This is a genomic window from Collinsella aerofaciens ATCC 25986 (assembly GCF_964237925.1).
Taxonomy (GTDB): Bacteria; Actinomycetota; Coriobacteriia; order Coriobacteriales; family Coriobacteriaceae; genus Collinsella; species Collinsella aerofaciens_BJ.
In genome coordinates, this window is sequence record NZ_CAXSKI010000012.1 from 1 (window position 1) to 57671 (window position 57671).

Genomic DNA, 57671 nt, shown 5'->3' on the forward strand with positions numbered 1-57671 from the left:
CGACGCGGAAATCGCGCGCCGTTGCCGCGCCCCGCAGTGCCCGCTTCCCCCGAGAACAATTATCAGTGCAGGTAGACGGCTTGCGTATTTTCGGAAAACCGGGGGATGGTCGACCCATACGGGTTAAACGTAGTAGATAGGTCATTTTCGTGGCACGGCCCAAAACAGTCTTTTGGGACGGGTGGTATCCTTGGTAGCTCTGTGCTGCAAACGCACCTTTACCGCAAGGAGTTTCATGGATCTTATCGCCCAGCTCGCCCGCGAGCTCAACCTTAAGGCCGCCAACGTCGAGGCGGCCGTCAAGCTCATCGACGAGGGCAACACCATCCCCTTTATCTCGCGCTACCGCAAGGAAGCCACGGGCGGCATGGACGACGTCGCCCTGCGCGCACTCGACGAGCGCCTGTCCTACCTGCGCAATCTTGAGCAGCGTAAAGAGGACGTCGTTCTGCTCATCGACGCCCAGGGCAAACTCACGCCCGAACTCGAGCAGCAGATTCGAGAGGCCACGCAGCTCCAGCGTGTCGAGGACCTCTACAAGCCCTACCGCAAAAAGCGCATGACCCGCGCACAGAAGGCCCGCGAGGCAGGCCTGGAGCCGCTTGCCAACATGATCATCATGCAGGCCTCGGCCAAGGGCAGCGCGCTCGACACCGCCGCGGCCTACGTCAACGAGGAAGCCGGCTTCGACACGCCCGAGAAGGCGCTCGCCGGCGCGGCGGACATCGTGGCTGAGACGGTGGCCGAAGACCCCGAGAACGTCGCCGACCTGCGCGCCTTTACGCAAAACACCGCCGACATCGTCGTCGAGGCCACCGACCCCGCCGAAAAGACTCCCTACGAGCCCTACTACAACTATGATGAGCCGCTGCGCCGTATACCCAACCACCGCGTGCTGGCTATCGACCGCGGCGAGCGCGAGGGCAAGCTCCGCGTGCGCGTGAACGTCGACGGCGCCGCCGCCACGGCACGCCTCGGCAGCCGTTGGCCCCGACGCCAGGGCGTCTTCGCGCCCGTCTTTGACGCCGCCATCGCCGACGGCTACAAGCGCCTCATGGCCCCCTCGCTGGAGCGCGAGGCCCGCGCCAAACTCACCGTCCGTGCGCAGACCGAGGCCATCAATGTCTTTGCCAAGAATCTCGAGGGCCTGCTCTCGGCGCGCCCTGTGCGCGGCGCCCGCGTGCTCGCGCTCGATCCGGGCTACCGCACCGGCTGCAAGGTCGCCGTCATGGACGAGACCGGCAAGCTACTCGACCACGGCGTGGTCTACCCCACCAAGCCGCGCCACGACGTCGCCGGCACCAAGCGCGAGCTCGCCCGCCTCGTCAAAAAGGACGGCGTCAACACCATCGTCATCGGCAACGGCACCGCCAGCCGCGAGACCGAGGAAGTCGTCTCGGAGTTCATTGCCGAGCAGGCGCCTGGGCTGCGATACACCATTGTTAACGAGGCCGGCGCGTCGGTGTACTCCGCCTCCGAGCTCGCGAGCCAGGAGTATCCCGACCTGGACGTCACCGTGCGCGGCGCCATGAGCCTGGGCCGCCGCCTGCAGGACCCACTGGCAGAGCTCGTCAAGATTCCGCCCCAGTCCATCGGCGTGGGCCAGTACCAGCACGACCTTGACCAGGCCGAGCTCTCGCGCACCCTGGGCCACGTGGTGGAGGACGTCGTCAACCGCGTGGGCGTCGACGTCAACACCGCGAGCGCGAGCCTGCTGGGATACGTTTCGGGCATCACGCCGAGCGTGGCCAAGAACATCGTGGCTTTCCGCGAGGAAAACGGCGCCTTCACCGATCGCCGCCAGCTCAAGAAGGTCCCCAAGCTGGGACCCAAGGCATATCTCAACGCTGCAGGCTTTTTGCGAATTAGCGGCGGTAAGAACCCGCTCGACGCAACGAGCGTCCACCCCGAAAGCTACGAGGTGGCCACGTCCGTCTTGGAACGCGCCGGCGTTAAAGCCAGCGAGCTCAGCCGCGGCGGCGTGCCCGACATCGAGCGCCGTCTGGGCAGCATCTCAACGCTGGCTAGCGATCTGAACTGCGGCACCCTCACGCTCATCGACATTGTCAACGAGCTCAAGAAGCCCGGCCGCGACCCGCGCGATGACGCGCCCGAGGTGGTCTTTAGCCGCTCGGCGCTTTCCATCGACGACCTGGAGCCCGGCATGGAGCTCAAGGGCACGGTGCGCAACGTCGTCGACTTTGGCGCCTTCGTCGACGTGGGAGTGCACCAGGACGGCCTCGTACATATCTCTAAGCTGGCCAACCGCTTTGTCAACCACCCCAGCGACGTCGTGCGCGTCGGTGACACGGTCAAGGTGTGGGTCGAAAAGGTCGATCGCGACCGCAAGAAGATCTCGCTCACCATGGTGCAGGGCAAGTAAACCGCCAAAGCAAAGGTACCCCCTGTAGCGATGTGCAAAATCGCGAGTATTCTGCAAATTCCACCGTTCCGGATGCCCCTCAGAGACGAAAAAGCAAAAAACAGCCCCCGTTTTAGCGTCGTCAGAGCCAAAACGGGGGCCGTTCCGTGCTTTATCTAGCTGGTAAAGCCTTTACCTTGCTGAATACTCTCAATTTTGCACGGCGCAGGCGGGGGTACCTTTGCCCACGGCAGGATATGGAAGCCAAGCGCCAACTTGCTGGCAAGCTCGTGTCGGCAGCCCCGGCCTTTCCTTTGCCTAGCGCGACCCTCGCGAAGCGCGTGAGCGATAGGGAAAGGAAAGGCCGGGGCGAGCAGCCCGCGGCGTAGCCAGTGTTCGCGTTACGGCAGAATATGGAAGCCCAAAGCGGCGATATCCTTGGCAAAGCCGCGGACGGTGTCGAGCGAGACCTCGTACGGGTCGCGACCGATGTTCTTGCGCTTGGCCAGGATGCTGTTGGGCACCGTGATGATCTGGCAACCGCAGGCTTCTGCCTGGTAAATGTTAATGAGCTCGCGCGTGGACGCCCACAGGACCTCGCAGTTGGGCTTTGCGGCGGCCTTCTTGACCGACTCCGTCATAAACGGAATGGGGTCGACGCCGGTATCGGCGATGCGGCCGGCAAAGAGCGAGATGATGGACGGCGTCTCGGTGTCAACGGCCTCGACCATCTCATCGACCTGCGTAGGCGTAAAGATGGTAGTGACGTTGACCTTGATGCCGTCGGCGGAAAGCTTGCGGACCAGCTCGGCGGTGGACTCGCCCTTGGTGGTCACGCACGGAATCTTGACGTAGACGTTCTCGGCCCAGGTAGCGATCTCGCGGGCCTCGACCTCCATGGTCTCGACGTCGTCGGCAAAGACCTCAAACGAGACGGACACATCGGTGATGTGGGCCAGGACCTCCTTGGCAAACGCGCGGTAATCCGTCACGCCGCCCTTCTTCATAAGGGACGGGTTGGTCGTGAAACCCTGAACGTTGCCGTTCTCGTACATGTCGAGCATGCCCTCGAGGTTTGCACCGTCAGCGAACACCTTGATTGCCATCTGCCTGATTCCTTTCGCTTGCACACGGGCGTTAAACTGCTAAACACTTTACCTACGTTTATCAAGGCGTGAGCTGCGGTTTTTTATCTTCTCGGCGAACGGTATAAACACCTCAGTGTTTGGATTGATAAATCGATTGAGCATGCAAAAGCAAAGAGTCGCAGTTTGAGCAAACGTCAGAACGCGGGATTCATTAGATGAGGCCGAAATGCTGCATCGCTGTGACGGTACCGTCGTGTGCGACATCGTCGGTCACGTAGTCGGCGACCGCCTTGACCTCGGGCATGGCATTACCCATGGCCACGGCCGTCTCGACGGCGGCGAGCATGCCCAGGTCGTTGCCCGAATCGCCAAAGCCAAAGGTGCGCGCATTTCCCTCGCGGCCCAGATACGTCAGCGCTCGCGCCACGCCCACGCCCTTGTTGATGCCCTTGGGGCTCAGCTCGCGATTCTGGCCACCGGTGTTGCACAGCTCAAACTCGCGATCGATAAAGCCGTCATCATTGGCTACGCGAGCCAAACTGGGCACATTGAGGCATACCTTGCCCACGCGCAGACTGCCGTCGACGCGCATCTCCTCGGCGCTGTGCACCACAGAAGTGCCGATCAGAGACGACTGCTCAACACCCGCAGGTTCCAAGGCAAAAGTAGCCACGTTGGTCTCGAAAAAGGCCTCAATCCCTGCCGCGGCCATACGGCGTGCAAGCTCCTCGATAACGTGCTCGTCAAAGCAGTCCTCATGCACCACGCGGCCCTCGACCTCGAGCGTCGCTCCCGCCATGGCAACGACGCCCGCGGGGTCGAGCGCGCGCAGGCCATCGGCGATCAGCCACAAGGGACGACCCGTGCAGATAAATGCCTGGTGACCCGCATTGCGCAGGCGATGAAACGCCTCGACGACCGCCTGCGAGGGGCGAACCGCCGAAAAGTCCTTGTCGGTCATGTTGTCGGGATCGAACGACGTCAGCGTGCCGTCCACGTCAAAAAAGAGCACAGCGGGTTCGGGACACGCATCAATCATATGGGTTCCTTTCGAGGATAAGGGCAAACGAAGCATCCATCATATAATGGAGCGACGCAACCAGAGAGGTCACCCATGGAATTTTACGCAAGCTGCCCCGAGGGCTTTGAGTCCGCACTCGCCGATGAGCTTAAACGCCTCGGGCTTTCGCATGTTCGCCGGCTGAAGGGCCGCGCTACATTTGAGGGCGAGCTCGAAGAAGGCTACCGCGCCTGTCTGTGGTCGCGCCTGGCGAGCCGTGTGTTCGTGGTACTCGGGCGCTTTGAGGCGCAGGATACCGATGAACTGTACGATAGCGTTTACGACATCGCCTGGGAGAGCATCGTCCGCCCCGGCGCCACCATCGCCATCACCGCCCGCGGCGTGACCGAGCAGCTGCGCAACACGCGCTTCTCGGCCCTGCGCGCCAAAGACGCGCTGTGCGACCGCCTGGCCGAGACCACGGGACGTCGTGCCGACGTCGATGCCGCCGACCCCGATGTTCACCTACTGCTTTCGCTGCGTCAGCGTCGCGCGAGCATCAGCCTGGACCTTTCGGGCGACCCGCTGTTCAAACGCCTGCCGCCCGCAGCGGCCCGCGCCAGCGAGGGCGCGCACGTGCTGCGCCCCGACTACGCCGCCCTGGTGCTGGCGCAAGTCAGCTGGACCGCGCTATGCGAGCGCGAGCTGACGGCCGATGATTACGAGAACGAAGCTCTGCCCACGCTGATCGACGCCTCGTGCGCCGGCGGCGGCCTGCTGCTGGAGGCCGTGAATATCCTGACTGACCGCGCCCCGGGCGCCGCACGCGAGCGCTGGGGCTTTGAGGGCTGGCAGCTGCACGACGCCGCCCTGTGGGAGCAGCTGCTTGCCGAGGCGCGCTCGCGCGAGGCGGCAGCGCGCGAGCGCCAGGCGCGCATCGTGGCCGCAGACATCGACCCCGCCGCCCGCAAGACTGCCGAGCGCATGGTCAAGAGCGCTGGCCACAAGCGCTTTGTCGATTTCTGCGCCGCCAAGTCCGCCACCGTACTGGACCACGCGGGCGCCGTCGCCGGTGCCGCCGTGGTCGCGGATACGACCGAGACACCGCTTTCGCTCATGCACGACGCCATGACGCTGGTCGGTGAGCTGCGCCGCGCGCCCGAGCTTGCCGCGGCACCGGTCGCCGCGCTCACCCGCGACGGATTGCTGGCCCGCGCGCTCCACGCCGAGCCCGAGCGCTCGATTGCCGTCATGCCCAACAACGAGGAAGCAGCTATTGAGGTCTGGCCTTCGCTCGACCATGCCGCCGCAGCGTTTGAGGCTGCGACCAGCGCGGATACCGAGGCCGAGGTTACGGATGCCAACGAAACCAACGATGAAGCCGCCGCTTCCGCCATGCCCGAACCTGCTGCCACGCTCGACCTGGGCGACGGCAAGCCGCTGCCCGTGCTCATCCCCGAGTCGGAGCAGTTCGCCAACCGCCTGCGCAAGAATGCCCGTCTGCGTCGCAAGTGGGCAAAGCGCGAGGGCGTGAGCTGCTACCGCGTCTACGATGCCGACCTACCCGACTACTCCGCCGCCATCGACCTGTACGAAGGCTGCCCGCAGACGCCGGGCCGCTGGCTCGTCATCGCCGAATACGCCGCGCCCAAGACCATCGACCCCGCACTGGCCCAGGCCCGTATGCTCGACATTCTGGCCATCGCGCCGCGCATCCTTGATGTTCCGGCCGAGCACGTGCACGCCAAGGCCCGCATGCGTTCGCGCGGTGGCTCTCAGTACGGCAAGCAGGGTGCCGGCAAGGGCGCGTCGGGCGAGCGCGCCAATATCGCACGCCGTCGTCTGCCGCTCATCGAAGAGGGCGGCCTCACCTTTGCCGTCAACTTTGACGACTATCTGGATGTGGGCATCTTCCTGGACCACCGCGTCACCCGCAACCTGGTGCGCGAGCACGCCAAGCAGGCGCGCCGCTTCCTCAACCTGTTCGCCTACACCGGCACCGCCACCTGCTACGCAGCCGACGGCGGCGTCGAGGAGACCGTGACGGTCGACCTTTCCAACACCTACTTGGACTGGGCCGAGCGCAACATGCGCCAGAACGGCTTTGTGGGGCCGCAGCATCACTTTGTGCGCGACGACGTGCTCGCCTGGATTCGTGACCAGCGCCAGACGCGCAACCGCTGGGACCTGATCTTTGTCGACCCGCCCACGTTCTCGAACTCGTCCAAGATGGGCCGCCGCACCTGGGATGTCCAGCGCGACCATGTTGAGCTTTTGGCCGGCGTATCGCGCCTGCTCGCACAGGGCGGCCACGCCATCTTTAGCTGCAACCTGCGTGGCTTCCGCCCCGAGACGCGCAAGCTCGCGCGCGCGGGCGTCGTGCTGGAGAACATTACGGCGCAAACCATCCCAGAGGACTTCGCGCGCAACCAGAAGGTGCACCATTGCTATATCGTGCGCCGCCTGCCCATCGAGGACGCCATGGCCGAGGTCGGCTTTAGCGCCGAGGAGATTGCCGAGCGAACCGAGGAGCTGCGCAACCCCGAGGCGCGCAAGCCTCGCGCAACGGCGCCCGCGCACGCGCAGACCGGTGACCGAGGACCGCACTGCGACGACAAGCCTGCCTGCTCAGGCAAGCCCAAAAAGAAGAAGTTCTACGCCAGCAAGCCCAAGGACAAATAGACAAAGTTGCGGTGGAATACGGACTGTTTTGCCTGGAATTAGGCAAATTTAGACCGTATTTCACCGCAACTCATATTGGGATGGCGGATGCCGACCTATCCCTGGATGACCAATCGGTAACCAATACCCACGTGCGTCTGGATATAGCGCGGATGCGCGGGGTCGGACTCGATCTTCTTGCGCAGCGTGCCCATAAAGACGCGCAGGCTCGCCAGGTCGCTCTTAGTTGCCGTGCCCCAAATCTCGTGCAGGATAAACTGGTGCGTCAGTACCTTGTCGGCGTTATGCGCCAGCAGGCACAGGAGCTTATACTCGATCGGCGTCAGATGCAGTTCCTCGCCATCCATCGTGGCGATGCCGGCATCAAAATCGATATGCAGCTCACCGGTATCGAACGAGCCCTCGGAGACAACGCCGCCCGTCTGCGCATACGAAAGGCGCCTGAGCGTCGTGCGAATGCGCGCGAGCAGTTCCTCGACCGAAAACGGCTTGGTCAGGTAGTCGTCGGCACCGGCATCGAGCGCGCGGATTTTGTCCGCGTCCTCGCTGCGCGCCGAGACCACGATAATCGGCATGCCCGACCATGCGCGCACCGACTCCACCACCTTGACGCCGTCCATATCGGGCAGGCCCAGATCGAGCAGCACAATGCTCGGCGTCTGCGACGAGGCGGCGGCGATAGCGGCATGGGCGGTCTCCACAGCCATATGGCGCAAGCCGTGCGCCTCGAGCGCGGCAACAATAAGATTGCGGACGGCGGGGTCGTCCTCAACGACCAAGATGAGCGGTTTTACGGCAGAGTTCGGCACAGCGCTACTCCTTATCAAACGAAACGTCGGCGGCAGGAAGCTCAATCGTAAAGACCGAGCCGTGCGGGTCCGCCGCGGCAACCTCTATGCTACCGCCATGTGCCAACGCAATGGAACGGCAGAGCGAAAGACCCAGGCCAACGCTGCGGTGGCTGTCGGCCAGACCATGGTTGGCGGTATAGAACGACTCAAAGATCCGCTCGCGATCCTCGGGTGCGATGCCCGGACCATCATCGGCCACCGAGCACGCCACGCGTCCATCGTCGACGCTAATCGAAATCACGATATGCGAACCCGCGGGCGTATAGGTGATGGCGTTGTTCACCAGATTGACCACCAGCTGCACCATCAGGCGCGCATCGACGTTGACGAGCGCCGGCTCATCGCACGCCACCACCTTAAGGTCGTGCTCGCGCACGGCCGGATTTACGTGGCGCAGCGCCTCCTCGACGATATCGTCCATGAGCTCGAGCGTGGTCGACAGGCGCATACCGCCACCCTCGAGCTTGGTGATGGCGAGCAGATTCTCGACGGTGGCGTTGAGCCACAGCGCATCCGAGCGAATGGATAGAAGCAGGCCGCGGCGCGTCTGGGCATCGAGCACCGCGGTGCCGGTCGAGCCCTGGTCGAGCAGCACGTCGGCATTGCCCGAAATACTGGTGAGCGGCGTACGCAGATCGTGCGAGATGGAGCGCAGTAGGTTGGCGCGCAGCTGCTCGTTTTTTGCAAGCACCGCCGCCTCCTCGCGGGCCTCCATGGCGCGAGCGCGATCAAGTGCCAGCTCGCCTTCGCTCACGATGGCATCGGCAAGTGTTCGCTCCTCGTGCGTCAGCACGTCGGGCTCGGCAACGATAGCCAGCACGCCCACCACCGAGGCGGGGTCGCCCGAGCGCGCGAAGCCGTCGCCTGTGCGAACCGTCAGGTAGATGCCATAAAACGCCGAGCCGCCAAACGTGGCGTCGAGCGGCGTTCCCACATAGGCGGACGCCGAGAGCCGCGGCGGCATCTGCGGCGCCAGTTCGTGCACCGGTGCAGCATCGCCCACGGCCGTGTATGTCGAACGCGGCAGCAGGTCATCGCCCTCGGCGTCGGCGCTGTACCACACGACCGGACAGCCCGAAAGACGCGCCAGCTGCGTGGCCATGGCGTGAACGATCTGCTGCTCGTCGGCGCAGCGCTGCAGCATGCGGTTGGTCTCGAGCACCATATGCGTGCGACGGTCGCTGGCGGCAGCCTGCGCCAAGGCCCGGCGCAGGGCTAACGCAATCGAGCTCGATACAAGCGAGACCACAAACATGATGAAGAACATGCCGGGATAGCCGCGGTCGATAAGCGACAGCGAGTAGCGCGGGTCGACAAACAAGAAGTTGTAGAGCGCCACGGCGGCAGCCGAGCTCAGCAAGCAATACAGGCGACTCCAGGTAAAGAATGCGCACAGCTGCACGGCGAACACATAGACGATCATGATGCTCGGCGCGAGACCCGGATGGTCGAGCAGCGCGCCCACAATCGTCGCCGCCACCAACAGCCCCACCGACACGCAGGCGTCATACAGAGGAGTGCGGCGCGTCAGCGTTGTGCGCCGCCACCAAAAGCTATCGGCAATATCGCCGTCCGTACGGACGTCCATCAGCGCCCCGCCCCTCTCTCAAAAACAAAAACCACCACAAAGGGACAGGCACCTTTGTGGTGGTTTCCCTTGTGGTGGTTCCAAGTGTATAGCCTTTGCAACCGGCGGTCGCTAGACAAACAGCACGTGCGCGAGTAGGGCACACACGCACACTGCTCCAAATACCAGTGCCACAATCGAGATCACGCGGTCGGCCATATCCATGTTGGCCCGATTCGTAAAGAACCGATCTTCGGCGGCATCGGCGCGTGCCTCGCGCACCAGCTCGGTCGCAAGATCGCAACCGTCAAGCACCTTTGCATCCATGGTTTCCTCCCAGGACTCAATCCCCGTCAATACAAGCCCGCCCGTTCGCAGACAAACCTCGAGCGTCGACTACGGCCGCTCGTTGGGAGCCAGGCGCTGCATCTTGTTCACGGCCTTAAACTTGGTGAACAGCGGCACGTACTCAAAGCTCACGTTGGAGTTCTCCAGGCCGTACCAGCGTGCGGGCGTGCCGGCGGCGCGGCGGATGATGTACTTGAGCGTGATGGCCGTACGCTCGCTGGGCTCCACATCGCTTTCGGGCGCCAGAAGCTTACGGATCAGGACGAACTTGAACGTACCGATGTTACCCGGATCCTTGTAGACCGAGTAGTCATGCGTCTGCGGCGGCAGCTCGCCGGTGGCAGCCAGGTCCTGAACGACCTGACGCAGATAGGCATTGACGCGCTGGTTAATCTTGTAGCCCAGGTACAGATGCACGCGGAACACGTAGTCAGTGCCGAACGTCTCGACCGAATAGGCAAAGGTATGCGGCTCGTCCATGGTCTCGACATTCACGAACCACCAGGCGCGAGCGCGCTTGGGATGCTTGTCCAGAATCGAGTAGACGATATCACGGTCGATGTAGTCGGTATGGGTGTCCTTGGTCAGGTACACGATGTTGTCGCTCAGGCGCTCGTAGCGATCGTCATCGCGCAGGCGCTTGAGCTGCGGCAGGTAGCTGCGCAGCGGCAGCAGCGTAAACTGGCGCTGCTCAACAGCCGTACCGTTGTACCAGCACACCATAATGCCCATGATGAGTGCAGCCATGAGGATGGTGAAGTAGCCGCCGTGGAAGAACTTGGTGAGCGAGCTCACGAAGAAGAAGCCTTCGAGCAAAAGGAAGAAGGCTGCGAAGATCCACGGAGCAACCTTGAGCTTACGCTCCTCGTGCAGATAGAAGAAGAGCAGCAGCGTGGTGCACATCATAGTCAGCGTAATGGCAAGGCCGTAGGCGGCTTCCATATGCGCCGAGTTCTGGAACAGCAGCACCACAATGACGCAGCCGACAAGCATGACATTGTTGACCATGGGGATGTAGAGCTGGCCCTTGGTCTCGGCAGGGTAGAAGACCTGCATGTGCGGCATGAGGTCCAGACGGCTGGCCTCGGACACCAGCGAGAATGCACCGGTGATGAGCGCCTGCGAGGCAATGATGGCCGCGACGGTGGAAAGGCCGACGGCAAACGGGCGCAGGCCCGGGGCGAGCATCTGGTAGAACGGGTTGAGATCGGCAATGCCCATGAGCTCGGGGTTGGCAGCGTTGTTCATAAGCCAAGCGCCCTGGCCCATATAGGACAGCAGCAGGCAGCACTTAACGAACGGCCAGGTAGCGTAGATATTGCCGCGGCCGACGTGGCCCATGTCGGAGTAGAGCGCCTCGGCACCGGTGGTGGCGAGGAAGCAGCTGCCCAGAATCATGATGCCCGCGTGGTTGTTGGGGCTCAACAAAAAGGCGATGCCGCGGAGCGGGTTGAGGCACAGCAGCACGGCGGGGTGCTGTAAGACAAAGAACAGACCCGTGCCGCCCAGGAATAGGAACCACAGCGTCATGATGGGGCCAAAGGCGTGACCGATCTTGGCCGTACCGATGCGCTGTACCAAGAAGAGCACGATGATGATGGCGAGCGTAATGGCGACGACGCGGCCCTGGTCATCGCCCAGCACGGCATGAACCGCCGGGATAGTGCGCAGGCCCTCGATGGCCGTGGTAACGGTAACGGCCGGCGTCAGGATGCCGTCGGCGAGCAACGCGGCGCCACCCAGCATGGCGGGGATGATAAGCCACTTGCCGCAGCGCCTGACCAGGCTGTACAGGGCAAAGATGCCGCCCTCACCATGGTTATCGGCGCGCAGCGAGATGAGCACATACTTGATGGTGGTCAGCAACGTGACCGTCCACACGACAAGGGAGAGCGCGCCGAGCACGAACTCCTCCGTGACGCTTCCGATGCCGCCGTTGCCGGCAACGAGCGCCTTGGTTACATACATGGGGCTGGTGCCGATATCGCCGTACACCACGCCTAGCGTGACGAGCATCGCCGAGATGCTCACAGGAATCGCAGCGTGCGAGGCTGCCTCCTTGGCCTTTTGTTCCATAAGCCGGTTTCCTCCCAACTTTAATGTTCGAAGGGATTATAGGTAATCGGCCCATGTTTTAATGCACTGTTTTCCCAGCTAGATAAAGATTTATACAGTCTTTAGGCTACCGCGGCGATATGAAGTGTGACAAAGGGACTATCCCCTTGTCACATTCGTCATTTTCCGAGCCAGTTTTTGAACCACCACTCCATGGAGCGGCTCATCTCGGCCATAAAGGGGCTCGTGTGCTTGCGGGTGTAGATATCCACGACGCGCTCCCCCACCTCGCGGGCGTGCGGGCGAAACATCGCATCCATCTCGGCCACCTGCGCATCCATAGTCGCGGCATCCGCACGGCAGTAGCGCTCCTCGTGCACCAGGTTCACCACGGGGTGCGCGATTGCCGGGCGCTCCTTACGGGGCGTGCCGATGATGAGCATCGACAGCGGCATGGTATAGGGCGGCAGATCGAGCAGCGCGGCAACTTCCTCGGCGTTCTCGACGATGTCGCCGATATAGCAGCTCCCCAGCCCCAGGGCCTCGGCGGCAACCACGGCGTTTTGCGCGGCGATCACGGCATCCTGAGCCGCGATGGCAAAGTCGCCCAGACCCGGCGCGCGGCGGGGCGCCTTGCCCGTACGCTCGACAAACTCGGGCTCAAAGCAGCCCACGTGCTCAAACAGATCGATCCACTTGGCATAGTCGACCACAAATATAAGTGCCCAGGGCGCCTTGGCGATCATGGGCTGGTGGTCGCACAGGTCGGCCAGGCGGTCGAGCGTTGCCCGCTCGCGGACGCTCACGATGGAATACATCATCATGGCGCCCGCCGACGGCGCGCGGCTCGCCGCATGCAAGATCGCCGCCCGCTGCTCGTCGGTCACCGCCACGGGACGGTCGTCGTCATCACGCGCGAAGGCACGCGTGGACGAGCGGTGTTCCAAGATGTCCAGCGCCGCGTTGCCCGTAGTCTCGACCGGATAGCCGCCCGCGTCCACGCCCACAGCTCCGCCGCAGTACTCGGTGCCCGTCATACAAACCTGCTCGCCCATAGCTCTATCCTCGCTAATTCTTTAAGAAGCCTTTACGTTTCCGTGTAATTCCCGTCCATTATCGCGCAGGCCGCCACTACATTGCGCCACACCGCCACACGTGCGCGTTAATATGGCTGGTTGTTGTGCGCAGCCACCAATTGCAGCGCATATCTTGGTAACAATCGGGTAAACCTCCGCTTTCGTACGTTTTAGTTTGTGAGGAGTCTCAGCATGTTCGCTGCCGCCATCTCGCTCGTCGGTCTTGCGGCGACCGTCTACCTTGTCTTGCGCGAGGCCAAGGCCATTTGCGCTCAGTCGGGCACCGTTGCCAAAAGCGCTCTTGGGTGGAGCGTCGCCTTCGGCCTGTTCCAGCTCTTTTTGACCATTTGGGGCGCCATTGGCCTCGTCGCCCAAAACGAGCCGCTCGCCTTTGTGATGCTCATCCTGACCAACGCCATCCTCACCGGCTGCGCTTGGGCCAGCATCGCACGCGACCGCATCGCCCCGCGCGTCTTTGCGTTCGCCAAGCCCGACGCCCCCGCCCCCACCGGCAAGCTCGCCCGCCTGCGCGGCGCCTTTGTGGGCAAACCACTCGTCGCCGCCGTCCTGTGCCTGCTGCTCGCCGGCGTCTTTGCGCTGCTGGGCATGGAGGTCTCGTCCAACCACGACTTTACCTGGGTCTACCCCCTGTGCATCCTGCTCGAGTGGGCCATCATCACCGTGCTCATGGTCGGCCTGTTCTTCCTGTTCCAGCGCCACGGCGTAGCTCCCGCGGTCCTGGCCTTTGCCCTCTTTGTCCTGGGCATTGCCGAGTTCTTCGTCATCACGTTTAAATCCATGCCCATCCAGCCGGGCGACCTTTCGGCCATCTCCACCGCCGCCGCGGTCGCCGGCACCGGCTACACCTTCTCGATCTCACTGTTCTGCGTGCTGTCCATGGGCTTTACCGCCATCGCCATGCTGCTGTGTGAGTACGCCGGCCTGGTGGCACCGCACCGTCAGAAGGGCGCCGCCAACGCCAAGCGCATGCTGCTCACCAACCTGCTCGTCGCCGTACTGTGCCTGGGCGGCGTGACCGCGCATGTCACGCTCATCGACTACTACAACACCCTCGGCATCACCGTCTACACCTGGCGCCCGCTCGAGAGCTACTGGCGCGAGGGCTACCTGCCCGCCTTTATTAGTGCAGCGCAGTCCATCAAGCCGCCCAAACCCGCCGACTACTCCGTCGACGATGCCAAGGCCACGCTCAAAAAGTACGCCAAGGCCTACGACAAGTCCGACGCGGCCAAGAGCGACGAGCGCGCCGCCGCAAAGGAGCAGTTCGATAGCGAGAAGCCCACGGTCATCGCCATCATGAACGAGACGTTCTCCGACCTGTCGATCTACCAGAACATGCGCGCCGGCTACGAGGGCCCGCAGTACTTTAAGAGCCTGTCTAACTGCCTCAGCCGCGGCAAGCTCTACGTGAGCGCCTACGGCGGCGGCACCGCCAATACCGAGTTTGAGTTTATGACCGGCAACTCCATGGCCAACCTGGGCTCGGGCGTGTACCCCTACACCATCTACAACATGGAAACGACCGGGAATCTGGCAGAGCAGTTCAAGTCGCTCGGATATTCCACCACGGCCATGCACCCCAACCACGCAACCAACTGGAACCGCGAGAACGTCTACAAGGACTTTGGCTTTGACCAGTTCCTGTCCATCAACGACTTCCAGGGAGCCGACACCCTGCGCGGCATGGTGACCGACCAGGCTACCTACGACAAGATTCTTGAGCTGCTCGACCAGAACGCCGATCCGCAGTTTATCTTCGACGTGACCATGCAGAACCACTCGGGCTACGATACGGGTCTACTGCCGGTCGACAAGCAGATGCACCTGAACATCGACACGACCGATCTGGATACCAAGACCATCGAGGACGGCACGCTGTCCGATGTCGACGAGTATGTCTCGTGCATTGAGCAGTCCGACCAGGCGCTGCGTTACTTCCTCAACGCCCTGAGCAAGCTCGACCGCAAGGTGGTCGTGGTGTTCTGGGGCGATCACCAGCCGTTCTTCCCGTCCAAGTTCAACGACAAGTGGTTTACCGGCGAAGACGACGCCACGCACCAGGAACGTCTGTGGCAGACCGACTACATCATCTGGGCCAACTACGACGTTGCCGGCTGCGACCAGACGAGCGAGGTCGACGACCTGTCCACCAACTACCTGTCCACGCAGCTTATGCAGCTGATCGGTGCCCCGCTGACCGACTACCAGAAAGCGCACATGACGCTGCGCGAGTCGCTGCCCGCCATCAACTCCGTGGGCTACGAGGACGCCAGCCTGCGCTGGGCGCTCTCCTCCAACGTCACCGGCGACGACGCCGCCGCAGCAGCCGCCACCAAGGCGCGCGAGGATTACGCCAAGATGCAGTACTACGAGATGTTCCGCGACGGCAAGAACGTGTACACCGAGCACTTCCAGACCGAGGCCAACGAGACCGACCCCAACCTGGCACCGGGTACGACCAAGATCAAGTAACGGCGCGTCTTAACTGGTTCGTCTGCCCGGCGGCGCGGAACGTAAGGTTCCCTGCTCGGACAGTCCTGCTCGCACGGAGAGCACATTAAGTGCTCTCCGGCTCGTGCGGAACTCGCGATGAACCTTACGTTCCGTGCCGCCGGGCAGACGCCTCGGTGTTGAAACGCGGCTTGTCATGGGGGCATCTGCTGAACATATATAAGTTGAAGGCCACGTCATGTGGCCTTTTTGCATCCGGAAACCGTGTCCCAGAATTCACGTCCGGAATGGGATGCAGTTTCCGCTTGGGACCCGATTGGGAAAGTGTGTCCCACTATTCAGCTGGATTCCGGGATGTATTTTCCGGTTGAGGCTCGTTGGGAAAGTGCGTCCCACTTTGGGGGCTGATTCTGGGACGTGGTTTCCGGTTGGCTCTCATTGGGAAAGTTCATCCCATTTCTCGGCCTAATTATGGGACGCAGTTTCCGCTTGCGGAGTCTCCACTCAACAGAAAACCCGGGTGGCCTGTTTTTGGCTACCCGGGTTTTTGGGTTGTCGATATGTTCGACTGGCTACTAGTGGGTCTTGCGGCGCTTGATCAGCATGATGAGGGCTATCACTACGAGCGTTGCTCCCGCTGCTGCTGCGGTGGCGACTAGGGCGAATGTTTGGTCGCCGGTGTTTGCGAGGTTCTTCGCTGTGGTCGTAGTCTTGACCTTGGTGTCGGTCTTAGCTCCGTTGTCGGACTTGGGCTTGTCCGGGTTCGTCGGGGTCTCAGGAGTCTCGGGGTCCTTTGAGCCTTCGGAATCGGTTGGGCCGGCGGTGTTTACCAGCGTATGGTCCAGGAACTTCTTGGCGCCCGCACTTGCCTGTGAGAACAGGCGGCGCGTGCGGATCGGGGTGGCGTTCACCGTTGTGAGCGCCGTCTCCTCGGCCTCGATATTCACGAGCGTCGTGCCGGTGTCGAGGCCCACGTCGTTGTATCCCACGTGGCAGTAATACTGCGCACCGTCATCGTCTGCGGTCAGGTCAATCTCGAGCTTTGAGGCCGTTCCAGCCGCGAGGTTGCCATCGGCACCCACGAGCTTAAACTCTGTCTCGCCGCGGCCCTTGCGGTACCACATATAGGTCGGTGCCAGCCCTGTTTCGCTATCGTCGGCACCGAGTTGCTTCACATGGCCAATCGCCGAGAGCGTCAGGTGGCTTCCCGCCGTGCGCTCAACCGAAGAGTCGTATCCAAGATCCGACCCCTCCGCAGCATCCGCCGCAGGTCCGCTCACGGTCATCGTCATGCCATCGGGCATGGTCTTGACCGTGATGATTGCCGAGCGAATACCTGTTTCGGTCGTGGATCCATTCTTAACGGCGGCGATGGCGAATCGATACTCCGTATTGGGCTGCAGCCCATCCCACTTGAGCGAGGTCTGCGTGTTGTCGGCAATCTTCCAGCTATTGACGACCGCATCCGCCGCATTGCTCTGCAGCATGCCCACGCCGTAGCTAAAGCCACTCTTGTTTGCGAGTACATCGTCCCAGCTAAACGTAACGCTGGTCGAATCGACGGCGTTTGCCGTAAAGCCCGTCACGGCCGGCGCGTCGGGCATCTCGACGTCCTTAACGTCATAGCCCACGATCCAGAACTGGTCGGTGTCCTTGGTGCCGAGCTTGTCGCCCGAGTCTGCCTCGAACTTGTCGACATCCACCGCGTTGACGCCCAGACGCCACACAAAACCGTACTTGCCCTGCGCGGCCTCGGGCAGGTTGTCGACGGTGCCGCCGTATTCGGTCGATTCACTCGAGGAGTTACCCGTAGTAAAGCCGGCGTTGGCACCAAAGCACAGGCCGCCAAACAACTCGTGCTTTGCGAGCTTCGCGCCCATGACAACGCTGCCGTTCAGCGTCAAGCCGAGCTCGAGCTCCTGCTCCTTGCCCTCCTCGACTTCGATGGTCTGCTCAATGCTCGCCCCCGACTGCGCGGCGGCGCCGTTAAACCCATCGTGCGTGTAGGCACGCGTTACGCCAGGCTTGCCCAGGCCAAAGGAATCCCCAACGGGAGTCTCGCCGTTGAGCGTCGTTTGATAGGTTCCGGGTTCTCCCGACCGGTTGGTCAAAAAGTAGCTGAGCGGCGTCATATTGTGCTGTTTGGCAATGCGGTCATAGGCCTCGACATTAACGACCGAGGTCTGCGCGCCGAGCGACACGGGCGCCGCCATCACGCCCTTGCCACCAGTTTCCTCATTTTCGATCTCATACTCGTAATAGACCATCGGAATCGTGTAGAGCACGGCCTTGTCACCCTCGCCGGCATGCGACTCATAGCTTACGCTTGCGCTGACCGTGCGCTCGCTCCGATAGTCATAGCATCCCTCGGCGGCAAAATCGACTGAAGCATTCATCGCGACCAGGGGCGGACCGGTCTGCACCTCGACGGCAACGCCCAACTCGGCGCCAATGGTATAGCCCTGGGATGTCCCCGTGCCCTTTTCCTCTCCGTATGACGTGCCGCCCAACACCAGATAGCCGTATGCCTGCTCCAGATCCTCAACATAGGGCGCATCCTGCAGCACGGCAAGCACGCGCGGGTTGGTATAGACCTTGTAGCGGTCCTTGTACGTGATCTTGACGCTGTCGTTGTCGACATCGGGCAGCGCGAGCGAGATAAATGTGCCGTAGGTAGTGCCGCGACGGTTGCTCTCGCTAATCACCTGCTCCTCGCCGCGGCGCACCTTTCCGTTCTCGTCGAGCGAAAAATGCGAGGCGGTCATCCAATAGTAGTCATCGTTCTTGCGCAGGTCCTCGTCGCGATGCTTGCCCACCACGGCGATAAAGCTCTCGTTATAGCGGTCCGAACCCGAGACGCTGCCCGCCTTGACGTCGCTGATCCACACCTGTTCTATACCCTTGTGGTCATGCTTGTTGCTGCTGTTGTATTGCTGACCGCTCATGCTCATGGTTCCGACCATGGACCCCAAGCCCTGAGCCCCGCTCTGTGCCGTGTTGCAGGCAAAGTCGCGGAACACATCGCCGCCCACGAGCACCTCGTCAACCGCCAGCTGCTCGGACAGGCCGTCAAGGTTGGCAGTGGCAAGGGCAATAGGCGCCAAGGTGCACGGATAGCGCTTATCCTGAGCGCTATCCTTCCATGCGCTGTTGGGCACATGCATCAGCCCATAGGAGGCGAGGAGCCCGTCTCTGTATTCCTTACAATCGGAAAGCTTGAACTCGCCAGACTCCGAGTCAAAATACGCGTAGCGGTACAGCGCGCCGTACAGCCCCTTGCTGCCGTCAGAAGCGCCGTAATCAAAAGCGCTGCGTTGCCAGTCATAGCCCGCAAGAATAAGGCCCGTGACGGTTTCACCCGTCTTCTTTCCTTCTTCATCGTAGGCGGCAAACGTGCCGAACGTCGCATTCGCAGCGACCATGGTCTTGCCGTTCGCGGAGAGGGAGATTGCGCCCGCGTCGCCCAGAGCATCGACATGGACGAGCGCACCCTTGGATGCATCCCACGAAAACAGCTCGCAATGCGTCGACTTATCAATATTCTTCTTGCCGTAGGGTGCCGAGACCACGATGGCGAGGTCATCGCAAAAATCGCGATCGAGGTCGCCGGCCGCTAGCGAAACGACAGGAGCTGACTGAAGCTGCGTCCAGGAGTCGTTCCCGCCCTTGTTGTGCGTGGTGTAGTCCGCGGCGTTACCGGCATCGATCTTGACGACGCTTTGCTTCCAGTTGCCGCCCTCCAAGTCATACATGTCGACTACAGCCTTGCGCACGCCGTTCTCGTCGACATAGCAGCCCGCGTAGACAAAAAGCTCGTCGACGCCGTCGCCATCGACATCGCCCGCCTCGACATCAAAGACGGCGTCGTGCTCTTGCAGGTAACCGGCATCCAGGTACTTAAAACGGCCTTCGTACATCATATTAGTGTTGACCGTCACCGGCAGGTGTGTGTCGAGAGTGCGCGTGCGCCCGTTGCTAAACGAGTAGAGGACCAGCTCAACCTTTCCGGCGTATGACTTGCCGTCAATCGTCGTGGAGGAACTGTCGCCGTAGGCACGGAGCTCGGCAACGCGGCTCTTTTTGCCCGTGCTGGCGTCGCTGCAGAACTCAACACTCGTGGCGTGAATGCCCGAGAAACCGTTGTTGTCGTTGGCGAGTACTGTTGAGGACTCATTGTTGCTTAGGTACGACCAGGTGCCGCCACCGTAGTCGCTATGCTTGTAGAGATCGCTGTTCGTATCGAAGTTGTTGACGTTTTACCAGAACTTTGCGGCGCCCCACACACTTCCATAGCCATCGGTGAGTTTGCTGCTGCCGCCAATGTCACCGCGCTCGACGTTCTCGAGCTTGTCGCGCAGAGTGTAGCGATTGCCATGGCTACCGTTAGCTGCCATATAGACCTCGCTGCGCGTGGCAAACGTCGTGGGGGTATCAGTGGAATAGGGGCCAACGGTATCGGCCGGAATGTCCTCGCTCGTGCCCAGACCCAGGGCTTGATAATCCTGCTCGGTCATATCGGTGATTGCGGGCGCGTCTGCCGCCTGGGCAACCTGGGGCGTGGCCGTGAAGCAGGCGACGCTCGTGGCGATCAACGCAGCAAGCGCCGCCGTCCCAACAAGCGGGATTTTCGACAGCCTACGGATACGGGGGTGCGGAACGTACATGAGGGACCTCGCTTTATTCGAGTGGAGTGGACTCATTTTTGCAAATGATACATCCGATGCCCGATATCACGTGTCTCATTTTCGCCAACGGCGTGTCTCATTTTTGAGAATCCGAGATGCCGCGGAAATCTTATCCCAGTTCAAAGGCCATTTCTGGGATGTATTTTCCGTCGAGTGCCTCATCGGGAAACTGCATCCCATTTCTTGACCGAATAATGGGACGCAATTTCCCGTTGGAGCGCCTTTGGGAAAGTGTGTCCCACTTCGACCGCCCAGAGTGGGATGCACTTTCCGCAAAGCACCTCAACGGGAAACTACGTCCCATTCCAAAGGCAAATTCCGGGACGCATTTTTCGAAAGCCTGCCCATCCGGAAAGCCCGTCCCACTTTGGACGCATCCGGGCACGGAACCATTGACCTATCAGGCCTCCCATCAATAAAGAGGCGTCCTCCCGGGCGGCGGGGCACGAAGTTCATCGCGAGTTCCGCACGCAAAGAAGGCCACTTAATGTGGCCTTCGTCTTGCGCAGGACTGTAGAGCAGGGAACTTCGTGCCCCGACGCCCGGGAGGACGTTTCATTTAGAAAGATGGACCGACCGCCGTCAGCGATGGGAGCTACTCGCCCAGCACGGCCTTCTTGGCCGCCGCCGCCATGTTGTCCAGATCATCCTTGGTGGGGTGATCCTTTGCGGCAACCCAGTTGTCGAGCAGCATCTTAAATCGGGCGTTGTCGGGATCTTGCTCGAGCATGGCCTCGTAGCGCTGCTTGACCGCAGGGCCCATCTTGCCCTGACACATCGCCCAGCCCGCAAGCTCGGCATCTCCAGCCAAATTGGAGGTCACGCGGTCGATAATCTGCTGGTAATAGCTCTGATCGGCCCCAAAGCCGCAGGTGCCAAACAGGAAGACGCGCTTGCCGTGCAAAGCGGAGAGCAACGACGCGACCGAAGGCGTGCACGCGCCCTTGTCGCACCAAAAACCGACGAGCACCGTGTCGGCCGCGCAGGCGCCCTGCGCCTCGAGCGCAACCTGATCTGCATCCGCATCGTCGCTCAACGCCGCGGCATGGACAAAATCAACACCCGCAGCCTGCAGAGCGCGCTTGATCGCGCCCGAAACCATCCTGGTATTACCGCTCTTGCTGTTAACCACCAAAGAGCACGTCATAGTCACGTTGCCTCGTTTCCCCCAAAACTAAAGCCACTAATGCAATTTATTAGATGAATATCTTAGTACTTACGTGACAGATGTAAACCACCGTCTGTCGATTGATTAATTTGCCCCACGGGCTTGCTCACTGGGCAAACTGGCTGCGGTAGAGTTCGGCGTAGAAGCCGCCTGCCGCTAGCAGCTCGTCGTGCGTGCCGCGCTCGATAATCTGGCCGTCGCGCATGACCAGAATGCAGTCGGCGTTGCGGATCGTCGACAGGCGGTGCGCCACCACAAAGCTTGTGCGGCCGGCCATAAGCTCGCCGAATGCCGCCTGCACCTGCAGCTCGGTGCGGGTATCGATGCTCGAGGTCGCCTCGTCCAGCAGCAGAATCGCCGGGTCGGTGAGCATGACGCGCGCGATGCACAGCAGCTGTTTTTGACCCTGGCTAAACGTGCCGCCGTCCTCGCCGATGACCGTATCGTAGCCGCCTGGCAGCTGCACGATAAACTTGTGTGCATGCGCGCGCTTGGCGGCCTCGATAACCTGCTCGCGCGTGACATCGGGGCAACCGTAAGCGATGTTTTCCGCCACCGTGCCCTCGAACAGCCACGTATCCTGCAGCACCATGCCAAAGGCGCGGCGCAGGCTTGCGCGCGTGTAGTCACGCGAAGACCTGCCATCGACCATGATGCGTCCGGCATCGATGTCGTAAAAGCGCAGCAGCAGGTTGATGAGCGTCGTCTTGCCACAGCCCGTAGGACCGACCAGGGCAAAGCGCATGCCGGGCTTAGCCTCGATGCAGATGTCCTGCAGCAGCCTGCGGTCGGGCACGTAGCTAAAGTCCACATGCTCAAGGGCGACCTCGCCCTGCGGTGCGGCAAGTTCCACGGCATCTGGCGCATCGGGCTCCTGCTCGCGCGCATCGAGCAGCGCAAACATACGGCGCGCCGAGGCATACGCCGTCTGGATCTGCGTAATGACGTTGGTGACCTCGTTGAACGGCTTGGTGTACTGGTTAGCATAGGACAGGAAAATCTGCACGCCGCCCACCGTAAGCGTCGCCGGCACGCCCGTGATCACGCCCACGCAGCCGATCACAGCGACCACGGCATAGATGATGTTATTGATAAAGCGTGTGCCGGGGTTGGAGAGCGAACCCATAAACTGCGCGCGCTCGCCCGCGGTGTAGAGCTCGGCATTGAGGGCATCGAAGCGCTGCTGAGCGTTGGGACCATAGGCAAAGGCGTCGACAAGCTTTTGCTCGCCTACGTACTCCTCGATATGACCGCCGAGCTGCCCTTGAATACGCTGCTGTGCCGTAAAGCTTTTGTTGGAAAGCTTGGCAATAGCACCAGCTGCAAAAATGGAAAGCGGCGTGACGAGTACCACCACGAGCGTCATGGTCAGGTTAATGGAGAGCATAAACGCGAGCGTGCCCACGATGGTGATAACACCGGTGAAGAGCTGCGTAAAGCCCTGCAGCAGACCGTCGCCCACCTGATCGACGTCGTTGACCACGCGGCTCATAAGGTCGCCGTGGGCATGGCTGTCGATAAAGCTGAGCGGCATACGGCTGAGCTTATCGCTCGCCTCCACGCGCATGTCGCGCACCGTTTCGTAGGACAGGCGGTTAACGCAATAGCCCTGTAGCCACTGGAAGGCCGCGGCCCCCACCACGACGAGCGCGAGTTTGGTAACAAGCGGCAGCAGCGCGTCGAAGTCCACCTGCCCGGCGGCGACGATAAGGTCGATGCCCTCGCCGATGAGAATGGACGTATAGAGTTGCAAGATCACCGAGACGGCGGCACTCACAAACGACGCTACAAACGAAATGCGATGCGGGCGAACATAGCCCAGCAGGCGGCGGGTCACCGCACCCACGGGATAGCGCTCGGGATCGCCGGGCTGGCGCGAACCGTCGCCCAGGTCGTTGAGGTTATCGTTACCGGACACGTTGGCCGTCATCGTGGCGACCGAACCGGAGGAAGTGTACGGATTCATTTAGCAGCCCTCCTTTGCGCAGACGGATGCGGGGCGGTCGGAGCGGACGCGGGCGTCGTGCTCCCCTGCTGACCCTCGAGCTCCTCGCGGCGAAGCTGCGACTGGCAAATCTCGCGGTAGAGCTGGCAGGTCGTGTAGAGCTCATCGTGCGCGCCCAGGCCCGCGACCGAACCGTGGTCAAGTACGCAGATCATATCGGCGTCGCGCACGGTCGAGACACGTTGGCTCACGATGACGGTCGTGAGCGGCAGCCCGCCCTCGGCGGCACCGCGCACACTGCGCTCGCGGATGGCATGGCGAAGCGCCGCGTCGGTCTTAAAGTCGAGCGCCGAGGCAGAATCGTCCATGATCAATATCTGAGGCGAGCCCACCAGGGCGCGCGCGATGGTCAGGCGCTGGCGTTGGCCACCGCTGAAGTTCTTACCGCCCGCCTCGACCGGGGTATCGAGCCCCTGCGGCTTGTTGCGCACGAACTCGCTCGCCTGCGCCATGTCGAGCGCCGCCCAGAGATCCTCGTCGGTCGCAGCCTCGTCGCGCCAGGTCAGGTTGCTGCGGATGGTGCCGCTCACCAGCGACGCACGCTGTGGAACGGTCGCGACCACACGGCGCAGCTGGTCGAGCGGCCAGGTGCGCACGTCGGCGCCCATCACACTCACGCTGCCGGTGCTCGCATCGTACAGGCGCGGGATAAGCGAGACGAGCGTGGACTTGCCGCTACCCGTACCGCCGATAATGCCAAGCGTCTTGCCCAGCGGGAGCTCCAGGGTCACATCGTTGACGGCATTTGCCGCGCCCGCGCCAAAGGAGAAGCTCGCATGGCTCAAGTTCAGCGCGGGGACCGGAACAGCGCCACCCGCCAGTTCGCTCGGCTTGGGCAGCGCAACCGACTGATTGCCCTCGTCGGTGATGCACGGCACGCAATTGAGCACCTCGTTGATACGTGACGCACTGGCGCTCGCCTTGGTAAAGACCACGACCAGGTTGGCGACGTACACGATGGAGGTGAGGGTCTGCGTCATGTAGTTGACGAACGCCATGACCTGACCCTGCGTGAGCTCGCCCACGTTGACCTGGATGCCGCCCACCCACAGGATGGCACACACGCCCAGGTTCATCACAAGAAACGTGACGGGGTTGAGAATCGACGAGAGCTTGCCCACCGCGATGGCAGTATTGGCCTGGTCATCGGCGGCTTGGGCAAAACGCTCGCACTCGTGGTCCTCACGCACAAAGGCGCGAACAACGCGGGCGCCCGAAAGCCCCTCGCGGCAGATAAGCGCGATGCGGTCGAGCTTTGCCTGCAGCTGCCTGTAATACGGAATGCAGCGCGCCATGACAAACCAAAACACCAGGCCGATGGCGGGCGTGCAAATCAAAAAGATCATGCCGAGCTTAAGGTCGATGGCAAGGGCCGCGCACATAGAGCCTACCGCCAAGAAGGGCCAGCGGATGAGCATGCGCACGCCCAACGCCACGGCAAGCTGGACCTGGTTGACGTCGTTGGTGATGCGGGTGATGAGCGACGGCGTGCCAAAGCGGTCAAGCTCGGCATAGCTCAGCTTGTTGATGTGCTGGTAGAGCGCACCACGGATATCGGTGCCCATGCCCTGCGAGGTCAGCGCCGCCATCTTTTGGCAGACGAGCGTAAACGAAATGCCGATCACAGCCATGGCGCCAAGCAGCATACCGTAGTGGACGACGGCGTTGACATCGTGTGCGCCAATACCTTTATCGATCATCTGCGCAATCACCAGCGGCGTAAGCAGGTCAAAGATCACTTCGATCAGCTTACACGCAGGGCCAACCACCATATACCGGCGAAACTTACCACCAAAACGCCTAAGCAGCTCAATCATATTAAGGCGCTCCCTATCATCATCTCTCTTCAATCTGATTCATGATAGTACGGCGAGCCTTGAAGATGCGTAAGCAACTCATCACGGATGTAAGAGCGACGGTCACTAGCGCCCAAGGCATGTAGCAGCCGATGTTTTGGCAACGCCAGCGAGCGGCATAATGCCAGGGATTCAATTATCAGATAAATGTGACCCTTCAGGCGGTTTTGGTCGGCTACCCGCGAGTGCCGGCAGGGCGCTTGGTAGTCGAGCGATCCCGCAGGCGAAGCCGAGGACCAGCGAGACACCAAGCGCCCTGCCGGCACTGGCGGGTAGCCGCGGCACCAAAAAGCGCCCGTGCGCTCGATGGATCCGGATGCCCGACAGAGGCTCCTTATGGCTGCTTCCTTCCGGACCTGACCAGATTCGGAACATGTCGTCATCCGAACCCATCGAACGCGCTAGGCGCTTGGTATATCTTACCCGCTCCCGTCCGATGGGGCAAGATGCCCCGCGATCAAAGGGAAAACCACATGAGTGCACGGCAGCAAAAGGCGCGGTCGCAAGTATGCGACCGCGCCCCATCAGTTGCTTCGCAGAGAGCATTCAAGCGTTGCATAAGCGCTGGGAAGCGAAACGCCGTTAGTGATTACGGCGCTTAAGGATAATGCCGGCAGCGCAAACGGCTGCACCGGCTACGACCAGCCCAATGACGGGCAGAATTGAGAAGGTATCACCCGTCATCGGCATGGTGCCCTTCTCGTCCTTCGTCGTCTTGACGGGCTTCTTATCGCTCGGCTTAGTGGGTTTAGCCTCGGGCTCGGGCTTAGGCTCGGGGGCAGCAACCGTGTAGGTAACCGTCGGAACCGGGAACTCATACGCATCGCCGCGCATGCCGTTGCCGTCAATGGGCTGCAGGATTGCGCTCTCGTTGACCTTAAGAGTATGAGTACCGGGCTCGGTAGGCACGTTAACCAAGCGCTCGCTGTACTCGAGCACGACGGGTTTGCTCGGAGATGCAGCCTCGCTCAGCGTAAGCTTGAGCATCTCCTGGTCGCCATTCACGTATTCCAAGGTGAACCTATAGGAGCCGTTCGCAAGCTTGCCAAAGCCGTAGACACCGTCGTCGATTTTCTCGGGGGCAAGCTTCTCGCCGTTGGCGGTCAGACTGATCTTGGCGGGATCATTGACAAAGTCAAAGTCAGCGCCAATAAAGTCCTCGACCGTCGAGCCGGCGGCAATCTTGTCAACAAGCTTAGCCTTGATATCGGCAAAGTCAGTGTCGAGCTGACCATTGTTGGAATTCCTGGTGAGGTACTGCAGGAATACCTGGCCATCAAAGTCGGCGGCGTTCTTGTAGTAAACGTTCATGTCGTAGCCGGCGTTGACCATCGACTGGAAGGTATCATCCGTGCTCCAGAAGGCAACATCGATGTTGCAGGGAGCGGTAACATCGATGGGAATAGGATTCGTGGTTCCGGCATCGGCTGCCTCAGCGGTGTACTCGTAGTCGTACTGAGCCCAGTTTTTGTCGGAATTCTGGTACTGATCGCGATAGTAGGCGAGATACTCACCGAGCTTCTCGGGGCTCTTCATGGCCTGCGAGAAAATGAAGTTCGAGCCGTCAGAGAACTTCTTCCAGGCGTTATTAGTATGGTACTCGCGGGACTGCCACTCCCAGATGCCACCCATGAAGTTCTTGCCACCCTCAACTTTTCCAAACGACCTCGTATACGGGGTGGCGTAATCGCCATTCTTGCAGTAAAGGTAGGTTGCACCGTCGCTGATCAGGATGACGTGCTTGTTCTCGGCCTTAACGGCAGTGTCCGCGTCAAGAATGCTCTTGGCAGCAAGAAGGCCAGCGTCCATGTTGGTGCCGGAGCGAACGCTCGAATTCATTGCAGCAAGAATGTCATCATAACCCGTGACGACGTCGGTCAACTGCTGCTGGATGTTGCCCTTCTTGTTGAAGAGGACTACGCCGACCTTGATGTCCAGACCATCATCCTTGGCCTTCTGGCTAATCTGGCTCAGGAACCCCTTGGCCTGGTTGTAGATGTCCATCTGCGCAGAGGCGCCGGACTTATCGAGCACAAACACAACGTCGGACGGCTCGGCCTCGCGCTTGCCCGGGAACGAAAGCGTGACCCTTGTCTCCAGATTCTCGTCAAGCTCGGTCGCCATCTTCTGATTCTGCTCCAACGCGGACGATTGTCCGGCGTCCCCTGCGGCATCGTCTGCGAATGACATGGTCGCCGGGGTGGCCATGCCTAACGTCAGCGCCACCACCACACCAACCGTAGCCGCGCGCTTAAGCGCACCTCCCAATCTGCACATCCTAGCTCCTTTCATTCACTTCCCGTTTACAGACGGGTGGATACGAAACCAGTGATATGACAATAGTATAGACCGTAAAATGCCAGCGTCATTAACGTATATTTACAAATAACGAGCTAGACAGGCAAATCAAATTGGATATTTATATCTATATGCGACCAAGATCGTATGCTCGGGCAGCCCCCTCGCCTGCGCACGCCAAATTGGCTACAGCCTCCTGCATGCCAAGCGCATCCTCAAGGCTCATGGGCTTGCGGCAGACCGGCAGAACCAGATCGACACCCTGCCCATACACCGCATCCAGGTTGTCAGCGCGACCGCCCACGACGGCGGCTACCGGCTTGCCATATCGCTTGGCGCGACGCGCCACGCCCACCGGTGCCTTTCCAGCGGCGGACTGTTCATCCATATTGCCCTCGCCCGTAATGACCAGGTCGACATCGCGCACGCGCTCGTCAAACCCCACGAGGTCGAGCACGGTTTCTACGCCCGAGCGCAACTCGGCGCCGAGAGCCAACAGCGCTGCTCCCAGACCACCGGCGGCACCAGCGCCGGGCACACCGAGCACCGAGCCGAACGTCCGTGCACCCTCGGGTGCACACAGCAGCCCTTGGGCCCGTGCCTCGGCAATTGCCGCGTCGAGCAAGCGACCGTAGCCGACCACCCAGCTGTCGTGCCTGCGCAGCGCCTCGGCATCATCCGCCGGAAGGCCCTTCTGTCCGCCAAACACCGCCAGTGCGCCTCGACGTCCCACGAGCGGATTCTCGACATCGGAAAGCACGACGATACGAGCGCCGTTCAGTGCCCGAAGCGCTGGCGCCAAATCAACGCTCGCCACCTGCTCAAGGCCGGCAAGACCGGGGGCGACATCGCAGCCCTGATCATCGACCACACGCGCGCCCAGCGCCTGCAGCATGCCGGCGCCGCCGTCGTTGGTGGCACTGCCGCCCAGACCAATATAGATAGTCTTTGCCCCGGCACGAACCGCACGGAGCATCAGCTCACCCACGCCATAGGTTGTGGCCGCCAACGCCGCCGACTCCGTGCAGGGCGAGTACCCAATACCCGCCGCCTCGGCCATCTCAATTACAGCCGAATCGCGCTCGCCGTCCACCAGCATCCGGGCAGACACGCGGTCGCCCAAGGGGCCTGCAACCTCGCAGGTCACAAGCTCACCACCGCAGGCGGCAACGGCGTCGAGCGTTCCCTCGCCACCATCTGCCAGCGGCAATGTGCACGCCTCGGCATCGGGCCACACGCGGCGTACACCCTCGACAACCGCCGCCTCCGCCTGTGCACTCGAAACGCTACCCTTAAAGGAATCAATCGCCAGCAGCACACGGCGGGGCCGACGGCACACGGGACCAAAGTCAACCGCCTCAACGGCAGCATCTTCGGCACACGCGAGCGCCTCGGCATGAGCGGTATGCGCCTCAAGATCGGCCCCACAACCGCAGCCAGCAGCATCGGTGCCACGAAGCCCACTAAAATAGCCACTCAACACCTCGCGACACTCATCCGCCAGCACGCCGGCATGTACGTTAAACCGATGATTCAGGCGCGAATCGGCATTCAGGTCATACAGCGAACCCAGCGCGCCCGCCTTGGCATCAGCCGCGCCATACACGCAGCGCCCCACGCGCGCGTTAACCATAAGCCCCGCGCACATACAGCAGGGCTCGAGCGTCACGTAGACCGTGCAATCGGAAAGACGCCAGCGACCGAGCGACCGAGCGGCAGCGCACAGGGCCGCGAACTCTGCATGCGCCGAAGGGTCCTGATCGAGCTCGCGACGATTATGCGCCCGCGCGACAATCTCACCCGCGCGCACCACCACGGCACCAATCGGTACCTCGCCCACCTCAGCGGCGGCGCGAGCCTCCACCAGCGCCTCGCGCATGAACTTCTCGTCGATTTCGGTGATCGTCATCGTTCGCCTTCCCTGTTGCAAATTCAAAACGATGCTATCATTACGACTCACGGAGAGATGGCAGAGCGGTTGAATGCGGCGGTCTTGAAAACCGTTGAGCGCGAGAGCGTTCCGGGGGTTCGAATCCCCCTCTCTCCGCCACTTCTAGTGATGCACCGGCGTCATGGTTCGCTCGAACAGCGCATCGACCACGTCGGCCATCTCGGGTCGACGCTCGAGGTCGTGACCCGACTCCCACCATATCGTGAAAAGTCGAATAATACCGCCGGCGACAAACTCTGACGTCGTCTCGAGTGACACGGGGGCCAGGGCATCCTCGGCAAGCACGTTCATCACACGCTCGCGGATGGAGCGGGCAATACGGTCGCAAATAACGTTGGTCAGCATGCCCGACATGCTGCTTGCCAAAATATTATCCATGAGCTGCTCGTGCGCCAGAATCAAATCCATGGCATCGTCCAAAATCGCGTGTCGAAGCGCGCGCACGTCCTCGGCAGACACTGCGCCGGCCTCATGGGGCTGTTTTTGCGGCAAGCCCGACATGAGCTCATCGATATAAAAGGCGAAGTAATCGTTTTTATCGCGAAAGTGCTTATAGAACGTCGTGCGGCGAATCAAGGCCCGGTCGCACAGCATGGCGACCGTCAGCTCCTCAAACCGATGCTCTTCCAAAAGCTCGGTAAAGGCATCGAACAGGGCACGATAGGTTTTCTTGATGCGAAGGTCCATCCGTATCGCCATCCTCAAGGCGTAGACAGCATTCCTTAATTTGTCGCATATCTTACACCTGTACCGCCCGTTCGATATTGGCGCCCCCTCCCTGGTTGAAACATAACGCTTACCGGAAAGTTCGGCACCGTCAAAGGTTGTGGGTATACTAAATACCGTCACACTAACGGCAGCTGGCGCGAAACGCCGCGGCCATTCGAAACGGAGACATCATGGCTACCATCATCATCGGTATCGTTGTTGTCGTTGTGATTGTCTGCGCCATCGCCGGCATCTACAACAACATGGTCACCAAGCGCAATCGCATCGATAACGCCTGGCAGAACATCGACACGCAACTGCAGCGCCGCAACGACCTGATCCCCAACCTGGTGGAGACCGTCAAGGGCTACGCCAAGCACGAGCAGGAGACGCTCTCCGCCGTGATCAGCGCGCGCAACACCGCCGTGAGCGCCACCACCCCTGAGGCCAAGATGGAAGCCGACAACGTGCTGACCGGTGCGCTGCGCCAGCTCTTTGCCGTGGCCGAGGCCTACCCCGACCTTAAGGCGAACACCAACTTTACGCAGCTCCAGGCATCGCTCGAGGATACCGAGAACAAGATTAGCTATGCACGCCAAAGCTACAACGACTGCGTGCTCAGCTACAACAACGCCATCCAGACGTTCCCGGCCGTCATCTTTGCCGGCATCTTCCAGTTTAAGGAGCGCCAGGGCTTCGAGGCAGCTGAAGCCGCCCGCCAGGCACCGACCGTCAAGTTCTAACAGATCCGCAGCGTATCTTTAATCGGGTATATGAATACACCGCCCCGTCGAATGCATACTTCGACGGGGCGGTTTCCTTTGTCGCGAAGGTCCCCCTCAAGGCGCCGTGCATTTTTGGGAGTATTCAGCATGCCCGACAGCTTCGAGCGCCCCGATAAATGCCAAAGACGCGCATTTCCCTGCAAATCAAACGCTGTCAGCCCATAACCCCGCCCATCATTCGTAGAAAACATCGATAAATCCCGATTTTTCGCCCGAGGTCGGTATGCAAGGGCCTTCGATTGCAGAATACTCGGAAAAATGCACGTCGCCACCACCCCCACATGGCGCGAAGCAAAACAAAAGCGCGGCCAAAAGGCCGCGCACCATCTTTAATTCAGATTAGTTATTGTTCGTTATGACATCGCCGAGCCCGCAGGGCGGAGAGCAAGTTCCCTCCCGGCGCACTCCGCAGGACGAAAGAAGCCCTCGCCGCACGAAGTGCGCAGCGAGGGCTTCTTGCATGTCCGAGGACGCGCCGGGAGGGAACTTGCTCTCCGCCCGGACAGGAAAGGCTAATTACGCGACGGTGTAAACCCAGTTGTGCTTATCCTCGACAGCACCGGACTGGATGCCCGTCAGGGTCTCGCGGAGCTTCTTCATCACGGGACCGATCTCGGTGTAGCCAGCCGGGAAGGTCACAGTCTCGTCGGCACCGTAAACCTTGTTGTCGATCTCGCCGACCGGGGAGATGACGGCAGCGGTGCCGCACAGGCCGCACTCCACAAAAGTGCCGGCCTTGACCTCTGCCCACTCGACGGGGCGCTGGTCAACGGTCATGCCCAGGTCCTGAGCAACCTGGACGAGCGAACGACGGGTGATGGAAGGCAGGATGGAGTCGGTGTGCGACTGCGGAACGACGAGCGTACCGTCCTCCTTCACGAACAGGACGTTGGCGCCGCCGGTCTCCTCGACATAGGTGCGGGACTCGGAGTCGAGATACAGGTTCTCGGCATAGCCCTCGCGATGGGCCTCCATCGTGGGCTTGAGGGACATGGCGTAGTTCAGGCCGGCCTTGATATTGCCGGTGCCGTGCGGTGCGGCACGGTCGTACTCGGAAACGCGCAGCTTAACGGGCTTAAGGCCACCCTTAAAGTACGGACCGACCGGGGTCACGAGAATGCGGAACGTGTACTCAGGAGCGGGAGCCACGCCAATCACGTCACCGGAGCCGATCATAAACGGACGCACGTACAGGGTCGCACCGGAACCGAAGGGCGGAACCCAGGCGGCGTTTGCAGAAACGACCTGCTTGACAGCCTCGACGAACTTGTCCTTGGGGAACGGGGGCATCTCGAGGCGCTGCGCAGAGTTGTACATACGCTCGGCGTTCATGTCGGGGCGGAAGCAGACGATGCTGCCGTCCTCGGCGGTGTAGGCCTTCAGGCCCTCAAAGACCTCCTGGCAGTAATGGAAGATGCCGCCGCACTCGGAGACATGCAGGGTGTGGTCGGTGGTCAGGCCACCCTCGTCCCACTCGCCGTCCTTCCAATGGGCCTCGTAGCTGTAATCGGTCTTCATGTAGCCAAAGCCGAGGCTACCCCAATCGATATCCTTCTTCTCGACAGTCATATGTCGCTCCTTACATACACAGTTGCATACTCGCGAACCCGCACGCAAGGACCGAGGCCGACCGCGTCGCAACGTCGCACGCCCGGAGCGTAGAGCCGGACGGGACACGCGAACAGCATCAAAGCCGATGGTACGTCGATTCGCATGCACGAGATTGTACTCCGCACGCGCGTCGGATAAAACGTTTTTCTTTAACTAACTAAAGTATTTTCATTTGACCGAAGCTGAAGAGGCCCGCCACCGTAAGCGGTGACGGGCCTCAACGGCACGGTTTGCGCGCTGGCTCGAGCTACGCGTTCTATTTGCCCAGCTTGGCCTTAACCAGACCGACCACGGTCGGGATGATCGACACGGCAACGATGCCGATAATCAGCAGCTCAAAGTGCTCCTGCACAAAGGGAATGCCGCCAAAGAAGTAGCCCAGCAGCGTAAAGACCGTCGACCAGGTAATGCCGCCCAGCACGTTAAAGACGACAAAGTTGCGCCAGTGCATGCCGCCCATGCCAGCGATAAAGGGCACAAAGGTGCGGATAAACGGGAAGAAGCGACCCAGGAAGATGGCCAGGTGACCCCACTTGTCCAAGAAGTCCTCGGACTTTTTGATGCGCTCGGGCGTCATGGCCTTGACCTTGCCCGAAGCGATGATCTTGCGGCCAAAGAAGTGGCCGATCATAAAGTTGCACTGATCGCCCAAAATGGCAGCGGCCCATGCGGTGGCCAGAAGCGCCACGATGTTAAAGCCGCCGTTGTGGGCAAAGAAACCCGAGGCGAACAGCAGCGAATCACCGGGAAGGAACGGGAAGAACACCACGCCCGTCTCGATAAAGATGATCAGGAATACGCAGCCGTAGGCCATAAGCGGGCCGGCGGCGATCCAGCTGGCGATCGCGGTGCGCGGGTCCTTAAGCAGCTCGGCAATAAAATTGATGAAACCCATGAAGTAAAACCTCTCAGTTGTGGGCGCGGATACGTCCAAGTTGACCAGTATACGGTTGCGGTGCCCCCTCGTGCGCAACCCCACAAAAGCATGACTCCATTACCAGCAAGTTTGCATAACTGACACTTGTAGCGCAAAGCCGCCAAGATTGTCCTTTTTAATCCCTAGCGAATCGCTATACTTTATTGAATCGCATTGCCATGGCGCTAAGGGAGGGCGGCCGGTGAGCTTTATCAATACCATTCGCGAGGACATCAAGACCGTCCAGGCGCAGGACCCCGCCGCGCAAAACGGTCTGGTCATCTTCCTTTCCTATCCTGGCCTGCACGCCAAGTGGAACCACGTGCCCGAGCACTGGCTGTGGGAGCACGGTCATCGCTCGCTCGCCCGCGTGCTCTCGCAAATCACCCGCCACATCACCGGCGTCGAGATTCACCCTGCCGCGCAGATTGGCAAGCACTTCTTTATCGACCACGCCATGGGCGTCGTCATCGGCGAGACCACCATTGTGGGCGACAACTGTGTGCTCTACCAGGGCGTCACGCTCGGCGGCACCGGCAACGAGACCGGCAAGCGTCACCCCACCCTGGGCAACAATGTCACGGTGGGCACGGGCGCCAAGGTGCTCGGCAACATCCGCATCGGCAACAACGTCAAGATCGGCGGCAACTCGGTCGTCGTTAAGGACGTGCCCGACAACTGCACCGTCGTGGGCGTGCCGGGACGCATCATCAAGCGCAACGGCTGCCGCGTGTTCGAGGAGAGTTTCGACGCCAAGCAGCATCGCGAGTACATGCCCGATGACGCCGCCGAGCAGAGTGCCCTCAACCGCCAGGGCATCACCGAGAATGCCCGCCGCGTCAAAGAACTCGAGCGAGAGGTGGCCGAGCTCAAAACCCTCGTCGCCAAGCTCATGGACGAACGTTAGGAACGCAAGCGGCACAAAACGACATCGGCACCGACGCAAAAGGCGCGCCAGGGAATCAATCCCCGGCGCGCCATTCCTTTTGATGTGACAAAGGGACTGTCCCTTTGTCACATTATGCGAACTGACTCAGATAGAGGTCGGCATAAGCGCCCTCGGCTGCGAGCAGCTCCTTATGCGTGCCCTGCTCGATAATGTTGCCGTGGTCCATGACCAAGATCAGGTCGGCGTCCACGATCGTCGACAGGCGATGCGCGATCACAAAGCTCGTGCGCCCGCGCATAAGCGCGTCCATGGCACGGCCGATGGCAAGCTCGGTACGCGTGTCCACGCTTGAGGTCGCCTCGTCCAGGATGAGAATCGCCGGGTTGTTGAGCAGCACGCGTGCGATGGTCAGCAGCTGACGCTGGCCCTGGCTGATGCTTTCGGCATCGTTGGCCACGCGCGTGTCGTAGCCCTGCGGCATGGTGCGCACGAAGAAGTCGACCTGCGCGGCACGAGCGGCGGCCACAATTTCGTCGCGCGTTGCCTCGGGGCAGCCGTAGGCGATGTTCTCGGCAATCGTGCCATCGAATAGCCAGGCGTCTTGCAGCACCATGCCAAACTGCTGACGTAGCTCGCCGCGATCCATGCGGCTCGTATCCACGCCGTCGAGCGTAATACGCCCGCCGTCAATCTCGTAGAAGCGCATGAGCAGGTTGATGAGCGTCGTCTTGCCTGCGCCCGTGGTTCCCACCACCGCGATCTTCTGGCCCGGCTCGGCAGTAAACGACACGTCGCGCATAAGCGGCTTGTCGGGCGAATAACCAAAGCGCACATGCTCAAAGGAGACGCGGCCCTCCACGCGACCCGGCAGCTTGGCGGCCTCGTCCGGCAGCGGATCGGCCTCCATCTCGGGCTCATCGAGCAGGTCGAACACGCGCTCCGCACTCGCCAGCGCGCTCTGCAGCGAGTTGAAGGTAAACGACAGCTGCGTCATGGGCTCAGATGCCTCGTAGATAAACTGGAAGAACGCCTGGAACACGCCGACGGTCATGTGGCCGGCAACCAGCATACTGCAGCCCACAATCGCAATCACGATCTGTGCCAGGCGGCCGATAAAGCGCACCGCGGGGCCGACGGCGTTAATCATAAAGTCGGCCTTGGTGCTCACACGAGCCAGTTCCTTCGAAGCCTCGTGCACCTCAGCGGAGCTCTGACGTTCGCGGTTAAACGCGCGGATCACCAGACGGCCCGAATAGCCTTCCTCGACCGCACTCGTAATCTTGGACACCCACTCCTGGCGCTCGCCCGTCACATCGTGTGTGCGGCGCGAGACGACCTTCGTCACCAGCAGCGACAGTGCCGTAAAGAACAGAAAGACGAGCGTAAGCTGCACGCTGAACACGAACATCACGCTCACAGCACCAACAACCGCGCCGATCGACACGAGCAGCTGCAGCAATCCGCGCTGCATGCTCTCGGACATCTTGTCCAGGTCGTTGGTCGCGCGGCTGACGACCTCGCCGGGACGATGCGCGTCAAAATAGGCGAGCGGCAGACGGTTGAGCTTTTGCGCGATGCGGTTGCGCAGGCGTAGATTGAGGCGTTCGGCCACGCTCGACATCAAAAAGCTCTGGAGCGCGTAGAACGAAGCGGCGGCCGTCCAAATCAAAAAGTAGATGAAGATAGTCCTGCCACAGTTCTCCCAGGTGATGCTGAAGGTGGCGTTGTTGACAAACGCTACCTGAATGTGGCCCCACAGCTCATCGATCACGCGGGCGCTATATGCCGGCGCGGCAGTGTTAAAGATGACATAGAACACAATGCTCGCGAACACGATATAGAAGCGCCAATGGTCGCCGGCAGCCTCACTCCACAGGCGGCGCACCGTCGCCCAGGTATCCCGAGGCGTCTCGTCCTCGTCTTCGTCGTCCACGTCGCGCATACGCTCTGCCTCGGCGCGGGCGCGCTCGTCCTCGGCACGTTCGTTTTCCTCGTAGAGCGCTTGGCGGCGAGCCTCGCGCTCGGCCGCAGCCTTGGCGGCGTCATCCAGCTCGGTCGACGCGGCAGCCGTTTCCTCGACCAGTCCCGCGGCAGCGGCGTCATCAACGCCGCCCTGCTTCTTGAGCTCCTCGGTCATGCTACTCACCTCCCTTCATCTGCGATTCCGCGATGGCACGGTACACCTCGCAGGTTTCCATAAGCTCGCCATGCGTGCCCAGACCCACAACCTCGCCATCCTTGAGCACGACGATCTGGTCGGCGTGCAAGATCGTCGAGATGCGCTGCGCGATGATGAGCACCGCAGCGTCACGCGTCTCGTCTTGCAACGCATGGCGCAGGGCGGCATCGGTCTTAAAGTCCAGGGCCGAAAAACTGTCATCGAAGATATATAGATCGGCATGCTTCATGAGCGCACGGGCGATTGCCAAACGCTGGCGCTGGCCGCCCGAAAAGTTCGTACCGCCCTGGGCAACCGGGGTATCGAGCCCCTGCGGTTGGTCGAGTACAAAGGTGCTCTGGGCAACCTCAAGCGCGTGAAGCATGTCGCCCTCGGTCGCGCCTTCGTTACCAAAGCGAAGGTTGCTCGCTACCGTGCCCGAGAACAGCCACGCCTTCTGCGGCACATAGGCAATGCGCCCGCGGATTTCATCTTGCGTAAGCTCGCGCAGGTCCACACCATTCAGGCGAATGGAGCCCTTGGTGGCATCGTGGAAGCGCAGCAGAAGCTTTGCCACCGTCGACTTGCCCGAACCTGTCGAGCCAACGATCGCAGTCGTCTGACCGCGACGGCAGGCAAAGCTCAGGTCGCACAGGGTGTCCTCGTCGGCATCGTCAAAGCGAAACGACATGTGGTCGAACACAGCCACCGCATCGGCTTCGTCTTGGGGCTCGCGCGCCCCGTCATCCAGCGTGCGCTCGCCATCGACGATGCTCGGCTCAATCTCCAACACCTGCTGCGCACGGTTCAGGCACGCGGCAGCACGCGGAAGCGTCAGCACCACCATCTGGGCCATCATCACAAAGAACAGGATCAGAATTGCATACTCCAGCACCGCCGAGATACTCGCAATCTGCATGGCGTGGGCGCCTACGCGGTTGCCGCCCACCCACAGCACCGCCACCTCGGCGATGTTCATCAAAAAGAAGCTTGAGCTGTCGAGGCCCACAAACAGGTGGTTGACTTTGATGGCGTTGGCGGCGTATTCGCTAAACACCTCGTCCAGACGCCGTTCCTCGTGGCGCTCCTTGTTAAACGCACGGATGACGCGCACGCCCACAATATTCTCGCGCAGCACCACGTTCATGCGGTCGATAAAGCCCTGTAGGCGCATAAAAATCGGCGCCGCGTTGGCAACCGTAAAGACCGCCGCCACCAGCACAATCGCAACGACTACGCCCAGAAGCGTGCCCATGGCGGGATCGATAAACCAGGCGAAGATGATGCCCGCCACAGCCAAAAACGGCACGGGCAGCACCAGCTGAATCGTCTGCAGAATCGCCTGCTGAATCACGTTGATGTCGTTGAGCGAGCGCGTGATCATCGATCCGGTGCCAAAGCGCTCAAAATCGCTGGCCGCGAGCTCGAGCGATTTGTCGTACACGGCATTGCGGATATCGCAAGCCACGTTGGCGGCCAGGCGCGCCGAAAGATAGCAGCCCAGCACCGTGCCGCCGCTAGCCATGCTGGTCGCGATAAACATGTATAGGCCGTTGCGTAAAATGTAGTCGATATCGCCCGTGGTAATACCGGTGTTGACCATGTTCGCCAGCATCGTGGGAACCAGCAGCGTACCGACGTTATCCACCAGCAGCACCAGCAGCGTCACTGCGACAAGCCCTCGATAGGGCTTCAAAAACCTCATTAACAGTCGCACGACTCCCCCTCACCTTGATTCTCGGCTTGGCTCTCGGCAGCGATATGCTGCTTAAAGGCATCGCACTCATCGCCGAGCACCTGAGAGAATTTGCCGATCAAGCGCATAATCTCGCGCTGCTCACATGGCTCAAGCGCGCCAAAGGCTCGCTGCTCGGCCTTGAGTGCCGGCAGCGCATAACGCTCGGCAAATCGCCTGCCCTCTTCGGTCAGGCTCACAACCTTGTTCTTACGACTGCCTTCGGCAAACCCCAACGTTGCGAAGCCCCGCGCCGTCAAGGTTTTAATTGCCGAGTTGATGGTCTGCTTGCTGTAGAACCATTCGCTTGTCAGACGGCTTACGGCAATACTGCCGCCCGCCGTGCTAGTGTCGACGAGCATCCAATAGGCGCAGTCCGAAAGGCCGCAGGCGCGCGAGAACTCCGAATAGATATGGTCGAGTCCATTGAGCAACCGATCGAAGTCGACCAGCGTAACCGCACTATTCATCTATCCCACCATTCAATTGTCCGATTTTTGACCAATTATGTGTCTCTAGATTAGTCCGAGTTTTGACTATCGTCAACAGGCTCTCCGCAAATGCGTGCATTTTTATGGCCTATCGGCAGAAAAAGACCGCCGGCGCGGGGGCGGCGCCAGCGGTCACATGAAAATCGGGTTTTATTGCCTGTTAAGCGGCGACGGCCTCATAGACCGTAGCGCCCGAGAAGCTGTCATGCAGGCTCTTGCCGGCAATCCACGGCAGCTCGACGACCTCGCAGACCGTGTTGACCAACTCAGAACAGTCAGTAAAGTGGCCCTTGTCGTTGAGGGCCTCGCAATCCTGAACACGCCAATAGCCATCGGTGTGCGTGATGTAGTACTCGTGATCGTTGATCGACACGAAAGCGCGCGTCTTGGAACGCAGCAGCTTCAGAAATCCTTCGAAATCGGTCTCGACGACATCTCCAGCCTGGAACATGATGTTACCTCCTGGCCCGGCGCCACCACGGCGCATTGATAAACGTTGGTACTCCTTTAGTAAAACCTTTATCAGAGGTTATGCGTTCGTCATTTAGGCAAGTGGTAAAAAACCGCAGGGTAGACGGGATAAAACGTTTAACCATCCCATTTGTTTGTCACATTCTGAAGGTACTTTTATGCAAACCTACTTTCCCAATTGGAATCTATCCTTTTGGCCGGGCAATTGACCGTCTATCGTTTGAGCCCGACGGGTATGAACGGGGCATCTGCAACGCCACCGCAAGGAGACACCATGGAGACTATCGAAGCACTCATTCACCGCCGCAGCTGCCGCAACTACAGCGATCGTCCCGTCGAGGCCGAAAAGCTTGCACGTATTATCGAAGCCGGCCAATATGCACCGAGCGGCATGGGACGCCAGCCGGTGACGTTTGTCGCCGTCACCGACCCCGCGACCGTCGAGCGTCTCTCACAGCTCAACGCCCAGGTCATGAGCAGCAACAGCGACCCCTTCTATGGCGCCAAGACCGTTGTGGTGGTGCTGGTTGACCGCAGCGTGCCCACACATCTGGAAGACGGCTCGCTCGCCATGGGCAACTTGCTCAACGCCGCCTATGCACTGGGTGTCGATTCGTGCTGGATTCACCGCGCGCATGAGGTCTTTGACTCGCCCGAGGGCCTGGAGCTGCTGGCCAGCTGGGGCCTGCCCGCCGACGGCAGCCTGCGCGGTGTCGGTAACTGCATTCTTGGCTACGCCGAGGACACGCTACCCGAGCCCAAACCCCGCCGCGACAACGTGGTATACGTCAAGTAGCGCAGGAGTGTCCCAAACTGCCGGCAGAAAGGGAACGTCCCCTTCTGCCGGCAAGCTATGTTGATATTTGAGTAGTCGTCGTTTCGTTCGTCTGGGCCGTTTCGGCGTCGTCGCCTTGCTTATCTTCGTCCTTTTGCGCGTCGGCGATGGTGGTGGCCGCCGCGACGATACCGCGCTGGGGCGCGACGCCTGTCTGGGTCTGAGCGCCCTCGATAACTTCTGTGCCTGCATGCGCGAGCTCGGGCGATTTAAACACTGCGTCCAAGTTGGCGCCACCGCCGGCGTAGCCAAGCGCAGCGAGTGCGATGACGATCACTGCAACGACGACCGCGATCGGAACATAACGATGCCAACCAGCCGGATTGAGTCCGCTGCGGCGAGCCGCCCCGCGGCTGATGTAACCGAGCGTTCCATCGTGCTTGAGCTTTGAGCCCACCACGCGTTTACGGCCCCACAGTGAGGACTCTGCCTGCATGGCCAAGCGGGCGCTTGCCGAAGGATAGCCGTATTTAGTGCGCTTGAACGAGCCGTCAAACCCCGAGGCGTGTTTACCCCACGTCACCGATGTTGTGCGTCGGTTGACCGGCGCGGCACTCCGCCTTCTGCGGCTCGGTTTTGAAGTCTCAGCCATATGCCCTCGCACGCCGTAACCGAATCGAAACAATAACGCTTTGGACTGTAGCACACGCGTCGCGCGCGGTCACGGGCGCCTCGCTCAACGGTCATCGTCCTTCAGCAAGCGCCACAGCGTTGTACGGCTTATGCCCAGCACCTCCGCCGCACGGGTTCGGTTGCCGTGGAGATGATCTACAACCAGATGCGCGATATCTCGCTCGGTATCGGCCAGCGGTCGCAGGATATACAGGTCACTTTCGAGCGTCGGGGCGCCAAAGGTTGCGGTCTTAATCACGTCCTCTTGGGCGAGCACTTCCTCCGCCACAGCGCGGTCCACCGTGCCCGCCCCCACCAATATATACAGTCGTTCCGAGACCTCGCGGAGCTGCAGATAGTTGCGCGGCCAGCGGTAAGCATCGAGTGTCTTCGTCGCCGCGGCAGACAGCGTGGGCGCTGCCGTCCCAAATGCATCAGCGAGATATTCCAAATAGCGCGCAACCTTCGTCGACGCGGCTCCCTGCTCGGCGATTGCCGGCGCCACGCTCACCGCACAGGCGAAGCGCTCGGTCACAAAGGCGGCTTGATCACTTTCGCTGCCGCCCGGCATGTCATTCGCCGTCAGCACCACATGGCAGCGCGTCGCCAACGCGGTGTCGGCCATCGTGGAAACGAGCTCGCGGAGGCGCTGGGGGCCAACCGCGTTCCAGCCCTCAATGCAAAGGGTCAGCCCCGTTTGGAACAGCGGCGATTCGGAGCTTTTGAGCATATGGCGCCAACCGCGATCGGTGAGTTCATCGAGCGCAACGGAAACAAAGGGCTGATCGGCAAAAGGACCGTCCAGATAGAGGCGCTTGGCGATCTCAACCTGACCCGCTCCCAGCTCACCCTCGAGCATAAGGGGCACACCGCGCGCGTAGCTCTCGGCAACTGGTGCAGCCACCGCAGCGGCACCCTCAACGATGCCGTACGCGCTCGATTCGTAGCGGGCCTCAACTTCGTCGGCGTTGAGCCACTCGACGCCCGCATGCGCCGCGGCACCGCGCACCTCGCGGACCACGACGGCCCAAAGGCCCCCGCCCTCTTTGTCGGTGGGGCGAACGGTCAGGCTCAGGCGCGTACCCGCACGCCCCATAACCAGACGCGCGCCGTCTCCTATACGGTCGAGGCGCTCAGCGACAAAAACCGCCACATCCCGCTCAAGCGCCGCGTCATTCATGGTCGAGATCGCGACGTCCCCATGCGCATCGATTGCCAATGCCGAGGCCCCGGCAGCAGCCAGGGCATCGGTCAAGATGTTCAGTTTGGCATCGCTATCCATGATTTGCCCCTGTCCGCGGCGTCGTGCAACCGCCGACGGTCGTACGACCGAGTGTTTCAAAATTGAACGATATTGCTTACCAAACACTATAGGGCAGAAAGCGCCGTCCTGCGAGTATAGGTGTTGCCCCGCATCGCCATCCTGGCGGGGCGATAAGAGCTCTTCGGGACTTATAAACCTGCGGACAAGCCATACCCGCAAGAGCTCCTATCGCTCCACCGCAAGCATGCGCTCACCAGCACGAAGCACGCAGCACGCAAATAAGCTACTTCTCTACCAGATTCCCAGCACGTGCTGCATTCCCAAACTCATGCACGCAATGCCAATCCAGCAGCAAAAGCCCAATGCGATGGGCTTGCCACCCTTTTTGACCAGCTCGACGATATCGGTATTAAAACCAATAGCCGCCATGGCCATCACGATAAAGAACTTCGACAGCTCCTTGATGGGCGCCGTAATGGATGCAGGAAGCTGAAGCACCGTGGTGATTACGCTCGCCAGCACAAAGAACAGCACGAACATGGGAAACGCGCGTTTAAGCGAAAACGTGCTTTTGGCGTCGCCGCCGGCCTTGCGCGCCAGATGCATCTGCCAGCATGCGAGAACCAACGTAATGGGAATAATGGCCAGCGTCCTGGTGAGTTTGACCACCGTGGCGCTCTCGAGCACATTGGCGCCGGGATGCATGCTGTCCCAGGCGCTCGCCGCAGCCGTTACCGACGAGGTGTCGTTGATGGCGGTGCCGGCAAACAGGCCAAAGCCCTCGTTGGTCAGCCCGAGCATGCCACCGAGCGTCGGAAACACGAGCGCCGCGATAACGTTAAACAGGAAGATGACCGAAATAGCCTGGGCAATCTCGCGATCGTCGGCGTCGATGACGGGCGCGGTCGCGGCGATGGCAGAACCGCCGCAAATCGACGAACCCACGCCTACAAGCGTCGCGATCTTGCCCGGCACGTTCATAACGCGGCAGAGCACGAAGGCGATGACAAGTGAGGTCGAGATTGTCGCCACGATAATCGGCAGCGACTGAGCGCCTTTGGACAGAATCTGCGAGAGGTTCATGCCAAAGCCAAGCAGGATTACCGCGTACTGCAAGACTTTTTTAGACGTATAGGTGACACCGGCGGCAAGCTGGTCGCGACGATTCTTGGGAAAGACGAGCGCCAGAACCATGCCAAAGAGGATGGCAAACACCGGCCCGCCGACCACCTCAACCTGTTTGCCGAGCAACGTCGCGGGGATGGCAATGATCAGGCAGAACAAGACGCCCTTCCAGCGCTCGCGTACGATATTCGCCAGTTGCATATGGGATTCCTTCTTTCTATTTCACGTTTGCGACGGCTTATGATACGGCAACATTGAGCACAGCCGTGCGCAAACACAGACTAAGGTGCCGCAATAGTTCTCGGACGACAGCCGAATTACCCACCGCGGAGAGCTGATTCGCGGCATAATTAACAGCTGATATATGAGTGTGATAGAACGGTTGTGAGGCACTATGGAAGAATCGATGCACGTCGGCGAGCAGGAAACGAGCCTGCAGGACCAGTCCTACCACACCATTCGACGCAAAATCGTCTACCTGGACTACAAGCCGGGCGAAAAGCTGGGCGTCAAGCAGCTTTGCGACGACCTGGATATGGGACGCACCCCTGTGCGCGAGGCGCTGGTGCGTCTGGCGCAAGAGGGCCTGGTGCGCACCGTGCCCCAAAGCGGCACCTATGTCTCGCCCATCAACCTCACTCTTGCCGAGAGCGCCTGCTACATTCGCGAGCACCTGGAAAAGCAGGTGATTGTGGAGTGCTGCGCCCGTGCCACCTCGGCAGGCATCGAGCAGCTCGACCGAGCCATCGCGCTGCAGGAAAAGACCATGGCCGAGGAGGATCGCATCGGCTTCTTTTTAAGCGACAACCTCATGCACCGCATGATCTTTAGCATCGCATGCCGCAGCACCGTATGGTCGTGGCTCGAAGAGACCAATGCCGACCTGGAGCGCTTCCGCTGGCTGCGCGCCGCCACGCAGACGCTCGACAATCAGGAGATTGTTAACGAGCACAAGCAAATCCGCCGCGCCATCGCCGGCCGCGACCCCATCGAGGCGAGCTTTTTGGTCAGCAAGCACCTGCATATGATGTTCCGCAACCAGACCGAGGTCCTGGACCAATATCCCAAGTACTTCGAGACCAGCAAGCTCCGCTAACCTGCCAAAACCACCACAAAGGGGACAGGCACCTTTGTGGTGGTTTTTCCGCACAAAAAGGCCCGGCTCCGTCCGATGACGCGGAGCCGGGCCTTAGTTGTTAGGATGGCGGAACCAACTACTCAACAGTAACGCTCTTTGCCAGGTTTCGGGGCTGGTCGACGTCGCAGCCGCGCAGGATGGCAACCTCGCGGGCGAGCAGCTGCAGCGGGACGCTCGCCGTGATGGGGCTGAACACGTCGCGGACGGCCGGCACGCGAATGATGCAGTCGGCGATCTTGTTGATCTCCTCGTCACCCTCGGTGGCAACGACGATGACCTTGGCACCGCGCGCCTTGCACTCCATAAGGTTCGACACGGTCTTGTCGTAGGTGGCACTCTTGGTGGCCACGGCGATGACGGGGAAGCCCGGATCGATCAGTGCGATGGGGCCGTGCTTCATCTCGCCGGCAGCATACGCCTCAGCGTGCAGGTAGCTGACCTCCTTGAGCTTGAGTGCGCCCTCGTAGGAGATGGCAGCGCCCATACCGCGGCCCACGAACAGTGCCGACTGCGCGTCCTTGCACAGCAGGGCGGCCTCGTGCACGGCCTCGGTTTGGGTATCCAAAATCCACTGGATCTGCTCGGCCGTATCGGAAAGTTCGCGGAACAGCATGCGCGCCTGCTTGGTGGTCAGACGGTACTTGACCTGCGCCAGCAGCAGAGCAAGCAGCGTCAGGCTCACAACCTGGCCGATGAAGCTCTTGGTCGAGGCGACCGCGATCTCCTTGTTGGCCTTGGTATAGATGACGCCGTCGCTCTCGCGCGCCACGGGACTGCCCACCACGTTGGTGATGCCAAAGACCTTGGCGCCCTTGATGCGCGCATCGCGAATGGCGGCGAGGGTATCGGCCGTCTCGCCCGACTGGGACACGGCAACGACGAGCGTCGTCGGCGTGATGATGGGGTTGCGATAGCGGAACTCGCTGGCAGCCTCAACCTCGGTGGGAATGCGAGCCCAGCCCTCAATAAGGTTCTTTGCGATGAGGCCGGCGTGATAGCTGGTGCCGCAGGCGATCACGTAGACACGGTCGATGTCGTTGAGCTCCTCGAGGGACAGACCCAGCTCGTCGATATCGAGCTCGCCGGCAGGCGTCATACGGCCAACCAGCGTGTCGCGCACGACGCGCGGCTGCTCGTGGATCTCCTTGAGCATAAAGTCGGGATAGCCGCCCTTTTCGGCCATGTCTAGATCCCAATCGATGTGGGTGACCTTGGGCTCGATCACGTTGCCGGCCTCGTCGGTATACTCGACGCCCGCGGGCGTGAGCTTGGCAAACTGACCGTCCTCGAGCACCACGACATCGCGGGTGGCGTCGATGAGCGCGATGACGTCGGAGGCCACGTAGGAGCCGGTCTCGCCCACGCCGACCACAATCGGGGAGTCTTTGCGGGCAACGGCGATTACGCCAGGCTCGTCGGCGCACACGGCGGCCAGGCCGTAGGCGCCTACCACATGGGTGCAAGCCTCGCGCACGGAGGCCATCAGGTCGTGCGTCTCGGCATAGGCCTCTTCGATCAGATGCGCGAAGACCTCCGTATCGGTCTCGCTCTTAAAGTGATGGCCGCGGCCCTCCAGCTCCTCGCGCAGTTCGGCGAAGTTCTCGATAATGCCGTTGTGGACGATGGCGATGCGACCGTCGCAGCTGGTGTGGGGATGAGCGTTAACGACGGAAGGCTTGCCGTGGGTGGCCCAACGGGTGTGACCGATACCGCAAGTTGCGTCGCTATCGATGTTGGAAAGCTCGCTCTCCAGACCCGCAACCTTACCCACGCGGCGGATAACGTCGAGGTGCGCCGCGGCGCCCTCGCCCACCTCGAGCGCGACGCCCGAGGAGTCATAGCCGCGATACTCCATGCGCTTAAGGCCTGTGACCAGGATGTTCTTTGCAATATCAGAGCCGGTGTAGCCGACAATTCCGCACATAGGATAAATCCCTTCGTTCGCGTGACTGCAAGACGTCCACGCACGGAAGGCGCTGAGACGTATAACGTTCGAGTATTGTACTCACGCAAACGCAAGCTGATATACCAGAAGTGGTATCTCAACTTAGATACCACTCGATGCACACATGCCCAAACCACCACGATGGGGACAGGCGCCTTTGTGGTGGCCTGGGCTCCAGCGTTTGCCCAGATAAAACCTGCCAAAATAAACCTGTCCCTAATTGGCAGGTTTTGACACCTCAGAGGCGGGCGATGCTACAATCTGGCTTGTACTTGAAACGCATCAAAGGGGCCGCTATGGCAAAGGTAAAAATCAGCGACGTCGCGCGCGAGGCCGGGGTTTCGTTGGGCACGGTTTCCAACGCACTCAACCACCCCGAAAAGCTGCGCCCCGAGACCCTCAAACTCATCAACGAGACCATCAATCGCCTTGGCTACCTGCCCAACCAAAGCGCCCGTCAGCTCGCGGGCGGCACCACCAAGTCCTTTGGCCTGGTCCTTCCCCGTCTCGACCACGGTTTTTCGCTCCAAATTGCCAGCGGCGCCCATAACGAGGCCCGCAAGCACGGTTACGACCTGCTCATCGCCAACGCCGATAACGACGATATTCTCCAGGACCATTACCTGCGCTACTTTATGGGCACGCAAATGTCCGGCGTCATGGTTCAGCCCATGGCGTCCCCCGACTGGCGCCCCGCAACGACCAAGATGCCCGTGCCGATCGTCTATCTGGACATCCACTGCTCCGAGCCCGGTTACTACGTGGCCGCCGACAACGAGGCGCAGGGGCGCATTATCGCCGAGCTCGCCGTCGCCCGCGGCGCACGCCATATCACCGTTGTGGGCAGAGCGGCATTCATGCAGCTCACCCTGCGCGTACTTGGCATTCACAAGGCCCTCGCCCTGCATCCCGATATCAAAATTGAAGTCATTGACGCCGGAGAGTGGAATACCGCAGCCGACGGCTACAGCATTGGCGCTCAGATTGCCGGGCGCCCTGCCGACGAACGCCCCGATTTTGTCGTCGGCCTGACCGACGTGTTAGCCTCGGGCGTTATCTCGGCATTGGTCGACAAAGGCATCTCCGTCCCCGAGCAGGTTCGCGTGGCCGGATGCGACGGCAACCCACTCGCCTGGAGCGGGTCGGTTCCCCTCACCACCGTGGCGCCGCCGGGTTACGAAATTGGCCGCAAGGGCGTTCAGTTGCTGATGGAGCAGATTGAGAACAAAGCCCCGGCAAAGACCAAGCATATCCGCGTCGGCTCTGCAGCGCGCACCGTCACCGCAGTCACGGCCGCCGAGGATATCAACCGCCAAGAACTCGTGCGGCCGTTCCTCCTCGAGCGAGCCAGCACCCAGGCGAGCAGCCACGCCGAAGCCACCGCCATCAACCTAGGCGCGTATCTATAGCGCGTCGGCCAGTATGCCAAAACGCCGCCTAAGCAAAAGAGGCCCGACCATTGCCGGACCTCTTTTGCTTAAGTGCAAAGACGGCCAATTTCTCGCTTCAACGCCGCAATTGCCTAGTGCACAGCCTTGACCGCCGCCGCCAGATCAAACAACGTATCGAGCACGGCCTCGCAGCCATCCACCACATCCTGCGGCAGCGGCACGATATCGGGCACGGCAAAGACATGGCAGCCGGCCGTGATGCCCGAGACGCAGCCGTTGCGCGAATCCTCGACCACGGCGCACTCCTCGGGGGCAAAGCCCGCGCGCTCGCAGGCGAGCAGATACATCTCGGGGTCGGGCTTACCGTGCACGACGTCCTCGCCACAGGTCACCGTTTCAAACTTGTCAAAAAGACCGACCATCTTAAGGTTGCGCTCGGCCGTAACGAGGCGCGACGACGTCGCTAGACCCACGTGATAGCCCGCAGCCAGCAGCTCGTCTATGCACTCGGAGGCGCCGGCCTTAAGCTCCAGTTCGGTCTTGACCATCTCGTCGCGAATCTCCTTGTGACGGGCATAGACCGCCTCGGTGGTTTCGTGGCTGCCATAATGCTTATCAAGGAGGTCCATAACATCGGGCAGCGTGCGACCGATAAACTGATGGATCAGCGCTTCATCAATCGCGACCCCCAGCTCGGCAGCGCCCGCCTTCCATGCCTTAATGCCCAAACGCTCGGTATCGACCAGCGTTCCGTCCATGTCAAAAATAACAGCCTTGATCATATCGGTCCCCCATCGGCTCTCGCTATCGCATTACCGCAACTCTACCGCATTTAGCAACTTGTATATAACGTATATACCATATTGCACTTTCGTTACATAGATAGAAGTCTTATGACAAGCGGCTCGATAGGATTATAGTTTTCGACCGAGCAATCGATGATAAGGAACGTTTCATGCTTTCAGACACCACCGCACCTGCAAAGGAGCTTCAGGATAAACTCGCAGAGCTCGAGCAGCTGCTTTTGGCATACGGACGCGTTGCCATCGGCTTTTCCGGCGGCGTCGACAGCAGCTTTTTGGCCGCGGTCTGCGCCCGCATCATGCCTGTCAGCACGCTTCTCGTCCACCTCACCACGCCGCTCATCGGCACGCCCGAACAGGCTTCGTTTGAGCGATCCGTTGACGGGCAAGCCGATGAGGAGCCACATTTTAAGCTCCCTGTGCTCAATCTTTCGGTCGATCAGTTGCAGCTCCCCCAAGTAGCCTGCAACGATGCTAATCGCTGCTACCACTGTAAGCACGCCGGCTTTACCGCTATCGTCAACCACGCCAAGTCGCTCGGCTTTCCCACCGTCATCGATGGCAGCAATGCAAGCGATCGCGGCGACTACCGCCCCGGCATGCGCGCGGCAGAAGAGCTCGGCGTACGCTCCCCTCTTATGGAGGTCGGCTTTACCAAGGACGAAGAGCGCGAGCTGCTGCGCGCATGGGGCTATCCCGTTTGGAACCTGCCGGCGGGAGCCTGTCTTGCCACGCGCGTCCCCACGGGCGAGGAGCTTACGCGCGAGAAGGTCGATTTAATCCGCGCCTGCGAGGATTACCTGCACGAACTTGGTCTGGCGCAGGTTCGCGCGCGCTTGGTCGGCGGCTGCATGCACATCGAGGCCGCGCCCGCAGATGTCGCCAAGATCGCCGCCCTCGGCGGCGGCGCCGTCGATGCCGAGGGCAAGGCCCCACTGCCCGCCGCTACCGAGTCCGCGCTGCGCGAGCTGGGCTGCGGCCACATCTCCCCCGAGGTCACCCCCTACATCCACGGCAACATGAACCTTTAGATTACGCCGTTTTACAAACGGCGTAACTGCTCGGCGCTGCGCGGGCTCCGGGCACATATGCTCAACCTGGACTGCGTTAACTGACCTGTCAATAAGGGACAGGTTTGTTTTGGCAGGTTTTATCTTGGGAAAATATCGCGAGGCAGTCGCCCCTCTAGCACCCATCAAACTTCGAGAGACGATAGAGGGGCAATTCGGCTGCATCTACTTCTTCCGATAGCGGCGGTTGCGGCTCGTCGATGAACCCATTACTTCGATGAGCCCTTTATCCGTCATTTTTGGCAGATGGTAGCTGACGGACGAATTTTGGCATTCCGTCTCTCTAAAACAAGGCGCTTATCTCTCTAACTTTAGAGAGATAAGCGCCTTGTTTTAGAGAGACATTAAGAGAGATGTATCGAATTCGCTGCTAGATTGCCTAATGCTATCTCTCTAACCAACCTTCTCTTTAGAGAGACATTTAGAGAGATGAGCGCGACCTCTCTAATCAAGGGCTCCACTCTTTAAGGTGCACACTTCCTAACCGTGCCCTAAGTTGCGGTGAAATAACTCACGATTAGCCTGCCAAAAAGGGATAGGTTTATTTTGGCAGGTTTTATCTGGGGAAACGCAAACAGGGCCGCGACACCTATATGGCGTCGCGGCCCTTTTCCTTGGAGAAGGATCGATTGATTGAACGGGATGACCGTTCTAGTCTTCGAGTCCGCTATTGATGAGCTCCGCAATCTCAACGGGATCGGTGCTCGCGCGCACCTTGTCGCGGAAGCCGGCGTCCATCAGCATTACGGCAGCCTTGGAGAGCAGGCGCAGATGCGTGGTTCCAGCCTCGCCGGCAGGCACGTACAGCGCGAGCGCAACATCGACGGGCACCCCATCGAAGCTCGGCCATTCAACGGGCTCGGTCAGTTTAAGCACGGCAACGCCCGGCGTGTGGATCGCGTCGCTTTTGGCATGCGGAACGGCAAAACCGGCGACAAGGCCGGTCTCGGCCTCGTTCTCGCGAGCAATGAAGGCGGCCTCTACGGCAGATGCGTCATCGGCAAAGCCGAGCTCGATGGCCTGCTCGGACAAATAATGTAGGGCGTCCTCGCGCGAGGCGGCGGTATACCCGATTGTCACTTGGTTGGCAGATACAAATCCCATGGAAACCTTCCTTACAACACGGACCTGACCGCAGCTTCGATGCCGTCGGCGTCCAAACCGTACTTGTGCAGCAAATCGACCGCAGGGCCGGACTCGCCATACACATCGCGCACGCCGACGCGACGCATCGGCACCGGATGCTGCTCCGCGAGCACCGAGGCCACGGCCTCGCCAAGACCACCGATAATCGAATGCTCCTCGGCAGTGACCACACGACCGGTCTTCTTGGCGCTGGCAACCACCAGGCGCTCATCGAGCGGCTTGATCGTGTGCATATTGATGACCTCGGCATCGATACCATCGGCAGCGAGCGCCTCGGCAGCCTCAAGCGCCTCGGCGACCATAAGGCCACAAGCGATGATGGTCACATCGGACCCCTCGCGCACGACCACGCCGCGACCAATCTTGAACTCATAGTCCTCGTGATCGTTAATGACCGGCGTTGCCAGGCGTCCGAAGCGCATGTAGACCGGTCCCTCAAACTCATAGGCGGCGCGCACGCAAGCGCGAGCCTCGATGTCATCGGCGGGAACGATTACCGTCATACCCGGGATCGTGCGCATGAGCGCGATGTCCTCGCAGCACTGATGCGTGGCGCCGTCTTCACCGACCGAGATACCCGCATGCGTGGCACCGATTTTGACGTTGAGGTGCGGATAGCCAATGGAATTACGCACTTGTTCGTACGCGCGGCCGGCGGCGAACATGGCAAAGGTGCTCGCAAAGGCGACGTGGCCCGTGGTCGCAATGCCGGCGGCGAGCCCCATCAAGTTGCTCTCGGCAATGCCGGCATCGTAGAAGCGCTCAGGGTGCGCAGCCTTAAACTTACCCGTCTGCGTAGCGGCAGCCAGGTCGGCATCGAGCACTACAAAGTCATCGTGCTCATTGCCCAGCTCGACGAGCGCCTCGCCGTAGCTTACGCGCGTGGCGACTTTTTTGACCTCTGCCATTAGAGCTCCTCTCCTGCTGCCGCAAGCTCGGCCATGGCCTGCTCAAACTGTTCATCGTTGGGCGCCTTGCCATGCCAGCCAACCTGGTTCTCCATAAAGGAGACGCCTTTGCCCTTCACCGTCTCGGCGATGATAGCGACGGGCACGCCGGTCACCTCACGAGCCTCGGCGAAAGCCGCCTCAATCTGTGTCATGTCGTTGCCATCGGCTAGCTCGATCACATGCCACTTAAAGGCGCGGAACTTGTCAGCGAGCGGCATGGCCGAGTTGACCTCATCGATCGTGCCGTCAATCTGCAAGCCGTTGTGGTCGACGACGGCAACAAGATTGTCGAGCGCATGGTTGCCGGCAAACATGGCCGCCTCCCACACCTGGCCCTCCTCGCACTCGCCGTCGCCCAGCAACGTGTAGACGCGGTAGCTGTCACCCCAGTGCTTTGCGGCGAGTGCCATTCCAACCGCGGCGGAGATACCCTGACCGAGCGATCCGGTGGACATATCGATGCCCGGGGTGTCGTTCATGTTGGGATGGCCCTGCAGTCGGCTGCCAATATGGCGGAGCGTCTCGAGCTCTTCGACGGGAAAATAGCCGCGATTTGCCAACACCGAATACAGGCCCGGCGCCGCGTGACCCTTGGAGAGCACAAAGCGATCGCGATCGGCCTTGTGAGGGTCAGCAGGATCGATATTCATTTCCTCAAAGTACAGATACGTCATGATGTCGGCAGCACCGAGCGATCCACCCGGATGTCCCGACTTGGCCGCGTGAACCGCAGTCACGACACCCTTCCTGACCTCATTGGCGACCTTTGCCAGCTCCTGGTTGGTCATACGAATTCCTCTCTTGAGAACAACCCCGGCACCGGATGACGCGATGCCGGGGCAATCCACTCGTTAAGCCTGAGCGACGACCTTCTGCCAATCAGCCTCAAAAGAGGCAAGGCCCTGGTCGGTCAGCGGGTGATGCAAGCATTTCTTAAGAGCGGCCATGGGGACGGTCGCAATGTCGGCACCAAGCAGCGCCGCCTGGGTCACATGGTTGGGCGTGCGGACCGAAGCGGTGATGATCTCAACGGTGTCGTCGACGTTCTTGCCGGTCCAGTCATAGTTCTTGATGCAAGTCACAACATTGTCGAGCTGCGAGATACCGTCCTCGGCGATGTCATCGAAGCGCCCCACAAACGGGCTGATGTAGCGAGCGCCGGCGTTGGCGGCCATCAAGGCCTGGGTCGGCGAGAAAACAAGCGTCATGTTGACGCGCACACCTGCGTCGGCCAGGGCGCGGCAGGCGGCAAGGCCGGCCTCGCACACGGGAAGCTTAACCACGATGTTGGGAGCGAGGGCGGCAAGACGCTTGCCCTCCTCGATCATGCCCTCGGCAGTAGTCGCGGTGGACTCGGCAGACACGGGCAGACCCTCGCAGAGCTCGGCAATCTTGAGCATATGGGGCTCAAAGTCGGCAAGCTTGCCGCCGGTCTTGGCGTACAGGGACGGGTTGGTGGTAACACCGGCCAGGCAGCCCCAGCTCTTGGCCTCGGCAATCTCGTCCAGATTGGCGGTATCGATAAAGAACTTCATGGTGAACCCCTTCAAAGGAAGCTAAAACTCAAAAGAATGGGACAAAGGGACTGCCCCTTTGTCCCATGTGCCGGGCCTGCAGCTGGGACATGCCCCAGGCCCGGCGTCGCGTAGGAAAAGCTACTTACTCGGCAAGAGCGGCCTCGATGCGGGTCGTGACGCCCTTGAGGTTAAGACCGACGACGTACTGCTTGATCGGGCGCTTGATGTGCTCGATCACAAAGCGCTTGCCGTCGATGTCCTGGGCAGCGAGGTTGCGATAGAGCTTCTCGACCTGCTCCTTGACCTCGGGATCGTTGAACGCATAGTGGCCGGAGACATCCAGGATCTTCAGGCTGAGCTCATCGTCGGCAAGGATGTCATCGACCTGCAGGTTGACGTCGTCGCCAGTCATCCACTTGCGCCAGCGCTCGGTCTTGATAGCCTTGACCAGCAGCGTGTGATACAGGTCGGAGGGGTCATCGCACAGACCGTTGTCGACCAGGATCTGCTCGGTGGCGCAGAGCTTGAGGTAGGCGCGGGTCTCCTCGGTGCCATACTGCGGAGCGACGTTGGAGGCGGTCACGTGTGCCGGGATGTGCTCGAGCAGCGTCGCGTCGTCCAGATAGTCGGCGTTGTGCTCCTTCAGGCCCACGCCATAGCGCTTGGCCATATCGGCAAGCTCGCGGGCGTTCTTGAAGTTGTAGTGACCGACCTGCTCCGTCCAGCGGGTAAGGGTGCCGGTCTGGCCGACGATAAAGGTGGGCATGGGGCAGCCGCGCTTCTCGAGCTCGGGCTGCAGCTGAGAAATGAACTCCTCGTACTTATCGGTAGAGGTCAAGCCGCCATTGGTCTCCTCGGTACCGACCTCATAGGCGACCTCGGGCAGGTTATGCTCGCGACGGTACTGCTCAAGGTAGTCGATAAGATCGATCGTGCGGCGAAGCACCACGTCGAGCGGAATAACCTTGCCGATCTGATAGGGATCCTTGGTGGGGTCGACCATCAGCAGGTCAAAGCCTGCCTCCATGTCGGCGACGAAGGACTTGCGGGCGAGCTCCATGGCCTCGTCCTCGGGCAGGTGGGCGTTACGCTCCTCGTCGCGCTGCCACGGACCGCCGTGATCTCGGCACAGGTAGTACGGACCGGTGTAACCCACCTCGTCGGCGACCTTCTTGATGTCGGCGGCAAAGCGCGTCTGGTCCCAACCGTTGACGTAGCCGGCGCCCATCTCGTCCATATCGACCTGGTTGCGGCTGGCGATAAACATGGGCGGGAAATCCTCGTCCTTGGCAAGCTCGAACACGGCCTGAATCAGGTTGGGGCTCATGGGGCCAATGCCGACCATGGTTGCGTGATCGCCGCTATCCTGCAGTTTGAGCATGCCCTGAACGGCCTGGCGGATGGTGAGGTTGGACATTTTGTTCTCCTTCTCCAGAGGATTTTTGACAAAAGTTCCCTGGGACCCAGATGTGGGCCCTATCAGTACGGATGGATTTTGTTGTGTAGGGGCGGTTGTGCGGAGTCAAATCCATCCCTCCGCACAACCGGAGTCCTTAAAGGTTTACTTGGCCTGCTTGTCGAGCGTGGGCTTCATGGCAATCAGGATTGCAGCGGCGACCACGGCGCCAATCACGATGTCCAGGCAGAACAGCGCGACGTTGTTGGTGGCAAGGGCGACGATAAAGCCACCGTGCGGGACGTAGCAGTCGATACCCTGGAAGGCGGCGAGCGCCGCGCCCACGGCAGAGCCGATGCAGATGCCGGGCAGGGTGTGGCCAAGGTCCTTGACCGCGAAGGGGATAGCGCCCTCGGTAATGCCGATGCAGCCCATGAACAGTGCGGAGATACCCATCTGGCGATCGGCGTCATCGAACTTGTTCTTGGCGATGAGCGCAGCAAGGCCGCAGGCAATCGGGGGAATGGCGACGGCGACGCGGAACATGCCGTTGGGGCCATAGATGCCGGAGGCCATGATGGCCATGGTGAAGGTCGAGGCGGTCTTGTTGATGGGGCCACCCATATCGAAGGCGGTCATAACGCCAATGACCAGACCCAGGACAACTGCGGAACCGCCCTGCAGGCTGCCGAGCACGCCGGTGAGCCAGTCCATCACAAAGCCAAGCGGCGTGGCCAGGATGTAGATATAGGCCATGCCCAGGACAAGCGAGGTCAGAATCGGGATGATCAGGATGGGCATGATGGTCTGGATGGTGTTGTTGACCTTCCAGGTCTTCATCCAGCGGACAAAGTAGCCGCAGATGACCGCCATGATCATGGCGCCCAAGAAGCCGGTCGAAACGCTGTTGCCGTTAGGGGTAACGACTGCGTTGTTGACCAGGTAGCCCAGGACAAAACCGGGGGCGAGCGCGGGCTTGCCGGCCATCGAGTAGGAGATGTATGCCGCAAGCACCGGGATCATCATGGAGATGCCGGCCATGCCGATGGTGTTAAGGCTCACCATCAGCGGGTTCGTAACCTCCATGCCGTTGGCGCCGGCGGTACCGGATGCCAGCGAGAAGGCAAGAAACACGCCGCCGATAACGACGATGGGGATAAAATAGGAAACGCCGGTATTGAATGCATTGAGCAGCGTCTTGCCAGGATCGGCAAAGATAGACTGCTTGGACGCCGGTGTCGGGGCCTGCGGGGCAGCGGAGACGGCCTTCTTCTCTGCCTTGGCCTCGGCCTTGGGCGCGTCAACGGCGCCACCCGTCGCCTTGATGATCTCAATGGCCTGGTCGATGATCTTTACCGGATCGGCGATTACATCCGAGGTGCCGACCTTCAGGAACTTGCCCTCGGCCATCTTCTGCTCAAAACGGTCCTCGTTCTCGACACCCACGTCGACGGACTCCAGGACCAGGTCGGCGGAGTCCACGTCTTCCTGCGTGAGCTCATTCTCGATACCCAGGCCACCCTGAGCCTCGACCTTGCACTCGATGCCACGGGCGGCGCATTCATCCTGAATCGCCTTCTGGGCCATATACGTGTGGGCGATACCCACAGTACAGGCGGCAACGCCTACGATCTTCATTGCTTCCCTCTTTTCATAGAGTTGCGTGCGCAAGACACCGTTTGCGGAGGCCTCCGGAGCATCCCCTGCCGTTTGGACTTGCTGTCTTTTCGACAAGAACAATATAGGTGCTCGTTTTTCTTAATGCCAGCTTATTTCGGTAAACGCGCAGGTCAGAGCGTTGGTTATGCGATTTAGTTATGCGTTTAACCAAAAATGAATCCTGCGATTTTGCCCTCGATTTCAAAAGTCAAGAAGTATTTGATTTTCTCGGTAGACGGCAGATGCGCATGCCGGTCACAAATTTCGACCCCACCCGTATGCCGCATTTGTTGCATACTCATATGAAAGGAAAAAGCCGCTCACCGAAGCGTATCCTTCACCAAGACTCAAAGTCATCATGTTGGAAAATGCTCATCTGTCGGAAGGAGTCGCTGTGGCAAAACAGCGCGTTACGATCGCAGACGTCGCTCGAGAGGCGGGAACCTCGACGGCAAGCGTCTCGTATTACCTCAACGACAAACGAGAAAAGCTTAGCGAGAAGACGCAGAACAAAATCGCGCGCGTCATTAAGGAACTCGGATACGTTCCCAACGCCCAAGCGCAGACGCTCACCGGCAAGCAAACCCACGTCATTGCCATCATCATTTTGGATAACACCAACAAATGGGCGGGGCTCGTTCTCAATGGCATGGAGCAGGTCATGCTCCCCGCGGGCTACCAGACGGTCGTTTGCACGAGCAACTTTAACCCCGAGACCGAGCTCATGTACGTCGACAAGATGCTCTCGCTGGGCGTCGATGGCTTTATCATCCAGCCCACGGCAAACTTCAAAGCCGTGCATGACCGCATTAGACGCGCCGGCAAGCCGGTCGTCTTTTTCGATGCGGCCATCTATAGCCCAGGTACCAGCTGGATCAAAACCAACCTTTACGACGGCGTGTACAACGCCACACAGGCACTCCTCGACGCCGGCTACGAAGATTTCTTTTCCATTGCCGCCAACATGACCGAAATGCGCACCCGCATGGAGCGTTTTCAGGGGTATGCCGAGGCGCTGGCAGCGAACGGGCAGCTCTACAAAGCGATTCCCATCGATCACAACAAGCCGTCAATCAACGAGCTCACCGAATACTTTAAATTCAAGTTCAATCCCGCCAAGCGAACCCTTATCTTCGTGCAAAATCAGTGGGCACTTCCCCGTGTCTACAAGGCCCTCCAGCCAATGGCCCATCTGCTTCCGCAGCAAATCGGCCTTTTGGGACTCAACTGCGAAGACTGGACTAATCTCACCACACCGACCGTCTCCACCATCATCGAGCCCGTCGACCAAGAAGGTCGCGAAGCAGCCGAGATGCTGCTCGCCCTACTTGACGGAAGCAGCGAACCCGGCGAGCAGCGCATTCTCGAGTGCAAGCTCAACTGGCTCGACTCCACCTCGATCTAGACCGCGGGACAAATGAATCAGTAGCGTTTGTCTCAAATCTTAAGTATTTGTTCGACAGAACGGCCCCTGCCGGCTCCTGCTAGACTGGTAGATTCCCAACCGTCCATCCAGGAGCCTCAATGTCGCGCAAGTCCGCCTACAAGCAAGCACTTTCCATCGGCACTGCCATGGTGCTGGGGTTTGCGCT

The 57671-nt window shown here is 60.6% G+C and carries 43 protein-coding genes, 1 tRNA gene and 1 other RNA gene (1 of these 45 running past the window's edge); 12 read left to right on the forward strand and 33 right to left on the reverse strand.

Annotated features, from left to right (window positions below):
• Positions 1 to 235 precede the first annotated feature (235 nt).
• On the forward strand, positions 236 to 2383 hold the full coding sequence (locus ACESWY_RS06755; protein ID WP_373093478.1) for a Tex family protein: 2148 nt from the start codon (positions 236 to 238) through the stop codon (positions 2381 to 2383).
• Between the two features lie 380 nt (positions 2384 to 2763).
• Here the strand turns inward: ACESWY_RS06755 and ACESWY_RS06760 are convergent, their stop codons facing one another.
• On the reverse strand, positions 2764 to 3468 hold the full coding sequence (locus tag ACESWY_RS06760; protein ID WP_055286284.1) for a transaldolase: 705 nt from the start codon (positions 3466 to 3468) through the stop codon (positions 2764 to 2766).
• A 193-nt stretch (positions 3469 to 3661) separates the two neighbouring features.
• Entirely contained in the window at positions 3662 to 4489 is an 828-nt protein-coding gene (locus ACESWY_RS06765; RefSeq protein ID WP_055286282.1) for an HAD-IIB family hydrolase, read from the reverse strand.
• 75 nt (positions 4490 to 4564) lie between these two features.
• On the opposite strand from ACESWY_RS06765, the gene rlmKL reads away from it, so the two are divergent.
• Positions 4565 to 7132, forward strand: coding sequence for a bifunctional 23S rRNA (guanine(2069)-N(7))-methyltransferase RlmK/23S rRNA (guanine(2445)-N(2))-methyltransferase RlmL (rlmKL, locus tag ACESWY_RS06770; protein ID WP_373093481.1), 2568 nt, complete (start codon positions 4565 to 4567; stop codon positions 7130 to 7132).
• Positions 7133 to 7227: 95 nt separating this feature from the next.
• Here rlmKL and ACESWY_RS06775 read toward each other — a convergent pair whose 3' ends face one another.
• The 5 genes from ACESWY_RS06775 to ACESWY_RS06795 all read right to left on the reverse strand — a co-directional run bounded on the left by ACESWY_RS06775 (position 7228) and on the right by ACESWY_RS06795 (position 13008).
• Positions 7228 to 7941, reverse strand: a complete 714-nt coding sequence (locus ACESWY_RS06775; protein ID WP_138113523.1) for a response regulator — start codon at positions 7939 to 7941, stop codon at positions 7228 to 7230.
• Between the two features lie 4 nt (positions 7942 to 7945).
• On the reverse strand, positions 7946 to 9571 hold the full coding sequence (locus tag ACESWY_RS06780) for an ATP-binding protein (RefSeq protein WP_373093482.1): 1626 nt from the start codon (positions 9569 to 9571) through the stop codon (positions 7946 to 7948).
• Between the two features lie 111 nt (positions 9572 to 9682).
• Positions 9683 to 9877, reverse strand: a complete 195-nt coding sequence (locus ACESWY_RS06785; protein ID WP_195544510.1) for a hypothetical protein — start codon at positions 9875 to 9877, stop codon at positions 9683 to 9685.
• Positions 9878 to 9946: 69 nt separating this feature from the next.
• The gene (locus tag ACESWY_RS06790) at positions 9947 to 11974 is read right to left on the reverse strand and encodes a KUP/HAK/KT family potassium transporter (RefSeq protein ID WP_368135510.1); all 2028 of its coding nucleotides are present in this window, start codon (positions 11972 to 11974) and stop codon (positions 9947 to 9949) included.
• 158 nt (positions 11975 to 12132) lie between these two features.
• Positions 12133 to 13008 carry a nitroreductase family protein gene (locus tag ACESWY_RS06795; protein WP_138375137.1) on the reverse strand — a complete coding sequence of 292 codons (876 nt, stop codon included), beginning with the start codon at positions 13006 to 13008 and terminating at the stop codon, positions 12133 to 12135.
• Positions 13009 to 13221: 213 nt separating this feature from the next.
• Here ACESWY_RS06795 and ACESWY_RS06800 point away from each other — a divergent pair, with 213 nt between their 5' ends.
• On the forward strand, positions 13222 to 15522 hold the full coding sequence (locus tag ACESWY_RS06800) for an LTA synthase family protein (protein WP_373093484.1): 2301 nt from the start codon (positions 13222 to 13224) through the stop codon (positions 15520 to 15522).
• A gap of 554 nt (positions 15523 to 16076) precedes the next feature.
• Here the strand turns inward: ACESWY_RS06800 and ACESWY_RS06805 are convergent.
• The 8 genes from ACESWY_RS06805 to tadA all read right to left on the reverse strand — a co-directional run bounded on the left by ACESWY_RS06805 (position 16077) and on the right by tadA (position 29422).
• Positions 16077 to 19421, reverse strand: coding sequence for a fibronectin type III domain-containing protein (locus ACESWY_RS06805; protein WP_373093486.1), 3345 nt, complete (start codon positions 19419 to 19421; stop codon positions 16077 to 16079).
• A gap of 336 nt (positions 19422 to 19757) precedes the next feature.
• Positions 19758 to 20165: a hypothetical protein gene (locus tag ACESWY_RS06810; protein ID WP_373093488.1), complete on the reverse strand. Its 408-nt coding sequence runs from the start codon at positions 20163 to 20165 to the stop codon at positions 19758 to 19760.
• A 616-nt stretch (positions 20166 to 20781) separates the two neighbouring features.
• Positions 20782 to 21333, reverse strand: a complete 552-nt coding sequence (bilS, locus tag ACESWY_RS06815) for a flavodoxin family protein BilS (protein WP_373093490.1) — start codon at positions 21331 to 21333, stop codon at positions 20782 to 20784.
• 127 nt (positions 21334 to 21460) lie between these two features.
• The gene (locus ACESWY_RS06820; protein ID WP_373093492.1) at positions 21461 to 23320 is read right to left on the reverse strand and encodes an ABC transporter ATP-binding protein; all 1860 of its coding nucleotides are present in this window, start codon (positions 23318 to 23320) and stop codon (positions 21461 to 21463) included.
• Positions 23317 to 25176 carry an ABC transporter ATP-binding protein gene (locus ACESWY_RS06825; protein ID WP_373093494.1) on the reverse strand — a complete coding sequence of 620 codons (1860 nt, stop codon included), beginning with the start codon at positions 25174 to 25176 and terminating at the stop codon, positions 23317 to 23319. The genes ACESWY_RS06820 and ACESWY_RS06825 overlap by 4 nt, the downstream gene beginning before the upstream one ends.
• 339 nt (positions 25177 to 25515) lie before the next feature.
• Positions 25516 to 25611, reverse strand: an RNA gene (gene ffs / locus ACESWY_RS06830) — signal recognition particle sRNA small type.
• A 186-nt stretch (positions 25612 to 25797) separates the two neighbouring features.
• Positions 25798 to 27492: a vWA domain-containing protein gene (locus ACESWY_RS06835; protein ID WP_373093496.1), complete on the reverse strand. Its 1695-nt coding sequence runs from the start codon at positions 27490 to 27492 to the stop codon at positions 25798 to 25800.
• Between the two features lie 148 nt (positions 27493 to 27640).
• On the reverse strand, positions 27641 to 29422 hold the full coding sequence (gene tadA / locus ACESWY_RS06840) for a tRNA adenosine(34) deaminase TadA (RefSeq protein WP_373093498.1): 1782 nt from the start codon (positions 29420 to 29422) through the stop codon (positions 27641 to 27643).
• Between the two features lie 51 nt (positions 29423 to 29473).
• On the opposite strand from tadA, the gene ACESWY_RS06845 reads away from it, so the two are divergent.
• A tRNA-Ser gene (locus ACESWY_RS06845) sits at positions 29474 to 29563 on the forward strand.
• Positions 29564 to 29566: 3 nt separating this feature from the next.
• Here ACESWY_RS06845 and ACESWY_RS06850 read toward each other — a convergent pair.
• Positions 29567 to 30151, reverse strand: coding sequence for a TetR/AcrR family transcriptional regulator (locus ACESWY_RS06850; protein ID WP_373093500.1), 585 nt, complete (start codon positions 30149 to 30151; stop codon positions 29567 to 29569).
• A gap of 212 nt (positions 30152 to 30363) precedes the next feature.
• Here ACESWY_RS06850 and ACESWY_RS06855 point away from each other — a divergent pair, with 212 nt between their 5' ends.
• Positions 30364 to 30915, forward strand: a complete 552-nt coding sequence (locus ACESWY_RS06855) for a LemA family protein (protein ID WP_199409032.1) — start codon at positions 30364 to 30366, stop codon at positions 30913 to 30915.
• Positions 30916 to 31473: 558 nt separating this feature from the next.
• Here the strand turns inward: ACESWY_RS06855 and ACESWY_RS06860 are convergent.
• The gene (locus ACESWY_RS06860) at positions 31474 to 32526 is read right to left on the reverse strand and encodes a branched-chain amino acid aminotransferase (protein ID WP_035138743.1); all 1053 of its coding nucleotides are present in this window, start codon (positions 32524 to 32526) and stop codon (positions 31474 to 31476) included.
• A gap of 298 nt (positions 32527 to 32824) precedes the next feature.
• The gene (locus tag ACESWY_RS06865) at positions 32825 to 33463 is read right to left on the reverse strand and encodes a DedA family protein (RefSeq protein ID WP_138113555.1); all 639 of its coding nucleotides are present in this window, start codon (positions 33461 to 33463) and stop codon (positions 32825 to 32827) included.
• Positions 33464 to 33686: 223 nt separating this feature from the next.
• On the opposite strand from ACESWY_RS06865, the gene cysE reads away from it, so the two are divergent.
• Positions 33687 to 34391: a serine O-acetyltransferase gene (cysE, locus tag ACESWY_RS06870; RefSeq protein ID WP_346965035.1), complete on the forward strand. Its 705-nt coding sequence runs from the start codon at positions 33687 to 33689 to the stop codon at positions 34389 to 34391.
• A gap of 112 nt (positions 34392 to 34503) precedes the next feature.
• Here the strand turns inward: cysE and ACESWY_RS06875 are convergent, their stop codons facing one another.
• From ACESWY_RS06875 to ACESWY_RS06890, 4 genes are all read right to left on the reverse strand, one after another.
• Positions 34504 to 36510, reverse strand: a complete 2007-nt coding sequence (locus ACESWY_RS06875; protein ID WP_373093503.1) for an ABC transporter ATP-binding protein — start codon at positions 36508 to 36510, stop codon at positions 34504 to 34506.
• Position 36511: 1 nt separating this feature from the next.
• Complete coding sequence (locus tag ACESWY_RS06880) at positions 36512 to 38236, reverse strand: ABC transporter ATP-binding protein (protein WP_227790785.1); 1725 nt, start codon at positions 38234 to 38236, stop codon at positions 36512 to 36514.
• Positions 38236 to 38736: a MarR family winged helix-turn-helix transcriptional regulator gene (locus ACESWY_RS06885; RefSeq protein WP_138113561.1), complete on the reverse strand. Its 501-nt coding sequence runs from the start codon at positions 38734 to 38736 to the stop codon at positions 38236 to 38238. The genes ACESWY_RS06880 and ACESWY_RS06885 overlap by 1 nt, the downstream gene beginning before the upstream one ends.
• Before the next feature lie 181 nt (positions 38737 to 38917).
• Positions 38918 to 39208: a hypothetical protein gene (locus tag ACESWY_RS06890; protein WP_006235631.1), complete on the reverse strand. Its 291-nt coding sequence runs from the start codon at positions 39206 to 39208 to the stop codon at positions 38918 to 38920.
• A gap of 294 nt (positions 39209 to 39502) precedes the next feature.
• On the opposite strand from ACESWY_RS06890, the gene ACESWY_RS06895 reads away from it, so the two are divergent.
• Positions 39503 to 40024 carry a nitroreductase family protein gene (locus ACESWY_RS06895; protein ID WP_373093507.1) on the forward strand — a complete coding sequence of 174 codons (522 nt, stop codon included), beginning with the start codon at positions 39503 to 39505 and terminating at the stop codon, positions 40022 to 40024.
• A 55-nt stretch (positions 40025 to 40079) separates the two neighbouring features.
• On the opposite strand, the gene ACESWY_RS06900 is transcribed toward ACESWY_RS06895, so the two are convergent.
• The 3 genes from ACESWY_RS06900 to ACESWY_RS06910 all read right to left on the reverse strand — a co-directional run bounded on the left by ACESWY_RS06900 (position 40080) and on the right by ACESWY_RS06910 (position 43265).
• Positions 40080 to 40586, reverse strand: coding sequence for a hypothetical protein (locus ACESWY_RS06900; RefSeq protein ID WP_373093509.1), 507 nt, complete (start codon positions 40584 to 40586; stop codon positions 40080 to 40082).
• Between the two features lie 153 nt (positions 40587 to 40739).
• On the reverse strand, positions 40740 to 41957 hold the full coding sequence (locus ACESWY_RS06905) for a helix-turn-helix domain-containing protein (protein WP_373093511.1): 1218 nt from the start codon (positions 41955 to 41957) through the stop codon (positions 40740 to 40742).
• Positions 41958 to 42230: 273 nt separating this feature from the next.
• On the reverse strand, positions 42231 to 43265 hold the full coding sequence (locus ACESWY_RS06910) for a YeiH family protein (protein WP_373093513.1): 1035 nt from the start codon (positions 43263 to 43265) through the stop codon (positions 42231 to 42233).
• A gap of 193 nt (positions 43266 to 43458) precedes the next feature.
• Between ACESWY_RS06910 and ACESWY_RS06915 the strand changes: the two genes are divergently transcribed.
• Positions 43459 to 44160 (forward strand): GntR family transcriptional regulator, encoded by a 702-nt coding sequence (locus ACESWY_RS06915; protein WP_343007642.1) that lies wholly within the window; start codon positions 43459 to 43461, stop codon positions 44158 to 44160.
• A gap of 118 nt (positions 44161 to 44278) precedes the next feature.
• Here ACESWY_RS06915 and glmS read toward each other — a convergent pair whose 3' ends face one another.
• On the reverse strand, positions 44279 to 46126 hold the full coding sequence (gene glmS, locus ACESWY_RS06920; RefSeq protein WP_117582939.1) for a glutamine--fructose-6-phosphate transaminase (isomerizing): 1848 nt from the start codon (positions 46124 to 46126) through the stop codon (positions 44279 to 44281).
• A gap of 317 nt (positions 46127 to 46443) precedes the next feature.
• Here glmS and ACESWY_RS06925 point away from each other — a divergent pair, with 317 nt between their 5' ends.
• Positions 46444 to 47556: a LacI family DNA-binding transcriptional regulator gene (locus ACESWY_RS06925; protein WP_373093516.1), complete on the forward strand. Its 1113-nt coding sequence runs from the start codon at positions 46444 to 46446 to the stop codon at positions 47554 to 47556.
• Between the two features lie 113 nt (positions 47557 to 47669).
• On the opposite strand, the gene ACESWY_RS06930 is transcribed toward ACESWY_RS06925, so the two are convergent.
• Positions 47670 to 48320, reverse strand: a complete 651-nt coding sequence (locus ACESWY_RS06930) for an HAD family hydrolase (protein WP_373093518.1) — start codon at positions 48318 to 48320, stop codon at positions 47670 to 47672.
• A 173-nt stretch (positions 48321 to 48493) separates the two neighbouring features.
• On the opposite strand from ACESWY_RS06930, the gene larE reads away from it, so the two are divergent.
• Positions 48494 to 49372 carry an ATP-dependent sacrificial sulfur transferase LarE gene (gene larE / locus ACESWY_RS06935; protein ID WP_373093520.1) on the forward strand — a complete coding sequence of 293 codons (879 nt, stop codon included), beginning with the start codon at positions 48494 to 48496 and terminating at the stop codon, positions 49370 to 49372.
• 690 nt (positions 49373 to 50062) lie between these two features.
• Here the strand turns inward: larE and ACESWY_RS06940 are convergent.
• From ACESWY_RS06940 to ACESWY_RS06965, 6 genes are all read right to left on the reverse strand, one after another.
• Entirely contained in the window at positions 50063 to 50515 is a 453-nt protein-coding gene (locus tag ACESWY_RS06940; RefSeq protein WP_055310174.1) for a PTS sugar transporter subunit IIA, read from the reverse strand.
• 11 nt (positions 50516 to 50526) lie between these two features.
• Positions 50527 to 51465: a transketolase family protein gene (locus tag ACESWY_RS06945; protein ID WP_138375051.1), complete on the reverse strand. Its 939-nt coding sequence runs from the start codon at positions 51463 to 51465 to the stop codon at positions 50527 to 50529.
• Positions 51465 to 52295 carry a transketolase gene (locus tag ACESWY_RS06950; RefSeq protein ID WP_138375050.1) on the reverse strand — a complete coding sequence of 277 codons (831 nt, stop codon included), beginning with the start codon at positions 52293 to 52295 and terminating at the stop codon, positions 51465 to 51467. Before ACESWY_RS06950 ends, ACESWY_RS06945 begins: the two co-directional genes overlap by 1 nt.
• 63 nt (positions 52296 to 52358) lie before the next feature.
• Positions 52359 to 53042 (reverse strand): fructose-6-phosphate aldolase, encoded by a 684-nt coding sequence (gene fsa / locus ACESWY_RS06955; RefSeq protein ID WP_006235616.1) that lies wholly within the window; start codon positions 53040 to 53042, stop codon positions 52359 to 52361.
• Positions 53043 to 53166: 124 nt separating this feature from the next.
• The gene (locus ACESWY_RS06960) at positions 53167 to 54441 is read right to left on the reverse strand and encodes a class II D-tagatose-bisphosphate aldolase non-catalytic subunit (protein WP_195192740.1); all 1275 of its coding nucleotides are present in this window, start codon (positions 54439 to 54441) and stop codon (positions 53167 to 53169) included.
• A 144-nt stretch (positions 54442 to 54585) separates the two neighbouring features.
• Positions 54586 to 56058, reverse strand: a complete 1473-nt coding sequence (locus tag ACESWY_RS06965) for a PTS fructose transporter subunit IIC (protein ID WP_070097550.1) — start codon at positions 56056 to 56058, stop codon at positions 54586 to 54588.
• A gap of 415 nt (positions 56059 to 56473) precedes the next feature.
• Here ACESWY_RS06965 and ACESWY_RS06970 point away from each other — a divergent pair, with 415 nt between their 5' ends.
• Both ACESWY_RS06970 and ACESWY_RS06975 read left to right on the forward strand, forming a co-directional pair.
• On the forward strand, positions 56474 to 57484 hold the full coding sequence (locus tag ACESWY_RS06970; protein ID WP_040359542.1) for a LacI family DNA-binding transcriptional regulator: 1011 nt from the start codon (positions 56474 to 56476) through the stop codon (positions 57482 to 57484).
• A gap of 119 nt (positions 57485 to 57603) precedes the next feature.
• On the forward strand, positions 57604 to 57671 hold the start of the coding sequence (locus ACESWY_RS06975; protein ID WP_373093525.1) for a DNA/RNA non-specific endonuclease. The gene runs 916 nt beyond the window's last position; the window shows 68 of its 984 coding nt (coding positions 1–68); the start codon lies at positions 57604 to 57606; its stop codon lies beyond the right edge, outside the window.

Excerpts from the sequence above, each read along its gene's own strand:
- ACESWY_RS06755 (WP_373093478.1), top strand. The coding sequence starts at position 236 with ATGGATCTTATCGCCCAGCTCGCCCGCGAGCTCAACCTTAAGGCCGCC.
- ACESWY_RS06760 (WP_055286284.1), bottom strand. The coding sequence starts at position 3,468 with ATGGCAATCAAGGTGTTCGCTGACGGTGCAAACCTCGAGGGCATGCTC.
- ACESWY_RS06765 (WP_055286282.1), bottom strand. The coding sequence starts at position 4,489 with ATGATTGATGCGTGTCCCGAACCCGCTGTGCTCTTTTTTGACGTGGAC.
- rlmKL (WP_373093481.1), top strand. The coding sequence starts at position 4,565 with ATGGAATTTTACGCAAGCTGCCCCGAGGGCTTTGAGTCCGCACTCGCC.
- ACESWY_RS06780 (WP_373093482.1), bottom strand. The coding sequence starts at position 9,571 with ATGGACGTCCGTACGGACGGCGATATTGCCGATAGCTTTTGGTGGCGG.
- ACESWY_RS06785 (WP_195544510.1), bottom strand. The coding sequence starts at position 9,877 with ATGGATGCAAAGGTGCTTGACGGTTGCGATCTTGCGACCGAGCTGGTG.
- ACESWY_RS06790 (WP_368135510.1), bottom strand. The coding sequence starts at position 11,974 with ATGGAACAAAAGGCCAAGGAGGCAGCCTCGCACGCTGCGATTCCTGTG.
- ACESWY_RS06795 (WP_138375137.1), bottom strand. The coding sequence starts at position 13,008 with ATGGGCGAGCAGGTTTGTATGACGGGCACCGAGTACTGCGGCGGAGCT.
- ACESWY_RS06800 (WP_373093484.1), top strand. The coding sequence starts at position 13,222 with ATGTTCGCTGCCGCCATCTCGCTCGTCGGTCTTGCGGCGACCGTCTAC.
- ACESWY_RS06805 (WP_373093486.1), bottom strand. The coding sequence starts at position 19,421 with ATGATGTACGAAGGCCGTTTTAAGTACCTGGATGCCGGTTACCTGCAA.
- ACESWY_RS06810 (WP_373093488.1), bottom strand. The coding sequence starts at position 20,165 with ATGTACGTTCCGCACCCCCGTATCCGTAGGCTGTCGAAAATCCCGCTT.
- bilS (WP_373093490.1), bottom strand. The coding sequence starts at position 21,333 with ATGACGTGCTCTTTGGTGGTTAACAGCAAGAGCGGTAATACCAGGATG.
- ACESWY_RS06820 (WP_373093492.1), bottom strand. The coding sequence starts at position 23,320 with ATGAATCCGTACACTTCCTCCGGTTCGGTCGCCACGATGACGGCCAAC.
- ACESWY_RS06825 (WP_373093494.1), bottom strand. The coding sequence starts at position 25,176 with ATGATTGAGCTGCTTAGGCGTTTTGGTGGTAAGTTTCGCCGGTATATG.
- ACESWY_RS06835 (WP_373093496.1), bottom strand. The coding sequence starts at position 27,492 with ATGTGCAGATTGGGAGGTGCGCTTAAGCGCGCGGCTACGGTTGGTGTG.
- tadA (WP_373093498.1), bottom strand. The coding sequence starts at position 29,422 with ATGACGATCACCGAAATCGACGAGAAGTTCATGCGCGAGGCGCTGGTG.
- ACESWY_RS06850 (WP_373093500.1), bottom strand. The coding sequence starts at position 30,151 with ATGGACCTTCGCATCAAGAAAACCTATCGTGCCCTGTTCGATGCCTTT.
- ACESWY_RS06855 (WP_199409032.1), top strand. The coding sequence starts at position 30,364 with ATGGCTACCATCATCATCGGTATCGTTGTTGTCGTTGTGATTGTCTGC.
- ACESWY_RS06860 (WP_035138743.1), bottom strand. The coding sequence starts at position 32,526 with ATGACTGTCGAGAAGAAGGATATCGATTGGGGTAGCCTCGGCTTTGGC.
- ACESWY_RS06865 (WP_138113555.1), bottom strand. The coding sequence starts at position 33,463 with ATGGGTTTCATCAATTTTATTGCCGAGCTGCTTAAGGACCCGCGCACC.
- ACESWY_RS06875 (WP_373093503.1), bottom strand. The coding sequence starts at position 36,510 with ATGACCGAGGAGCTCAAGAAGCAGGGCGGCGTTGATGACGCCGCTGCC.
- ACESWY_RS06880 (WP_227790785.1), bottom strand. The coding sequence starts at position 38,236 with ATGAGGTTTTTGAAGCCCTATCGAGGGCTTGTCGCAGTGACGCTGCTG.
- ACESWY_RS06885 (WP_138113561.1), bottom strand. The coding sequence starts at position 38,736 with ATGAATAGTGCGGTTACGCTGGTCGACTTCGATCGGTTGCTCAATGGA.
- ACESWY_RS06890 (WP_006235631.1), bottom strand. The coding sequence starts at position 39,208 with ATGTTCCAGGCTGGAGATGTCGTCGAGACCGATTTCGAAGGATTTCTG.
- ACESWY_RS06895 (WP_373093507.1), top strand. The coding sequence starts at position 39,503 with ATGGAGACTATCGAAGCACTCATTCACCGCCGCAGCTGCCGCAACTAC.
- ACESWY_RS06905 (WP_373093511.1), bottom strand. The coding sequence starts at position 41,957 with ATGGATAGCGATGCCAAACTGAACATCTTGACCGATGCCCTGGCTGCT.
- ACESWY_RS06910 (WP_373093513.1), bottom strand. The coding sequence starts at position 43,265 with ATGCAACTGGCGAATATCGTACGCGAGCGCTGGAAGGGCGTCTTGTTC.
- ACESWY_RS06915 (WP_343007642.1), top strand. The coding sequence starts at position 43,459 with ATGGAAGAATCGATGCACGTCGGCGAGCAGGAAACGAGCCTGCAGGAC.
- glmS (WP_117582939.1), bottom strand. The coding sequence starts at position 46,126 with ATGTGCGGAATTGTCGGCTACACCGGCTCTGATATTGCAAAGAACATC.
- ACESWY_RS06925 (WP_373093516.1), top strand. The coding sequence starts at position 46,444 with ATGGCAAAGGTAAAAATCAGCGACGTCGCGCGCGAGGCCGGGGTTTCG.
- ACESWY_RS06930 (WP_373093518.1), bottom strand. The coding sequence starts at position 48,320 with ATGATCAAGGCTGTTATTTTTGACATGGACGGAACGCTGGTCGATACC.
- larE (WP_373093520.1), top strand. The coding sequence starts at position 48,494 with ATGCTTTCAGACACCACCGCACCTGCAAAGGAGCTTCAGGATAAACTC.
- ACESWY_RS06940 (WP_055310174.1), bottom strand. The coding sequence starts at position 50,515 with ATGGGATTTGTATCTGCCAACCAAGTGACAATCGGGTATACCGCCGCC.
- ACESWY_RS06945 (WP_138375051.1), bottom strand. The coding sequence starts at position 51,465 with ATGGCAGAGGTCAAAAAAGTCGCCACGCGCGTAAGCTACGGCGAGGCG.
- ACESWY_RS06950 (WP_138375050.1), bottom strand. The coding sequence starts at position 52,295 with ATGACCAACCAGGAGCTGGCAAAGGTCGCCAATGAGGTCAGGAAGGGT.
- fsa (WP_006235616.1), bottom strand. The coding sequence starts at position 53,042 with ATGAAGTTCTTTATCGATACCGCCAATCTGGACGAGATTGCCGAGGCC.
- ACESWY_RS06960 (WP_195192740.1), bottom strand. The coding sequence starts at position 54,441 with ATGTCCAACCTCACCATCCGCCAGGCCGTTCAGGGCATGCTCAAACTG.
- ACESWY_RS06965 (WP_070097550.1), bottom strand. The coding sequence starts at position 56,058 with ATGAAGATCGTAGGCGTTGCCGCCTGTACTGTGGGTATCGCCCACACG.